This is a genomic window from Streptococcus sp. k-402, from assembly GCF_013277515.1.
GTDB lineage: Bacteria > Bacillota > Bacilli > Lactobacillales > Streptococcaceae > Streptococcus.
Map to the genome: position 1 here is coordinate 89015 of NZ_VMNB01000010.1, position 57129 is coordinate 146143.

Annotated in this window: 50 protein-coding genes; 11 read left to right on the forward strand and 39 right to left on the reverse strand. The window is 40.3% G+C overall.

Features of this window, described 5'->3' with window-relative positions:
• Nucleotides 1-132: 132 nt before the first annotated feature.
• Both HT724_RS07710 and HT724_RS07715 read right to left on the reverse strand, forming a co-directional pair.
• Nucleotides 133-570 (reverse strand): Rrf2 family transcriptional regulator, encoded by a 438-nt coding sequence (locus HT724_RS07710; RefSeq protein ID WP_001166796.1) that lies wholly within the window; start codon nucleotides 568-570, stop codon nucleotides 133-135.
• Nucleotides 571-645: 75 nt separating this feature from the next.
• A complete protein-coding gene (locus HT724_RS07715) occupies nucleotides 646-1488 on the reverse strand; it encodes a metallophosphoesterase family protein (protein ID WP_173276199.1) in 843 nt (280 codons plus the stop codon).
• 111 nt (nucleotides 1489-1599) lie between these two features.
• On the opposite strand from HT724_RS07715, the gene HT724_RS07720 reads away from it, so the two are divergent.
• The 4 genes from HT724_RS07720 to HT724_RS07735 all read left to right on the forward strand — a co-directional run bounded on the left by HT724_RS07720 (nucleotide 1600) and on the right by HT724_RS07735 (nucleotide 4044).
• A complete protein-coding gene (locus HT724_RS07720) occupies nucleotides 1600-2250 on the forward strand; it encodes a metal-dependent transcriptional regulator (RefSeq protein ID WP_000188510.1) in 651 nt (216 codons plus the stop codon).
• Between the two features lie 118 nt (nucleotides 2251-2368).
• Nucleotides 2369-3079 (forward strand): nicotinamide mononucleotide transporter, encoded by a 711-nt coding sequence (locus tag HT724_RS07725; RefSeq protein WP_000749112.1) that lies wholly within the window; start codon nucleotides 2369-2371, stop codon nucleotides 3077-3079.
• A gap of 119 nt (nucleotides 3080-3198) precedes the next feature.
• The gene (locus tag HT724_RS07730; protein WP_173276200.1) at nucleotides 3199-3612 is read left to right on the forward strand and encodes a hypothetical protein; all 414 of its coding nucleotides are present in this window, start codon (nucleotides 3199-3201) and stop codon (nucleotides 3610-3612) included.
• A gap of 18 nt (nucleotides 3613-3630) precedes the next feature.
• Nucleotides 3631-4044: a hypothetical protein gene (locus HT724_RS07735; RefSeq protein ID WP_173276201.1), complete on the forward strand. Its 414-nt coding sequence runs from the start codon at nucleotides 3631-3633 to the stop codon at nucleotides 4042-4044.
• A 38-nt stretch (nucleotides 4045-4082) separates the two neighbouring features.
• Here HT724_RS07735 and dtd read toward each other — a convergent pair whose 3' ends face one another.
• Entirely contained in the window at nucleotides 4083-4526 is a 444-nt protein-coding gene (gene dtd / locus HT724_RS07740) for a D-aminoacyl-tRNA deacylase (protein ID WP_173276202.1), read from the reverse strand.
• A 29-nt stretch (nucleotides 4527-4555) separates the two neighbouring features.
• Nucleotides 4556-6778: a bifunctional (p)ppGpp synthetase/guanosine-3',5'-bis(diphosphate) 3'-pyrophosphohydrolase gene (locus HT724_RS07745; RefSeq protein WP_173276203.1), complete on the reverse strand. Its 2223-nt coding sequence runs from the start codon at nucleotides 6776-6778 to the stop codon at nucleotides 4556-4558.
• Between the two features lie 344 nt (nucleotides 6779-7122).
• Between HT724_RS07745 and HT724_RS07750 the strand changes: the two genes are divergently transcribed.
• Nucleotides 7123-7383 carry a hypothetical protein gene (locus tag HT724_RS07750; RefSeq protein WP_049532344.1) on the forward strand — a complete coding sequence of 87 codons (261 nt, stop codon included), beginning with the start codon at nucleotides 7123-7125 and terminating at the stop codon, nucleotides 7381-7383.
• Nucleotides 7384-7509: 126 nt separating this feature from the next.
• On the forward strand, nucleotides 7510-8139 hold the full coding sequence (locus HT724_RS07755; protein ID WP_173276204.1) for an MBL fold metallo-hydrolase: 630 nt from the start codon (nucleotides 7510-7512) through the stop codon (nucleotides 8137-8139).
• Between the two features lie 127 nt (nucleotides 8140-8266).
• Here the strand turns inward: HT724_RS07755 and pepO are convergent, their stop codons facing one another.
• Nucleotides 8267-10159 (reverse strand): endopeptidase PepO, encoded by a 1893-nt coding sequence (pepO, locus tag HT724_RS07760; RefSeq protein WP_173276205.1) that lies wholly within the window; start codon nucleotides 10157-10159, stop codon nucleotides 8267-8269.
• A gap of 176 nt (nucleotides 10160-10335) precedes the next feature.
• On the opposite strand from pepO, the gene HT724_RS07765 reads away from it, so the two are divergent.
• The 4 genes from HT724_RS07765 to tpx all read left to right on the forward strand — a co-directional run bounded on the left by HT724_RS07765 (nucleotide 10336) and on the right by tpx (nucleotide 13477).
• Nucleotides 10336-11058: a metal ABC transporter ATP-binding protein gene (locus HT724_RS07765; RefSeq protein WP_000619162.1), complete on the forward strand. Its 723-nt coding sequence runs from the start codon at nucleotides 10336-10338 to the stop codon at nucleotides 11056-11058.
• Entirely contained in the window at nucleotides 11055-11903 is an 849-nt protein-coding gene (locus tag HT724_RS07770; RefSeq protein ID WP_000559791.1) for a metal ABC transporter permease, read from the forward strand. The genes HT724_RS07765 and HT724_RS07770 overlap by 4 nt, the downstream gene beginning before the upstream one ends.
• Nucleotides 11904-11934: 31 nt before the next feature.
• A complete protein-coding gene (gene psaA / locus HT724_RS07775; RefSeq protein WP_000733069.1) occupies nucleotides 11935-12864 on the forward strand; it encodes a metal ABC transporter substrate-binding lipoprotein/adhesin PsaA in 930 nt (309 codons plus the stop codon).
• Between the two features lie 121 nt (nucleotides 12865-12985).
• On the forward strand, nucleotides 12986-13477 hold the full coding sequence (gene tpx / locus HT724_RS07780; protein ID WP_000256026.1) for a thiol peroxidase: 492 nt from the start codon (nucleotides 12986-12988) through the stop codon (nucleotides 13475-13477).
• 96 nt (nucleotides 13478-13573) lie between these two features.
• Here the strand turns inward: tpx and HT724_RS07785 are convergent, their stop codons facing one another.
• From HT724_RS07785 to pbp2b, 18 genes are all read right to left on the reverse strand, one after another.
• A complete protein-coding gene (locus HT724_RS07785; RefSeq protein ID WP_173276206.1) occupies nucleotides 13574-16282 on the reverse strand; it encodes an ABC transporter permease in 2709 nt (902 codons plus the stop codon).
• A 1-nt stretch (nucleotide 16283) separates the two neighbouring features.
• Entirely contained in the window at nucleotides 16284-16985 is a 702-nt protein-coding gene (locus HT724_RS07790) for an ABC transporter ATP-binding protein (RefSeq protein WP_173276207.1), read from the reverse strand.
• 130 nt (nucleotides 16986-17115) lie between these two features.
• On the reverse strand, nucleotides 17116-19527 hold the full coding sequence (locus tag HT724_RS07795) for a glycoside hydrolase family 95 protein (RefSeq protein ID WP_173276208.1): 2412 nt from the start codon (nucleotides 19525-19527) through the stop codon (nucleotides 17116-17118).
• Nucleotides 19528-19579: 52 nt separating this feature from the next.
• Nucleotides 19580-20272 carry a phosphoglycerate mutase gene (locus HT724_RS07800; RefSeq protein ID WP_000240129.1) on the reverse strand — a complete coding sequence of 231 codons (693 nt, stop codon included), beginning with the start codon at nucleotides 20270-20272 and terminating at the stop codon, nucleotides 19580-19582.
• Nucleotides 20273-20416: 144 nt separating this feature from the next.
• Nucleotides 20417-26347, reverse strand: coding sequence for a ZmpA/ZmpB/ZmpC family metallo-endopeptidase (locus HT724_RS07805; protein ID WP_173293574.1), 5931 nt, complete (start codon nucleotides 26345-26347; stop codon nucleotides 20417-20419).
• A 183-nt stretch (nucleotides 26348-26530) separates the two neighbouring features.
• On the reverse strand, nucleotides 26531-29323 hold the full coding sequence (gene ileS / locus HT724_RS07810; protein WP_173276640.1) for an isoleucine--tRNA ligase: 2793 nt from the start codon (nucleotides 29321-29323) through the stop codon (nucleotides 26531-26533).
• 252 nt (nucleotides 29324-29575) lie between these two features.
• On the reverse strand, nucleotides 29576-30457 hold the full coding sequence (locus HT724_RS07815) for a DivIVA domain-containing protein (RefSeq protein WP_345890312.1): 882 nt from the start codon (nucleotides 30455-30457) through the stop codon (nucleotides 29576-29578).
• An 8-nt stretch (nucleotides 30458-30465) separates the two neighbouring features.
• Entirely contained in the window at nucleotides 30466-31251 is a 786-nt protein-coding gene (locus HT724_RS07820) for an RNA-binding protein (RefSeq protein WP_173276639.1), read from the reverse strand.
• Nucleotides 31248-31511 carry a YggT family protein gene (locus HT724_RS07825; RefSeq protein ID WP_000576512.1) on the reverse strand — a complete coding sequence of 88 codons (264 nt, stop codon included), beginning with the start codon at nucleotides 31509-31511 and terminating at the stop codon, nucleotides 31248-31250. The genes HT724_RS07820 and HT724_RS07825 overlap by 4 nt, the downstream gene beginning before the upstream one ends.
• A complete protein-coding gene (locus HT724_RS07830) occupies nucleotides 31511-32050 on the reverse strand; it encodes a cell division protein SepF (RefSeq protein ID WP_173276638.1) in 540 nt (179 codons plus the stop codon). Before HT724_RS07830 ends, HT724_RS07825 begins: the two co-directional genes overlap by 1 nt.
• 9 nt (nucleotides 32051-32059) lie before the next feature.
• Complete coding sequence (locus tag HT724_RS07835; protein WP_173276637.1) at nucleotides 32060-32731, reverse strand: YggS family pyridoxal phosphate-dependent enzyme; 672 nt, start codon at nucleotides 32729-32731, stop codon at nucleotides 32060-32062.
• A gap of 4 nt (nucleotides 32732-32735) precedes the next feature.
• A complete protein-coding gene (ftsZ, locus tag HT724_RS07840; protein ID WP_049521887.1) occupies nucleotides 32736-33995 on the reverse strand; it encodes a cell division protein FtsZ in 1260 nt (419 codons plus the stop codon).
• A 16-nt stretch (nucleotides 33996-34011) separates the two neighbouring features.
• On the reverse strand, nucleotides 34012-35385 hold the full coding sequence (gene ftsA, locus HT724_RS07845) for a cell division protein FtsA (protein WP_173276636.1): 1374 nt from the start codon (nucleotides 35383-35385) through the stop codon (nucleotides 34012-34014).
• A gap of 218 nt (nucleotides 35386-35603) precedes the next feature.
• Nucleotides 35604-36308, reverse strand: a complete 705-nt coding sequence (locus tag HT724_RS07850; RefSeq protein ID WP_173276635.1) for a TIGR02206 family membrane protein — start codon at nucleotides 36306-36308, stop codon at nucleotides 35604-35606.
• Between the two features lie 94 nt (nucleotides 36309-36402).
• Entirely contained in the window at nucleotides 36403-37776 is a 1374-nt protein-coding gene (murF, locus tag HT724_RS07855; RefSeq protein WP_173276634.1) for a UDP-N-acetylmuramoyl-tripeptide--D-alanyl-D-alanine ligase, read from the reverse strand.
• A gap of 83 nt (nucleotides 37777-37859) precedes the next feature.
• On the reverse strand, nucleotides 37860-38903 hold the full coding sequence (locus tag HT724_RS07860) for a D-alanine--D-alanine ligase (RefSeq protein WP_173276633.1): 1044 nt from the start codon (nucleotides 38901-38903) through the stop codon (nucleotides 37860-37862).
• Between the two features lie 175 nt (nucleotides 38904-39078).
• Nucleotides 39079-39675 carry a recombination mediator RecR gene (gene recR, locus HT724_RS07865; RefSeq protein WP_000966748.1) on the reverse strand — a complete coding sequence of 199 codons (597 nt, stop codon included), beginning with the start codon at nucleotides 39673-39675 and terminating at the stop codon, nucleotides 39079-39081.
• Nucleotides 39676-39685: 10 nt separating this feature from the next.
• Complete coding sequence (gene pbp2b / locus HT724_RS07870; protein ID WP_173276632.1) at nucleotides 39686-41743, reverse strand: penicillin-binding protein 2B; 2058 nt, start codon at nucleotides 41741-41743, stop codon at nucleotides 39686-39688.
• Between the two features lie 193 nt (nucleotides 41744-41936).
• Between pbp2b and HT724_RS07875 the strand changes: the two genes are divergently transcribed.
• Nucleotides 41937-42788 (forward strand): MurR/RpiR family transcriptional regulator, encoded by an 852-nt coding sequence (locus HT724_RS07875; RefSeq protein WP_173276631.1) that lies wholly within the window; start codon nucleotides 41937-41939, stop codon nucleotides 42786-42788.
• A 61-nt stretch (nucleotides 42789-42849) separates the two neighbouring features.
• On the opposite strand, the gene HT724_RS07880 is transcribed toward HT724_RS07875, so the two are convergent.
• The 16 genes from HT724_RS07880 to HT724_RS07950 form a co-directional block, all read right to left on the reverse strand.
• A complete protein-coding gene (locus HT724_RS07880; protein ID WP_173276630.1) occupies nucleotides 42850-43200 on the reverse strand; it encodes a type II toxin-antitoxin system RelE/ParE family toxin in 351 nt (116 codons plus the stop codon).
• On the reverse strand, nucleotides 43190-43477 hold the full coding sequence (locus HT724_RS07885) for a hypothetical protein (protein WP_173276629.1): 288 nt from the start codon (nucleotides 43475-43477) through the stop codon (nucleotides 43190-43192). Before HT724_RS07885 ends, HT724_RS07880 begins: the two co-directional genes overlap by 11 nt.
• Nucleotides 43478-43579: 102 nt before the next feature.
• Complete coding sequence (locus tag HT724_RS07890; RefSeq protein ID WP_173276628.1) at nucleotides 43580-44458, reverse strand: ROK family protein; 879 nt, start codon at nucleotides 44456-44458, stop codon at nucleotides 43580-43582.
• Nucleotides 44459-44475: 17 nt separating this feature from the next.
• Nucleotides 44476-45393, reverse strand: a complete 918-nt coding sequence (locus tag HT724_RS07895; protein ID WP_001281483.1) for a dihydrodipicolinate synthase family protein — start codon at nucleotides 45391-45393, stop codon at nucleotides 44476-44478.
• A gap of 173 nt (nucleotides 45394-45566) precedes the next feature.
• Nucleotides 45567-46211, reverse strand: coding sequence for a YesL family protein (locus HT724_RS07900; protein WP_173218880.1), 645 nt, complete (start codon nucleotides 46209-46211; stop codon nucleotides 45567-45569).
• Nucleotides 46212-46278: 67 nt separating this feature from the next.
• Nucleotides 46279-46458, reverse strand: a complete 180-nt coding sequence (locus HT724_RS10305) for a hypothetical protein (RefSeq protein WP_240156735.1) — start codon at nucleotides 46456-46458, stop codon at nucleotides 46279-46281.
• Between the two features lie 312 nt (nucleotides 46459-46770).
• A complete protein-coding gene (locus tag HT724_RS07905; RefSeq protein WP_000575448.1) occupies nucleotides 46771-47223 on the reverse strand; it encodes a YhcH/YjgK/YiaL family protein in 453 nt (150 codons plus the stop codon).
• 226 nt (nucleotides 47224-47449) lie between these two features.
• Nucleotides 47450-48289 (reverse strand): carbohydrate ABC transporter permease, encoded by an 840-nt coding sequence (locus HT724_RS07910; protein ID WP_001192006.1) that lies wholly within the window; start codon nucleotides 48287-48289, stop codon nucleotides 47450-47452.
• 15 nt (nucleotides 48290-48304) lie between these two features.
• On the reverse strand, nucleotides 48305-49171 hold the full coding sequence (locus tag HT724_RS07915; RefSeq protein WP_162278974.1) for a sugar ABC transporter permease: 867 nt from the start codon (nucleotides 49169-49171) through the stop codon (nucleotides 48305-48307).
• Nucleotides 49172-49423: 252 nt separating this feature from the next.
• Nucleotides 49424-50752 carry an ABC transporter substrate-binding protein gene (locus tag HT724_RS07920; RefSeq protein WP_173249590.1) on the reverse strand — a complete coding sequence of 443 codons (1329 nt, stop codon included), beginning with the start codon at nucleotides 50750-50752 and terminating at the stop codon, nucleotides 49424-49426.
• 113 nt (nucleotides 50753-50865) lie between these two features.
• The gene (locus tag HT724_RS07925; RefSeq protein WP_173276627.1) at nucleotides 50866-51564 is read right to left on the reverse strand and encodes an N-acetylmannosamine-6-phosphate 2-epimerase; all 699 of its coding nucleotides are present in this window, start codon (nucleotides 51562-51564) and stop codon (nucleotides 50866-50868) included.
• 179 nt (nucleotides 51565-51743) lie between these two features.
• Nucleotides 51744-52847, reverse strand: coding sequence for a Gfo/Idh/MocA family oxidoreductase (locus tag HT724_RS07930; RefSeq protein ID WP_000241735.1), 1104 nt, complete (start codon nucleotides 52845-52847; stop codon nucleotides 51744-51746).
• A 239-nt stretch (nucleotides 52848-53086) separates the two neighbouring features.
• Complete coding sequence (locus HT724_RS07935) at nucleotides 53087-53920, reverse strand: carbohydrate ABC transporter permease (RefSeq protein WP_000730470.1); 834 nt, start codon at nucleotides 53918-53920, stop codon at nucleotides 53087-53089.
• A complete protein-coding gene (locus HT724_RS07940) occupies nucleotides 53920-54804 on the reverse strand; it encodes a sugar ABC transporter permease (RefSeq protein WP_000237985.1) in 885 nt (294 codons plus the stop codon). The genes HT724_RS07935 and HT724_RS07940 overlap by 1 nt, the downstream gene beginning before the upstream one ends.
• A gap of 78 nt (nucleotides 54805-54882) precedes the next feature.
• Nucleotides 54883-56220, reverse strand: a complete 1338-nt coding sequence (locus HT724_RS07945) for a sugar ABC transporter substrate-binding protein (protein WP_057517239.1) — start codon at nucleotides 56218-56220, stop codon at nucleotides 54883-54885.
• Nucleotides 56221-56238: 18 nt separating this feature from the next.
• The gene (locus HT724_RS07950) at nucleotides 56239-56691 is read right to left on the reverse strand and encodes a YhcH/YjgK/YiaL family protein (RefSeq protein WP_000587459.1); all 453 of its coding nucleotides are present in this window, start codon (nucleotides 56689-56691) and stop codon (nucleotides 56239-56241) included.
• Nucleotides 56692-57129: the final 438 nt, after the last annotated feature.

Genomic DNA, 57129 nt, shown 5'->3' on the forward strand with positions numbered 1-57129 from the left:
CTGACTTTGTCAGTCTTATCTACAACCTCAAAGCGGTGCTTTGAGCAACCTGCGGCTAGCTTCCTAGTTTGCTTTTTGATTTTCATTGAGTATAAAAACCTTCTCATAAGCTTTTTTATTTTAAAGAAGAATTCACTCCTTCATCTGACTCTCTGCATCAGCCACAACTTGCTCTAAACTAGTCTGACCAAGCTCTGCCTCCATGGCCAGCTGGATTCTCTCCAATTTTTGATCCAAAACATCATGAATATGAGCTCCAACTGGACAATTTGGATTTGGATTGTCATGGAAACTGAAGAGTTGACCAGTCTTACCAAGACACTCAACCGCTTGATAAACATCTAAAAGACTAATATCCTTGAGATCCTTGACAATCTCTGTTCCCCCTGTTCCACGCGCCACTGAAATCAGCTCTGCCTTCTTCAACTGGGACAAGGTTTTTCTGATAATGACAGGATTGACCCCGACACTAGCAGCCAGAAAATCACTGGTCACCTTGCTTTCCTTCCCCTTGAGGGCAATGATTATCAGCATATGAGTCGCAATGGTAAATCTACTTGGAATTTGCATGCTCTTCTCCTTTTTACGAGGCTACCCTGCCTCTACTCTTCTTTTTCTTTTATTATACCCTTTTTAGTTGTAATGTCAATCGTTACCACCTTTTAACCAGTCGTCTAACTCCCGATCGTAGCCCTCTTTCTGGGCCAATTCTCTCAGAAATTCCTGATGATGAGTATGGTGGATCCCATTGACCAGACTTTCATAATAAACCTCAAAATAAGGGAGTTTCAGGTCTTTAGCCAACTGCAATTCAGCTGCCACATCGTAGTCTACCCGTCGGAAGTCCATATCTACCAAGCCCTTGTCATCAAACTCCAAAATCATATACTGGGCCCGCAAGTCCTTCCGTAGCTGAGCGTCTAAAAAGAAAGGTTGCCCAATCGAACCCGGATTGACAATCAATTGCCCACCAGTCCCGTAACGAAGCAACTGCTGGTGAATATGACCATAAACAGCAATATCACAAGGCGGATTGGTCACCAAGCGGTCAAAATCCTCTTGCGCTCCAGTATGAATCAACTCTCTCCCCCAGTTCTTATCAGGAAGATGGTGGCTAATTCCCACCGTCAAATTCCCAAACTGACGATGAAGCTGGAGAGGTTGATTGTGAAGCAATTCGATTTCTTCTAGGGAAATTTCCTCTAAAACATATTGGCACTGGCGCAAGAGATAGCGTTGACTGGGACGAGTACTATCCAATTCCTTGCGGACACCATGCCACAGACTGTCTTCCCAGTTTCCCAAAACTCTAGCCGTAATCGGTAGATCAGCCAACAAGTCCAAAATCCTTCTACGCCCTGTCCCTGGCATGAGAATATCTCCCAAAAGCCAGTATTCATCCACTCCTAGCTGCCGAGCATCTGCCAAAACAGCCTCCAAGGCGGTGGTATTTCCATGAATATCTGAAAGAAGAGCTATTTTCGTCATATCCATCTCCTCGTTTTTTCTCTTGCAATAAGTATAACATAAAAAGTCACAGCTAGAGAAATCTAGCTTTTTTTGATATACTAGATAAAGATATTAGACAAGAGGAAACGAATGACCCCGAATAAAGAAGATTATCTAAAATGTATTTATGAAATTGGCATAGACCTGCATAAAATCACCAACAAGGAAATTGCGGCTCGCATGCAAGTCTCTCCCCCTGCCGTAACTGAAATGATTAAACGGATGAAAAGTGAAAATCTCATCCTCAAGGACAAGGAATGTGGCTATCTACTGACTGATCTCGGACTCAAACTGGTCTCTGAGCTCTATCGTAAACACCGCTTGATTGAAGTTTTTCTAGTTCATCATTTAGACTATACGAGTGACCAGATTCATGAGGAAGCTGAGGTCTTGGAACACACTGTATCTGACCTGTTCGTGGAAAGACTGGATAAATTGCTAGGTTTCCCTAAAACCTGCCCCCACGGAGGAACCATTCCTGCCAAGGGAGAACTCCTAGTTGAAATCAATAACCTGCCACTAGCTGACATCAAGGAAGCTGGCTCCTATCGCCTGACTCGGGTGCACGATAGTTTTGACATTCTCAGTTATCTGGACAAGCACTCACTTCACATCGGTGATTCGCTCCAAGTCAAGCAGTTTGATGGCTTCAGCAACACCTTCACTATCCTTAGTAAAGACGAGGATTTACAAGTGAATATGGACATTGCCAAACAACTCTATGTCGAAAAAATCAACTAATTTCTCAAGTCCCCTACCAACCCTGAAAATTTGATTTTCAGGGTTTTATTTTTATCATTTGATTTTGCTTTCATTTAGTTGTAGAATATTTGTTAAAAAAAGAAAGATAGTTTAACCTATGAAAAAATCACTAAAAATTTTTGCGACATCTAAATGGTTTGACCTCTTTGGAGTTGCTTTGGTCGTTGGGATTGCGATTGCATCTGGTTACCTCAACTCCCGCCTCGATAAATTTGTAGACTGGGGACCATGGACAGCTCTTGTTCCCTTTGGATTGATTTCCGTAACCAATGTTGGGATTTCCATGTTGTCCACTCGTTTCACGGGAAAATTAAGCAAATGGGGAAATTACTTTGGCATTGTTAATACCATTTTGTCCGGTGCTATTGATTATATCCTTGGAAATAAGGCGGCTATTATCACTTATCCCGTCACCTTCCTCATTTATACCTTTGCTATTAAGAAATGGGAAGCTTCGCAAGAAGGCAGACCCAACCAAATGAGCCAAAAACAGCTAAAATTGGCGGCCATCATCATTTCAATCATCGCCTTCCTCTTTGCCTTTGTGACCAACTATATCGGATATGGGGGCAAGATGAATCTCCTTGCCTACGTAACAACTATTGCCTTTGCACTGTCCCTCATTGCCAATGCTTTGAATGCATTGAAACTAACAACTCAGTGGGGCTTTTGGTTGATTTACAATTTCGTTCAGCTGACAAAGGCTGGCATTCAAGGAAACTTTGCCAATATCGGTAAATACATCTTTTATATCCTCAATGCAATCGGAGCTTTATTTGTCTGGAATGATGAAGAAGTAAAACAATAAGAGGAAAATCAAATAAAGAAATCTAACAGAATCTCCTTACTAAAATTTTTTATCATTTTACTTGTAACTCCCATTCTTTTGGAGTAGAATGAAGCTAGATAAAAGAGGGAGGTCTTGTCATGAAAAAACTCTATAGAATCCATTTTACAGCAATTGCAGTTATCGATTTGCTACTATTCGCATTTTTTAGCACTAGACTCGAGACAGCTTTCGACTGGCTCTTGCTCACTGGTTTTATTTTCCTCCTTGTTCAGGGACTCCTGCTATTTCGCTTGGTCGTCCAACTAAAAAATCAATTCGCTGAGATTTATCCTCAAATCAATAAAATGATTCGCTTCTACTATTTAGGGGTGCTCATCAGCGACTTTCTATTATTTGTTCTCTTAGCCTTCACTAGTTCTCAGCGATTTTCCACTCTTATGCCAATCGTCACTGCTTGTCATTATACTTTATATTATCTGACGACTGACTACCTAAGAGAAAACTATCCAGACTTTTACGATAAACACATCACTTTATGGGAGTGTCTCTAAGGAAAAGGAGGTTTTAGCATGAAAAAAATCATCTTCATCAAAACCATTCAACTTCTTGTCATTGATGGAATCATGCTGGCATTTTTGACATTTAAAGAGGGGCTTACTTGGGATTGGATTTTGATTTACAGTGGTTGGCTCATTTTCTTTCATCCTGTGCTATTGACCTATCTGTCCAACCAGCTTTGTGACCACTTTAGTCAACTCTATTCCCAGATTAGACCGCGATTCTGGCGTTTTGCCTTACAAATCCTCCTATGGGATAGCCTGATGATTCTCTCCTTGATATGTTTGAGTGGTGTGCCACTTTTCCTTCAGGGAACTCTCCTCATCCTAGGACACATCATCCCTTCCTATCGCACTTGCCAAAGCCTGAAAAGAGATTTTCCTAAGGCCTATCAGAAACAGATTTCATTTTGGAGTATTTTATGATAGATAAGAAAAGCCAAGCCGGCTGGACTTGGTCTTTCTTATCTATTTTTAGTATCAAGGATAATGGTAACTGGCCCATCATTGACCAGCTCAACCTGCATATCAGCTCCAAAGAGGCCTGTCTGAACGGGCACTTCTTGCGCTAATTTTTGATTGAAAGCATCATAGAAGTCTGATGCCATATCAGGCTTGGCTGCCCCTGTAAAGGCTGGACGATTGCCTTTCTTGGTATCCGCAAAGAGGGTAAACTGAGAAATAGAGAGGATTTCTCCTTCAATATCTTTGACAGACAGGTTCATCTTGCCTTCTGCGTCTGAAAAAATACGCATGTTGACCAGTTTTCTCACAGCATAGTCCAAATCTTCCTCTTGGTCCTCTGGTCCAACACCAACCAGCAATAAGAGGCCTTGATTGATTTTCCCCTGAACCTGACCTTCGATAGTCACTTGGGCTTTTTTAACCCGTTGGATAATGATTTTCATAATAGCCTTTCTAGTAAGAGCTAGGACAATTAGCCATTGGTCCGTTTAACAGAGTAAACTTCTGGCACACTCTTAATCTTGTCCACGACCGTCGTCAGTGTCGAGAGGTTGGCAATACCAAAGGATACATGGATATTAGCAAATTTCATATCCTTGGTTGGTTGAGCGTTAACTGTTGAGATATTCTTGGTTGTGTTTGAAAGAACTTGCAGTATATCGTTCAACAGTCCTGTACGGTTGAGACCATAGATATCGATATGAGCCATATACTCCTTATTTGAGTTTGAATACTGGTCTTCCCACTCCACATCAAGGAGACGTTGCTCGTAGTTTTCTTGGGCACGCAGGTTCATACAATCCACACGGTGAATAGCTACACCACGACCCTTGGTAATGTAGCCGACAATATCGTCACCAGGAACAGGATTACAACACTTGGCAATCCGCACTAGGAGACCTGAGGCTCCTTCAATGACCACACCCCCCTCATGCTTGACCTTGAGGGTTTCTTTATTTTCAACCTTGACCTCGCCACCTTTGACAAGTTCTTCTGCCTCAGCCTTGGCCTTGGCACGTTCTTCTTCACGACGTTCCTTTTCAGTCAAACGGTTAAAGACAGTAATAGCACCGATTTCGCCAAAACCAATAGCCGCAAAGAGGGATTCTTCTGTCTTGTAGCTGGTCTTTTGCAGAACTTGATCCATGTGGCGCTTGTCCATAAATTTATTGGCTACATAGCCATTTTCTTGGAACTGGGCCATCAACATTTCACGACCCTTGTTGACAGACAATTCCTTATCTTGGTTTTTAAAGAACTGACGAATCTTGTTGCGCGCCTTGCTGGTCTTGACCATATTGAGCCAGTCACGGCTTGGCCCAAAGGAGTTGGGGTTGGTGACAATTTCAACCTGATCCCCTGTCTTGAGCTTGGTTGTCAGTGGAACCATGCGACCATTGACCTTGGCACCAGTTGCTTTTTCCCCGACTTTTGTATGGATTTCGTAGGCAAAGTCAATCGGTCCTGAATCTTTTGGAAGGGAACGGACAGCTCCATCTGGGGTAAAGACGTAAATCTCCTCAGCCAGATAGTTTTCCTTAACAGAGTCCACAAATTCCTTGGCATCATCAGCCTGGTCTTGGAGCTCCATCATCTCCTTGATCCAGTTCATCCCAATAGCAGACTCCTTGCTGTTAACCTGCCCCTTAACGCCTTTCTTATAAGCCCAGTGAGCCGCAACCCCGTACTCAGCCACCTCGTGCATGGCTTTAGTTCGAATCTGGAATTCGATCGGCCCTTTTGGCCCATAAACTGTCGTATGGATAGACTGATAACCATTGGCCTTGCGGTTAGCGATATAGTCTTTGAAACGACCAGGCATAGGTTTCCAAAGTTCATGCACATAACCAAGCATGGCATAAACATCACTTTGGGTATCCAAAATACAACGAATGGCAATCAGGTCATAGATTTCCTCAAACCGTTTTCTCTTATCCTGCATTTTACGGAAAATTGAGTAAATATGCTTGGGACGACCGTAAATCTTCCCTTTCAAGTGACGTTCTGTCGTATATTCCTCTAATTTTGTAACTACCTCATCCACCAAGGCTTCACGCTCTCTACGCTTTTCCTTCATCATATGGGTAATCTTGTAAAACTCCGTTGGATTGAGATAACGGAAAGACAGGTCTTCTAATTCCCATTTAACGCTAGAAATCCCCAAACGGTGGGCAAGTGGGGCATAGATTTCCATGGTTTCTTTGGAAATGCGCTCCTGCTTGTCTTTTCGAAGATGTTTTAGGGTCCGCATATTGTGCAAACGGTCAGACAGTTTGACCAAAATAACGCGGATGTCCTCAGACATGGCCATGAGCATCTTACGATGATTTTCCGCTAATTGCTCCTCGATAGATTTGTACTCGACCTTACCAAGCTTGGTAACCCCATCTACGATTACCCGCACATCAGGGCCAAACTCTCTCTCCAAATCATCCAAGGTCGCATCTGTATCTTCCACCACATCATGCAAGAAACCACAGGCAACCGTTACAGCATCTAGTTTGAGTTTGGCTAAAATACCTGCCACTTGGATAGGGTGAATAATGTAAGGCTCACCTGATTTGCGATATTGACCACTATGGCATTCCACCGCATAGATCAAGGCCTTATGGACAAAATGGACATCCTCTTCTGTTAAATATTCTTTGGTTAAGGCGACAACTTCTTCGCCTGTTAAATTCACTTCTTTTGGCATCTCTACTCTCCAATTCTTCCTACCATTTTATCACTTTTTTAAGAATATGAAAACTAGATTGGAACAGAATAGGAAAAAAATAATTCAGAATTGCTTGATAATTCTGAATTATTAGTCTATAATATATTACGAAGTTAGATTTTAAACTTAGGTGATAGAAGGAGAGATAGAAGAACGGAAACCATATTGTAACCGAAAGACTTTCTGACTTCCCCAATTTCCTTGAAGATACGAAAGCTAAACAGTGGAACTCGTGTCACATACACTGGTACCTTGACTGGATTTTGGAATTAAAAATCCTCAAGATACTTTCTTTTATCCTTTAGTTTATAAGGAGAACACCTATGAAAAAAACTGCTATTTCTATCTTTGCTCTCCTAGTGTTAGGAGTTAGCTGTCTGTTCCTATTCAGCCAGCAAGGCTATAAAAAAACAGTCGTTCAATACTATGCTAAGGACCAGAACCTGCCCAATAGGATAACTTATAGTGAATATAATGATAAACAAGAAGCCAACTACGGTGGCACTCTAAACATCACATCTATCAAACAAGCTAATGACGGAGTTTATGCAACCTATGAAGGGCAATTGACACCTCTCCAATAGTGATAAATTGATAACCAGCCTGTCTTCATCCAGTCATGCTGGTTTTTAAGTTCATTTTAAATCCTTACCTATTCTCCCTAACTGTGCTATACTTATCTTAGTACATTCTTTGAGATTGGAGCTAGTATGAAAATCCATAAAACTGTGAATCCTGTTGCTTATGAAAATACCTATTACTTGGAAGGCGAAAAGCACCTTATCGTAGTAGATCCTGGTAGTCATTGGGAAGCCATTCGTCAGACAATCGAGAAGATCAACAAACCGATCTGTGCCATTCTATTGACCCATGCCCATTATGACCATATCATGAGTCTGGACTTGGTTCGCGAGACTTTTGGCAATCCTCCTGTCTATATCGCAGAGAGTGAAGCTAGCTGGCTCTACACTCCTGTCGATAATCTCTCTGGGCTTCCCCGCCACGATGATATGGCAGATGTGGTCTCAAAACCAGCTGAACACACCTTTGTCTTTCATGAGGAATATCAACTGGAGGAATTTCGTTTCACTGTCTTGCCAACACCAGGTCACTCTATCGGCGGTGTTTCTATCGTCTTTCCTGATGCTCACCTAGTCTTGACAGGTGATGCTCTATTCCGAGAAACTATCGGACGAACGGACCTTCCGACTGGTGGCATGGAGCAACTTCTTCATAGTATCCAGACCCAACTTTTCACCCTACCAAACTACGATGTCTATCCAGGACATGGTCCAGCTACTACTATTGCTCACGAAAAAACTTTCAATCCTTTTTTCTAGCAAGATGATGATAATCAATAGCACAATTTAAGTAAACTATCCAGCAAATCTTTCTATTACAAAAGGCATCCCGTCAAGGTTTTCACACCTGATTGGATGCCTTTTTCTGATGACTTGATTCTTTGCCTTACCAAATAATCACGCGCTCTTCTGGTGAACGCCACATACCGTCTCCTTCTTTGACATCATAGGTTGTAAAGAAATCATCGAAGTTTGGTACTTGTACATTGACACGGAGTTTGGCTGGTGCGTGCACATCGACGCTAGCCAAAAGTTTCATAAATTCTGGACGACCTTTCATGCGCCAGATGCGACCGAAGTTGTAGAAGAATTCTTCTGCTGAGAAGTCTGGTTCTCTCTTAGCTGCTTCAAGCGCTGCAGCGATTCCTCCCAAGTCAGCCACATTTTCTGATACAGTCAATTTACCGTTGATGGTTGCTCCATAAGAATCCTGTCCATCAAATTGGTCAATAACTTTTTGTGTTTTCTCCTTGAAGGCAGCATAGTCACTCTCTGTCCACCAATCCTTGAGGCTACCATTTTCATCAAAGGAAGCTCCGTTGGTATCAAAGGCGTGGGAAATTTCATGGGCAATAACTGCCCCAATACCACCATAGTTAGCAGAAGATGACTGATGCAAGTCATAGAAAGGCGCCTGTAAAATAGCTGCTGGGAAGACAATCAGGTTCTTCTGTGGATTGTAGTAGGCGTTGACCATATGAGCAGGCATGCCCCACTCCTTGTAGTCTACAGGCTGGTTCCACTTACTCCAACTGTGCTTGATTTCCACACGCGCAAAGGCTAGAGCATTGTCAAAAAGGCTAGCCGTTTCATCCACTACCTTGTCTTTGTAGCGTGCTGGCAATTCTTCTGGATAACCGATATAAGGCTTGATGACATTGAGTTTGACGATGGCCTTGTCACGAGTTTCTGGAGTCAGCCAGTCATTTTTGGCCAAGCGTTCCTTATAGACATCAATCATGGTTGCCACTTTTTTCTCCACGTCCGCCTTAGCTTCTGGGGAGAATTTTTCATGGGCATACCAGAGACCCAAGGCTTGTTTGAATGGGCCTTGTGCTAGCTGGTAGGCTGCCTTGACCTTGTCTTTGGCTTCTGGAACTCCTGAAAGCGCACGGCTGTAAGCACCTGACAAGACACGGATTTCTTCTGTTAAATAGCTGGTTGAGAGATTAACAACACTTAAAATTAAGGTTGCTTTAAGGAGAGGCCAGGCCTCTTCACTGTAGAATTGATCTGCTGCTTGCCAGAAACGTTCCTCGTCTACAATAACCTTGTCTGGTACTTGTCCAAGAACGGCTTGGAAAAAGTCATCCAAAGGTAGGGCAGGCGCAAATTTCTTGAAATCTTCATAAACATATGGATGGTAGAGTTTAGCATATTCTGAACTTTCTTCATTAGAAAGAACTACTGCTGCAACTCGACGGTCCAATTCTAGTCTTTTCTCAAGCAAGTCTTCAATTTCTGTATCAGAGAAATCATAAGCCTTGAGAAGATTTGCGCTGCTTTCTTTCCAAAGAGTCAAGAGCTCTTCGCGCTGAGGATGGTCTTCTGCATAGTAGGTCGTATCTGGCAGGATCGTGCTTGGAGCGCTAGCCCATAGAACATTGATTCTAGCATCCATAAAGTCTGGCGATACACCAAAAGGAAGGAAGTTTGGTTTACCAGCAAGCTCAAACTCTGCTAGTTTGGCAGTGAAATCTGCAAAAGTCTCCAATTCTTGGAATTCTTTAAGAAGTGGTAAGACAGGTTTGATACCGTCAGCTTCTCTCTTGTCAAAATCACGAACTAGGCGGTGGTATTTGACAAAGTTTGCCAAGATAGCATCCTCAGGCACCTCTTCACCTGCCAACCACTTGTCTGTTGTCGCCAGCATCAGATCTTCAATTTCCTGGTCTAAATCAACAAAACCTCCCGTTTGAGACTTATCTGCTGGAATTTCAGCTGTCTGTTGCCATTCCCCATTGATAGCATCATAAAAATCATCTTGATAACGTGTCATCTTGTTCTCGCTTTCATTTGTACTTGCTTTTAGCTTAACAAAAATTACCTAGGAATGCAATTAAAAATGAACGGATATTTCTATTGTTTTTCAGTTATTATTTTAATTTTTTCAAAAATTAACTTGACTTAATTTTGTTTTTAAGGTATATTAAGATACAGGAGGAATACAAGTTTATGATACGTATCGAAAACCTAAGTGTCTCCTATAAAGAAACGTTGGCACTTAAGGATATTTCACTGGTGCTCCAAGGACCAACGATTACCGGAATCATTGGTCCGAACGGCGCTGGAAAATCAACATTACTAAAAGGTATGCTGGGAATTATCCCACATCAAGGTCAGGCATTTCTCGATGACAAGGAAGTTAAAAAATCCTTACACCGAATTGCCTATGTCGAACAAAAAATCAATATCGACTACAACTTTCCCATCAAGGTCAAGGAATGTGTCTCGTTAGGACTCTTTCCCTCAATTCCTCTCTTTCGCAGTTTAAATGCTAAACATTGGAAAAAAGTAGAGGAAGCCCTTGAAATCGTCGGCCTAGCTGACTACGCTGAACGTCAAATCAGTCAACTGTCTGGAGGTCAATTCCAGCGGGTCTTGATTGCCAGATGTTTGGTGCAGGAAGCCGATTATATCCTCTTGGATGAACCCTTTGTTGGGATTGACTCTGTCAGTGAGGAAATCATCATGAATACGCTGAGAGATTTGAAAAAAGCTGGTAAGACGGTTCTCATCGTTCACCACGACCTCAGCAAGGTTTCCCACTACTTCGATCAAGTCTTACTTGTCAATCGAGAAGTGATTGCCTTTGGTCCAACCAAAGAAACCTTTACCGAAGCCAATCTCAAAGAAGCTTACGGTAATCGACTCTTTTTCAATGGAGGTGACCTATGATTGCAGAATTTATCGATGGATTGCAAAAATTCCATTTCCTACAAAATGCCTTGATAACAGCTATTGTCGTCGGGGTCGTAGCTGGAGCTGTGGGATGTTTCATCATTCTACGTGGGATGTCACTCATGGGAGATGCTATTTCACATGCTGTCTTACCAGGTGTAGCCCTCTCCTTCATCTTAGGCGTTGACTTCTTTATCGGAGCCATTGTCTTTGGATTGCTAGCTGCTATCATCATTACCTACATCAAGGGGAACTCGATTATCAAAAGCGATACCGCCATCGGCATTACCTTTTCTTCTTTCTTAGCCCTCGGTATCATCTTGATTAGTGTCGCTAAAAGTTCAACTGACCTTTTCCATATCCTTTTTGGTAATATTCTAGCCGTCCAAGATACGGATATGTTTATCACTATGGGCGTAGGGGCGGTCATTCTCTTGTTAATCTGGATTTTCTTCAAGCAACTCTTGATAACTTCCTTTGATGAACTTCTGGCTAAAGCCATGGGAATGCCTGTCAATTTCTATCACTACCTCCTCATGATACTCCTGACTCTCGTGTCTGTGACAGCCATGCAAAGTGTTGGAACTATCCTGATTGTAGCCATGCTGATTACCCCAGCTGCAACTGCTTATCTGTATGCTAATAGCCTGAAAAGTATGATTTTCCTTTCCTCAACCTTTGGAGCTACAGCTTCAGTTTTGGGACTCTTTATTGGCTATAGTTTAAACTTAGCAGCTGGTTCTAGCATCGTACTTACAGCTGCTAGCTTCTTCTTAATCAGTTTCTTTATCTCTCCTAAACAACGATATTTGAAACTGAAAAATAAACATTTGTTAAAATAAGGGGCAAAACCCCAATAAATTGGAGGATCTAATGAAAAAATTAGGTACATTACTCGTTCTCTTTCTTTCCGTTATTGCTCTTGTAGCATGTGCTAGCGGAAAAAAAGATGCAGCTTCTGGTCAAAAACTAAAAGTTGTTGCTACAAACTCAATCATCGCTGATATTACTAAAAATATTGCTGGTGACAAGATTGATCTTCACAGTATCGTTCCGATTGGACAAGACCCACACGAATACGAACCACTCCCTGAAGATGTTAAGAAAACTTCTGAGGCTGACCTCATTTTCTATAACGGTATCAACCTTGAAACAGGTGGCAATGCTTGGTTTAGCAAATTGGTAGAAAATGCTAAGAAAACTGAAAACAAAGACTACTTTGCAGTCAGTGAAGGTGTTGATGTTATCTACCTTGAAGGAAAAAATGAAAAAGGTAAAGAAGACCCACACGCTTGGCTTAACCTTGAAAATGGAATTATCTTTGCTAAAAATATCGCCAAACAATTGAGCGCTAAAGATCCTAACAACAAGGAATTCTATGAAAAAAATCTCAAAGAATATACTGATAAGTTAGACAAACTTGATAAAGAAAGTAAGGATAAATTTAATAACATCCCTGCTGAAAAGAAACTCATTGTAACCAGCGAAGGAGCATTCAAATACTTCTCTAAAGCCTATGGTGTCCCAAGTGCCTACATCTGGGAAATCAATACTGAAGAAGAAGGAACACCTGAACAAATCAAGACCTTGGTTGAAAAACTTCGCCAAACAAAAGTTCCATCACTCTTTGTAGAATCAAGTGTAGATGACCGTCCAATGAAGACTGTCTCACAAGATACAAATATCCCAATCTACGCACAAATCTTTACTGACTCTATCGCAGAACAAGGTAAAGAAGGCGACAGCTACTACAACATGATGAAATACAACCTTGACAAGATTGCTGAAGGATTGGCAAAATAATCCTATGAAAACGTCATTCTCACATGAGCTGGCGTTTTTTCTATGCCCACATTTCCGGTCAAATCATTGGAAAATTCCGGCTGTTTCAGCTAAAATGGAAGAAAAAAGATTGGAGTATCCTATGGTAACTTTTCTCGGAAATCCTGTGAGCTTTACAGGTAAACAACTACAAGTCGGCGACAAGGCGCTTGATTTTTCTCTCACTACAACAGACCTTTCTAAAAAATCTCTGGCTGATTTTGATGGCAAGAAAAAAGTCCTGAGTGTCGTGCCTTCTATCGATACAGGCATCTGCTCAACTCAAACGCGTCGTTTTAATGAAGAACTGGCTGGACTGGACAACACGGTCGTATTGACTGTTTCTATGGACCTACCATTTGCCCAAAAACGTTGGTGTGGTGCTGAGGGAATTGAAAATGCCATCATGCTCTCAGACTATTTCGACCATTCCTTTGGACGTGATTACGCCCTCTTAATCAATGAGTGGCACCTATTGGCACGCGCAGTCTTTGTCCTCGATACTGACAATACGATTCGCTACGTTGAATACGTGGACAATATCAACTCTGAACCCAACTTCGAAGCCGCAATTGCAGCTGCTAAAGCCCTATAGAAAAAAATCCTCTGTCACAAAGAGTTCTCTACTCTTTGAAACGGAGGATTTTTGTTTACGAGTAAATATAAATTCAATCAGCTAAAAACAACTGCCTTACTCTACAGATTTCAAAGCTTCAAGCATATCAACCTTTCTCAGATGATAATTGACAAAGAAACCAAGTACGGTCAAAATGGTGCTTACTGCTACCACTGGGATTACATAGACTTCCCAGCCTACCTGCGGATAAAAGAGAATAGTCGCAGGCGAAATCATTTGAATCAAAAATTGGTGTAAATAGAAACCAGATACCAAACCAAGTACGATTCCCACAAGGGACAGCACAATCGTCTCACGGTAAATGTAGAGAGTGACTTCATTATTATGAAAACCGAGAACCTTGATAGTGGAGAGTTCACGGATTCTCTCAGCCACGTTGATATTGGTCAGATTGTAAAGGATAACAATAGCCAACAGAACCGATACGATGACCAAGATGGTCATGGTCTGATTGAGTGAACTTGCTACCGAGTCAAAGAGTCGAATAGCTGAAGCATTCTGGACGACGCTGGACACCGCAGATTGATTCATAAGTAAGCCTGCCTGCCTTTCGATACTAGACGCACTAGAATCCTTTAGCGAGACCAGATAAGTATTAGCTTGCGGCACCTGTCCGTAAATTTGCTCATAGCTAGCCTGACTCATATAAATAAAGTGACCAACGTAGTTCTCAGCAATAGCAGCGACCTTTAGCTCCTTACCTTCAATTTCTAGAGTCTGCCCAACCTTGATACCTGCCAGCTGGGCTAGTTTAGCTGTAATAACGACGCCATCTTTTAATACCAACTCTTGCTGATGATGTTGCAGATGAATAAAGGGAGTCAAATCTTCCTTCTCTGTCATCATAAGGGTAATTGTCTGGAGACCAGCCTTACCTTTGAAATCCTTGTCTAGCGTGTTAGAATAGATTTTCTGATAGGCTTGTATATCCTGCCCTTTCAACACTTCTTCTAACTCTGTCTTGTCCTGATTGGTCGCACTAGGATTTTCAGAGACAATCATCTGATACTGTTGGATTTGTTGAAACTGTCTAGACGGAACTCCTGCTACAGAGGATTGGATTCCCAAACCTGCAAAAAGCAGGGCTACAGAACCTGCCACACCAAAGATCGTCATCAACATCCGCTGCTTATAACGAAAGATATTGCGGGCTGTCACCTTATGAGTAAAACTGAGACGACGCCAAATAAAACCGATGCGCTCCAGTAAGATTTTAGCTCCTTTAACAGGAGGTTTAGGCAATAAAAGCTGGGCTGCTTCGTCATGAAGTTCTCTACTAGCTACCAAGTAGGCTGGTAACACACTTGCCAACCAACTCAAGACAAGAGCCAGTAAGCTATAGGTCCAATAGATCTGAATCTGGGTTTCTCCCACCACCATGCCTTTTGTAATGACACTTGAAATCACACTGGCTAGTAAATAATGGCCAAGGATACTGCCTAGAGCCGTTCCGACAGTCCCAGCTACTAGACCGTAAAGGAGAAACTTGGCAATAATATCCTTGCTACGATAGCCCAAGGCCTTAAAAATCCCTGCATGAGTTCGCTCTTCATCCACAAAACGAGTCATGGTGGTAAAGGTCACCATAGCTGCTACGGCATAAAGCACTACAGGAAAGATATTGCCCACTGCCCGAATACTGGCTGAAGCATTACTATACATGAGGTAGCCTTGACCTCCAGGCATGGTCTGACGATTATAGACTTGATACTTGGGCTCAGCCAAATCATCCAAGGCTTGCTGATGTTTTTCTAGTTTTTCCTTTTCTTGGGCTAGATTTTGTTCAGCCTGCTTTAGTCTATCCTCTTCTTTACCCAATTCCTGCTTAGCTTGGGTAAGTTGAGCACTAGCCAGCTCTCTCTGAGCTTGAGGAAGCAAGGCTAGTTGACTTTCCTGAGCCTGTAAACGAGCTTGAGCAGCTGCTAAACGACGCTGGCCTTCCTGCAGATTAGTCTCAGCCTTATCAAGGGTTTCTTTGCCTTTGTCTAGAGACTCTTGTCCTTCTTTTCTCAAGAGTTGTAGACGTGCCTTGCCATTATCAGATAGAACTTGTTCAAGTTCTTCCTGATGTTGCTTGGATTTCTGTTCATAAGCTGCTGAAAAAGCATTTAATCCTGCTAAATCTTGATATTTCAAACGAGCTATATTGTAGACTTTCTGATCAAACTGACTAGGTAAAATCACCCCATAGGCTGTCAGAGTCCCACTTCCACTTCCTGCGTAGCCCATATCTCGCTGGGAGAGGATTTCAGCTGAATCCACAAAACCAGTAATGGTATAAGTATGGTCTTTTAAAGGGGAATGACCCTCTTCTTTTTCTTTAAAACTAATCTCCTGTCCCACGCTGTATTGGCCTTGCAAATGAGTGGCCAAAGCGATTTCCTTGTCTGACTGAGGAAGTCGTCCCTCTCTTAGCTGAAAGGTTGAAATTCGCTCTGGTTTGGAGTACAGCCGAATGGCATCCTGCCCATTCTCCATAGTCACATCTGTCAAATAGCCAAACTCGACCTCTGCACCCTGAGTCTGTTCTAGTTCTTCTTGATCTGCTTGATCCAAACCATAATTAGACATAACTGCCAAATCCAAAGTTTGAGCAGTTGTTAAATAAGCATTAGCTGTCACCTCCATGTTGGGGCTAGTCACTTTGAGGCCTACTAAGGCTAGAGACCCTAACATCATCAGGGTCAAGATGGATAAAAAACGTCCCTTGGAGCCTGTGAAGGACTGAATTAAGTCCTTCCAATAGGTTTTTCGCTTGATCATGCTAGTACTCCAAATTGTCAATATCCTGAGGATGCTGGTTGATCACCACATCCTTGACACTGGCATCGTGCATATGAATCACGCGATCAGCAATGGGCGCCAAAGCTCCATTGTGAGTCACGATAATTACCGTCGCTCCCTTTTGACGAGACATATCTTGGAGGATTTTCAAAACCTGCTTGCCCGTCTGATAATCCAAGGCTCCAGTCGGTTCATCACAAAGGAGAATTTTAGGATTTTTGGCTATCGCGCGTGCAATGGAGACTCGCTGTTGCTCCCCTCCAGAAAGCTGGGCTGGAAAGTTATTGAGACGATGAGCCAGACCTACATCTGTCAAGACCTGTTCAGGATTCAAGGCATCCGTCACGATTTCAGAAGCCAGTTCCACATTTTCCTTAGCGGTTAGATTGGAAACTAGATTGTAAAACTGAAAAACAAAACCGACATCATTTCTACGGTAATTGGTGCGCTGGTAGGAACTATAGTCTGCAATATTGGCACCATCAATCCAGATTTCCCCCTCATCATTGGTATCCATTCCCCCAAGAAGGTTAAGAACCGTTGACTTGCCTGCACCTGATGCACCTAGGATAATCACCAACTCGCCTTTTTCAATTTCAAAATTCACATCACGATTGGCCACAATCTCCGTGTCCCCAACCTGATAACGCTTGTAACAGTGTTTCATCTCAATATAAGCCATCAGACTCACCCTCTCTTAAACAAATTACTTCATATTACCATTATAACGCTTTTTCAACTAGTTGGAAACTGCTTACATTCTCAAATCCTTATTAAAAGGCAGTCTCAAACCACTGCCTTCTAACATCTTCTTAAAAATAAAATTGAACCAGATCGCCTTCTGCTGTTGCTACCGAAATACAATCTTTCTCTATGCATTTCGCTTTTATTGTTTCTTTATCCAATTTAATCACACTCTTCTCAATACCTGGATAAGAGACTCTCAATTCTCCTCCACTTCTTGATAAAATGGTCATCTGTAAGAGTTTTTTATCCTCCCACCTCATGCTCACTTCAAAATGTCCACGTGCCATTAAGCCTGAAACAGAACCTGTTGACCAAGCATCAGGTAGGGCAGCTAGAGGCACCAGATAAGCTGTATGAGACTGGAGCAACATTTCCGCCATGCCACTAGTAGCACCAAAATTACCATCTATCTGAAAAGGAGGATGGGTGCACCAAAGATTGGGCAAGGTGGATGTCTTTAACTGCTCTGCTAATAATTTATGGGCTCGATTGCCATCTCCTAGACGCGCCCAAAGATTGATCTTATTAGCCTTGGACCAGCCTGTGCCCCCATCTCCACGATCATTGAGGCTAGCACGCGCCGCTTCAAGATACTCTTGCCCCTTGTAGCTAAAGAGAGTTCCAGGATAGAGTCCCACTAGATGGGAAGCGTGCCGATGCTGGGCCTCCACTTTCTCATTTTGAAAATGCTGCTCTTCCTCCTCATACCACTCCCTGATTCGACCAGATTGAGTGATTTGAAGAGGATTAAGCAAGTCAAACTTCTCCTTGACCTCAGTCAACAAAGTCTCATCCAGTCCCAATTCCTGAGCAGCCTGAATAAAATCATGAAATAACTGCCAAATCAGAGATTGGTCATAGGTATTGCCAATCGAAATCGGCCCATGTTCTGGCGAATAAGATGGAGAAGAGACCCAACGCTGCGCCTGCTGATCCTTATGTAAAAAGGCATTCCAAAAACGAACCGTTTCCCTCAACATGGGATAAATTTTCTCCCTGAGATAGTCTTGGTCCCTGTAAAATGAATAGGCTTCATAAACGGTTTGCATCATCCACGCATTGGCAGCTGGTGACCAACCCCAATAGTAATCCCAACCAGGTGCTGTCCAACCAAAGGGAGTCGCTTGAGTATGAACCAACCAACCATTTTCCTCCCCTTCCTGAGAGACGATTCCTGCATACCTTGCAGCCGCTATGCGACCATAGACACGCAAATCATCTACATAGTTGATGACCGGAAAGGCCGTCTCTAGGAGATTGGTAACATAGGCTGGCCAATAATTCATCTGCAGATTGACATTTAAGTGATAGTCCGAATTCCAAGGAGGATTATCGACCGCATTCCAGACCCCTTGTAGGTTAGCTGGTAGAGCATCTGGGCAGTCTCTGGAAGAACTAATCAATAAATACCGTCCATACTGGAAGAACAGCTCCTCCAAAGCCTGCCCCTCTTGTGGCTTATAATTTTTTAACAAATCATCTGTAGTGGATGCGTCAACATCAGACCCCAAATCCAATTGAACACGTTGGAATAAGGCTTGGTAGTCCTCAATATGCCTTGATTTCAATTGGGCATAGCCCTTTTCTTTAGCTGTGTCCACCAAGTCTATCACCTGTTGCTCTAAATCTAGTTTCTTGCGATAATTGCTAGCAGGATTTTGGGCAAAATCCGTCTTAGCTACCAAGAAAAGATTGGCATAACTGGCTCCTGATATCTGAACCTTATCTGACCTGACTCTAATGTCTCCATCCGTTTGCCAAGCTAGATAACTAGCAAACTGCAGGTCATTATCCTTAACTCGCCCCTTCATCAAGATATGAGAATCAGTGATATCCAGCTGACATTCCTTGTAATCAGATTTTTCCTGCTCATACTTTCCATCAGAAGCCAAATCACGACTTAGCGACAGTTCTATAGTAAAATCTAGAGTTTCCAACCCTTCCTTAGTAAAGCGCTGAACCAAGAGATCATCTGGAAAACTGTCAAAGGCTTCACGTTCAAATTTCGTTCCCTTATAGACATAAGAAGTCGTCGCAAGTGCCTTACTAATATTCAGCTGTCTCTGATAGTTCGTCACCTGAGACAAAGTCGTACCTTGCTGGCTGAACTCAATGAAAATATCCCCAAAGGACAGATAGGTCCCATATTGACTCGTTTTGGGCCCGACCAGGTGCTGTTCAGCCAGTTCCTTAGCCCGATTGTAATCTCTCTTTTCCAAAGCCTGCCGAATCTCAGCTAAAAAGTTATGCTGTTCTTGAAGATTTCCACCCTGATAATCTGAACTATCAGGAAGTGGACCTCCAGACCAGAGACTTTTTTCATTGAATTGAATCCGCTCAGCCCCTATAAGCCCAAATACTTTTGCCCCTAAAGAACCATTTCCTATCGGTAAGGCCTCTTCTTCCCAGCCCTTATATGTTGTTGACGCTGGTTGCTTGTAGGCCAGTACATAATCTTGTTTTTTATTCCTTATCATACTACCATACTAACATAAAAAGCCTAGAAATCAATTCTAGACTTACAATTTTTTATTTTCCAAGGTAGTATTCAGAAACTACGTTCAATTTTTCGTCAAATTCGAATACCAATGGTGGGAAGTTAGGGATTTCCACGTCCATGATTTCGTCATCTGACAAACCTTTGATATGTTTTACAAGGGCACGGATTGAGTTACCGTGAGCTCCTACGAATACGTTTTTACCATCTTTAAGAGCTGGAGCGATTTTATCTTCCCAGAATGGAAGGGCACGTTCCAAAGTCACTTTCAAGTTTTCAGCATCTGGGATAACTGAGTCGTCAAGTGAAGCGTAACGACGGTCAGTGTGAGCTGAGTGCTCATCATCACGGTCCATGTTTGGAGGCAATACATCGTATGAACGACGCCAGATGTGAACTTGCTCATCACCAAATTGTTCAGCAGCTTCAGCTTTGTTTTTACCAGTCAAACCACCGTAGTGACGTTCGTTCAAGCGCCATGATTTTTCAACTGGAACCCACAATTGGTCAGAAGCTTCAAGAGCCAAGTTAGTTGTTTTGATCGCACGTTTCAATACTGAAGTGTAAGCTTGGTCAAATTCGATACCAGCTTCTTTGATCAATTTACCAGCGTCAATCGCTTGTTGTGTACCTTTTTCAGACAAATCAACATCAGCCCAACCAGTGAAAAGGTTAGCTTTGTTCCATTCAGACTCACCGTGGCGAGCAAAAACCAATTTTACCATTAGATGGATTCTCCTTTAAATTTTCCGAGGTTTCCCCTCGTTTATCTATTCTATTTTACACAATTTTTCACAAAAAAGCTAGTCAAAACCAAAAAGGAAAGAGTTTCACACATGAAGAAACGAAACCTATCTTCATGTGCTACCCTAATTAGTAAATTTATTTTCCTCATCAAATATTGAAGTTCTAAAATCATTAGTTTGATCTAGATATGCTTTAAAGATTGCTCTCTTCAACTTATGAACTGCACTGTCAAATTCTGGTTTGTAATTACTCCAAGAATATCTATTCTCATCTGCATCCTTTCGAACAGCTTCATCCATTAATAGCTGCAACTCTGTAACACTACTTATAGTTTTCGTAGAAAAACTAGTCCAAGGTTTTGTTGTATCATTAAAAGTAACTTTATTCAGTCTATCAAATTGAGCTACACGTTTATTATACATATCTTGCTTGAATTGTGTCCAAGTTTTATATTGACCATTAAATACTTTTTCAAGTACTAATTCATCTGTAACTAAACCTACTTCTTTACCATAAGACTTAATCTTACTTCCCGCCGCTTTTGCATCTTTTTCATATTGATTTGAGATATAAGGTACCATGCCTTCTTTATATCCTTTTGCAGCTAATAATTCGAATGCCATACGGCGTCCCATTAAATCTCCTGGAGTCCCTATTTTACTACTTAAAGCAGAGTATATTGGTGAAAATAGATTAATTGTGTGGTATCCATTTCTTTCATACTCACCTTCATCTTTATATCCTCTTCGTGTAATAACATCATTTTCTATAAGACTATCAAATGAGTTTAATTTATAAATTTCATCCATCGTTAATCTACGAATAGCATTTGTTGCGTATACTTTATTACCATCTGGATCTTTCTTATATATATTCTCAATTTTTCTCAATAGATCATTTTTCTCATTATAACCTAATTTAGCTACAGCACGTCCTTCTAATATTTCAAGTGTATATATTAAATCAAACATATTATGCATATATTTTTGCAAGTCTTCTGCATTTTTAAATCGTTCTGTAGGATCTTTTACCTGTATCCTTGTTGCTTCGTCTGATTGATCATATTTTAATATAGAATTAATAGTGACTGTTGGATCATTAGGATGATCAGGTGCTTGTAACAATCCTTTCGCATAAAACTCTGGTCCTAATCCGCTTCTTCTTCCATATCCTCCAAGATAAATTTCTCTATCTGAGTTATGTGTCATTTCATGAGTATATGTTACTGCACCAGATTTATCTAGCATACGATAAGCCATATAGTAGAATGCATCACCTGTCGCATATGCTCCATGTTGATTATGAACAACATTGTTTCCAGCAGGACCAAAGAAGTTTTTAATAGCTGGATGATCAGTTTCAAAATCAGCTTGATAAGTATCTTTTTCGCCTTTATCATCTGTACCAAATCTAAATGCGTCATAGACTAGAATACTTCTAAATAATTTTTCTTTATTTTCATTATCTAGAATTTTATACCAATAATCATAATGATCTCTAAATCGTTTAGCCGCTTCTTTGGCGTTATCTTCTACAAATTTGTTTAACTTTTCTCCCTTAGGATATTCTGAACTTCTATATCTATCATAAGCACCAAATCCTATTGTTGAAATATTCGCTATCATAAACACTGTTTTTTCTTCAGGTAAAGTTAATAGTGGTAAGACCATACTTTGATATTTCCATGACGGGCTAGTTAATCTATCATAGACACCTATAGAATACTTAGTTCCTTGTTCTGATTGTTTTTTACTTACCTCTTCAATTGTAGATTTTTCTTCTACAATATATGCTTTAGTTTGAGTTTTAAACCACTCATTGTTAGAAGTTTTTGGTAAGAATACTTTTCTATATCTTTCTAATGCTTTAAATAAACTTTCAGTTCCATAATTTTTAGATAATAATACATTGTAAGTAATTACATTATTTTTCGCTAGTAAATTGTTAAAGCCAGATTTACCTAGTTCAATAACATTATCTAGAGCTGAACTATTTGATTTACCAAAGAAATCTAAATGATATAATACTAAATCTTTTGCACTTGCATTATCATATTTAAAATTATACCAGCGTTCAAGATATGTTAAACCTAGAAGTAACGCCTCTTTATTTTTCTTGATTTTCTCGATTACATAATTATCAATTATCGAATTACTATTCTCAGCGATTGCTGCATCTGCTGACAGAAGTTTCGCTAAACTATCACCTATAGCTTCTTTTGTTTTTTCAAATTGTTCATCTAGATATAATTCTGTTAATTTTATGTTACTAGAAATATCTAATACTTTTCTAACAGCACCTGAATCATATTGAACAGATTTCAGGTCATTTAAAACAGTTTTTACAATATTATCATAATTATGTAATAGCGTATTAGGTGTGTATATTAATTTTGTATTAGCTATTTCATATTCTGCTACTTTAGAGAAATCTTGTCGATATTTTACATCCAATGTTTGAGAAGTATTATCTGAATAATAAAGTAACAGTTTATTAATACTAGCTTTATGTTTATTAATATCTGTGATTACTTCTTTATCCTTCATTGGAACTACAGACACAACCTCTTTAGTAAATAAATCATTATTAGTGTCTACTAAATTACCATATTTAACAATTGTCTCTCTATTATAGAAAGGTAATAGTTTCTCAATATTTTTATATACTCTTAATCTATTAACATTAGCATCTTTTAAGTTTTTATAATCTGTTTCATATCTAGAAGAGAAATTAAAGTCTTCTATCTTAGTATTTTTCTTAGGAACAAGTTCAGCTTTTTTCTCGAGAACTTTATTATTTTCTAATACAGTTCCTCTTTGTATTTCTGAATCTCTACTTAGTATTTCATCATCTACTTGTACTACATTGACTACCTTATTATTTTGATTACTATAAGTGTTAGTTGCTCTTATTCCTTTAAAATCATAACCAGCAATAGCATTACCGTTCGTAACATTAACGTCACTTAATACATTTGTAAGTTGACCTGAGTTTCTTTCATCTGATGATTCTCTATCCCAAAGATACCCTGCAACTCCTCCAACATAACCAAAATGTTTTACATTATTAAGATTTCCTTCAACATAACTATTTCTGATAGTTGCATTTTTATCAACAACTCCCGCTATGCCACCAACAACCTGATCTCCTGTATTAGCATTTGTCGCCATATCAATAGATGAAATTGATCTATCAATCAAAGCACTAACTCCTGAAAGTTTTCCTACTAAACCACCTATTTGATAAGTAGCTTTTGTATCATAAGTATTCGTTATTCTACCAGTAAAACTACTTTCAGAAATTATAGAGTTAGTAACTTGTGAAACTAAACCACCAATGCTACGCTCACCAGCAATTACACCAGATGAATGAACGTTAGTAATGTTAGTACCATTTTTCGCTTCTTTAGCAATTGTAGCAGCATCATCTTTAGAAGAAATATTTGCTTCTTTTATTGAAATATCTTTTACTGTAGCACGGTTTAAAGTTCTAAATAATGGTTTTTTCAGATTATATATAGCGTAGTACTTATCATTATTTTTACCAATTAATGTACCTGTAAACTCATTACTAACATAGCTTTCTTGACCATCTTGAAGTTCTACTTCACGAGCATCCATAGTTGCTCCTAAACGAAACTCTCCAGAAGGATTACTATTCATAGCATCTACTAGATTTTTAAACGATGTATAAACTCCATTTTCACTTCTCACCATCTTAGGTAGGTAGTAAGTGTAATTGTCTAAAGTACTATTGTTTTCATGTTGAATTAAATCATTAGCTTGTCCTACAATTTTATAAACATCTTGATTATCTTTTGTAGCACTTTCAATACTCTTAACGGGTAACATAACATCTTTAAAATTCTCCGATTTTACTTTCATAAAGTAATTTGTTGGATTAGTTGGAACACTCGCAAGTGAAGTTACATGTCGATATTTATTATTTTCTACTGTAAACAATTCCACATTTGAAATATTTCTAAGTTCTAGTTTCTTGTCGACTTGTTTTTCTTCTGCTTTTGGTGATGATTCTTCTTTTCCTGTAGATGTTCCTTCTATTGACGCTGTTGGGTCTGATCCTACTTGTACAGCTGGTTCATCACCCTGTGGTTTTTCTGAATCTGAATTAGATGATTCTGAGTTTTCGTTCACAGTCGAAGCTTCAGTATTTTGTGAATTTGTTTCTTCTTTATTGCCTTCTGTTACTGAAGGTGATGACTCTGAATTACCTGAATCATTTGTAGCATCTACAGATGGAATAGTTGAAGTTTCTGACGTTGGTTCGGATTTATTTTCTTCTCCAGCTGGTTGCGTAGCTGTTGACTCCCCTTCAGAAGCAGTTGATGAAGATTCAGTTGAAGAAACTGAATCCTCCGCTTTACCTTCTTCTCCTGATTCTTTTGGTGCTGGGGTTGCTTCTGCTATTATTCCTGGTTCTTCAGCTTCTTCCGTTGCTTCGGCTTTACCTTCTTCTCCTGCTGGTGTTGATTCCACAGTTGCAGATGTTCCTGGTTCTGCTGACTCTTCTGCTTTTGCTTCTTTTTCTGTTGCTTCTGGTGTTGTTACCGCTTCTTCTTTAGACTCAGCTGACGGTGTATTTGTTGCGCTATCTTGTTTTCCTGTCTCCTCAACAGAGGTTTCTTCTGCATTGCCTACTTCACTTGAAGTTGTAGCCTCTGTAGCTGCTTCTGTTGAAGCTGGGGTTTCTGGTTTTGATGGTGCTGGAGTTTCTTCTGCTGGTTGGCTTTGTTCTCCTGAAGTTGTAGCCTCTACCACTGGTGCTTCTGAAACTTCTGCTTTTGGTGTTGTTCCTGAAGCTTCTTCTGTTGAACCTAGAGTCGCTTCTGAACTTCCTTCCGCTGCTGGTGCACCTGTTGTAGCTACTTCTGAACCTGTTCCTGCTTCTTCAGTTTCTTTTACTTCATTTCCTGCTGTTGTTCCTGCTTCTTTTGGAGCTGGTTTCGCTGCCTCGGACTCTGTTACTTTTGGTTCCGGTGCTTCTGTTGCACCTGGTTGTTCTTCTTTATTTTCTGGAGTTGTAGGTGCTTCTGTTTTTGGTTCAGCCAATTCTGCTGACTCTGTTCCTGTTTCTCCTTCTGAAACTGTTCCTTCAGGTGTATCTTCTTTTGGAGTTGTAGGTGCTTCTGTTCCTGATTCTTCAGTTTCTTTTCCTGTTACTCCTGGAGTTACTTCTGAAGCCCCTTCTGTTCTTCCTGAAGCTCCATTTGCCACTAATTCTGTTGAATCTGGTGCTGATTCTGCTGTTCCTGTAAATGTTCCTTCAGGTGTTGATTCTGCTTCTTTAGGCTCAGCTGGTTTTTCTACCTCTGGCGCTGATTCTGTTGGTGCTGGAGACACTGGTTTTTCTGCTTTTGGCGTTGTTACAGTTGGCTCTTCTGCTTTTGGTGCTACTGGAGCTGCTGTTTCTTCTTTAACTTCTGGGCTTGTCTCTGCTGATGCTTCTGAGGCAGGCTCTTCACCTGATTCTTCCGATCTTTCCACTACTGGTGCTGATACAGGCTGATAAACTGGGCTATAGTTCACAGTCATTTTTTCAACTTTCTCAGTGACATCTGTTAATTCAAAGGTAACAGCTTTTGTTTCCTGATCTTTCTTGAGCAAGACTTCGTAAGTGCGAACTTCGCCACTTGCACCACTTTCTTTGATGACAATCTTGTGTTTTGTGACTGTATCTGAAACCGTTTCAGCTTCAGTAAAGTACAATTCATTGTGTGGTAAGAATAAATTCTTGCCTGAAGCTTGATTCATTTCTTGGAGTACATCTACAGGGATATTGCTTGCTTCGCTGATAACACTTAATGTATCTCCCCACTTAATGACATACTTAAATAAATCACCTTCTTTTTGAAGATCAGCTTTCACTTCCTCAACTGTTCTGGCTACCCAGACACCATCTTGTTCACTGGCTGATACAGTTGGAGCTAAAAAGCCCAGACCTAGCAAAATGACACCTGTCGCAACAATTGCACCAGTTCTCAATTTTCTAAAGCCACGGAGGGACAAGCTTCCTCTAACATTTGTTTGTCTCATAATGTTTATTTTTCCTCACTAGTTTAAGAAATCGCAAGAAAAATAATCTTGCGATTTTAGCATACTTACTTTCTCCTAGTATTAGCAAAACCAATTCTCATTAAACTTTAGCATCTCACAAGAGAGATTATAAACTTGGAATAACTGATTTTTATATACTAGACGCATAGAGACTTCTCAACCTTATTTCTCTTCAAATCCTTCTGAGACTGCGTCCGCGAAGTTTTCTTCTACGATACTTGCACAGTGGTCACAAATGACGGCATGGTAGCTGCGTTCTGCTGTTGTTGGGTCGATACGACGGCAACGGTCACATACTTGGCCTGCAGCGCGTTCAACTGTGAAGGCTACATCTTCGAAGCTAACGGCAACTTCTGGAGCTGGTCCTTCTGCGATGGTCAATTCAGACACGATCAAAAGTTGTGCTACATTGCTGTTTACTGCTTCGAGTAGAGTTTTCACAACTTCATTTGGGTAAACTGTCAAGTGTGCTTCGAGTGATTTACCGATAACTTTTGCATTACGCGCTTCTTCCAAGGCTTTTTGAGCTTGTCCACGGAAGTCCATGAAGGCTGCCCATGTATCCAAGATTTCTTCTTGATTAGCAAATGTTTCTGCTTCTGGCAATTCTGACAATTGAACGAAGTCTTCTGCTTCAAACTCAAGGTATGACCAGATTTCTTCCGCAGTGTGAGGAAGGATTGGTGTCAAGAGTTTCGTGATTTTCACAAGAATGTCATAGAAGACAGTCTGCATTTGACGGCGTTCCAGTGATTTGGCACCTTCAATGTAAACAACATCTTTGGCAAAATCAAGGTAGAAGGCTGACAAATCAACGTTGATAAAGTTCACCAAGGCCTTGTAGATTGTCAAGAATTCAAAGTCTGCATAGGCATCACGAATGGTCTTGACAAGCTGGTTAAAGCGAATCGTCATGTACTTATCAACTGAACGAAGTTCATCGTAAGCTACTGCGTCTTGAGCTGGGTTAAAGTCAGATGTGTTAGCAATCAAGAATCGAAGGGTGTTACGGATTTTACGGTAAGTTTCAGAGACTTGGCTCAAGATATCCATAGAGATACGCACGTCGTTGCTTGAGTCAACACTTGTTACCCAGAGACGCAAGATTTCTGCACCAAATTGTTTTTCAACATCACTTGGAGCAATGGTATTTCCAAGAGATTTAGACATCTTCTCACCTTTACCATCAAGGGCAAAACCTTGTGACAAGATTTGTTTGTATGGTGCTACGCCATGGTTAGCAACAGATGTGATGAGTGAAGAGTTGAACCAACCACGGTACTGGTCAGAACCTTCTAGGTAAAGGTCTGCTGGGTAAGTCAACTCAGGACGGTTTACTACAACCCCATTCCATGATGAACCTGAGTCAAACCATACATCCATAATATCTGTTTCTTTTTTGAACTCACCATTTGGTGAACCTGGATGAGTAAATCCTTCTGGCAAGAGGTCCTTAGCATCACGTTCCCACCAAATGCTTGAACCATGTTCTTCAAAAAGTTGAGCTACGTGTTCAATCGTTTCAGCTGTCATGATAGCTGTACCATCTTCAGCATAGAAGATAGGAAGTGGAACACCCCAAGCACGTTGACGAGAGATAACCCAGTCGCCACGGTCACGAATCATATTGTAAAGACGGACTTTACCCCATTCTGAGTGGAATTTCACTTTTTCAATTTCGTCCAAGATTTCTTGGCGGAATTTAGAAACTGAGGCAAACCATTGTGGAACTGCACGCCAGATGATTGGTTTCTTGGTACGCCAGTCAAATGGGTATGAGTGAGATATTTCTTCTTGGGCTAGAAGGAGACTGCCGAGTTTTTCAATAACAGTTGGAACCACCTTGTCATAGAATTGACCTTCAAACTCAGGACCAGCATTCTTCATCATGATACCACGTTCGTCAACAGTGACTGCAACTTCAAGACCATTAGCAATACCGACATTGTAGTCATCCTCACCAAAACCAGGGGCTGTATGGACAATACCAGTACCAGAATCAGTTGTAACGTGGTCACCAAGAATAACGAGTTCATCTACAGCTGTATCCCATGGGTGTTCTGTTACGATATGATTCAATTCTTGACCACGGTAAGTTGCCAACACTTGAACATCAGCCCAACCAAATTTCTCAGACAAGCTAGTCAACAATTCTGCAGCAACCACAAACTTACGAGCTTCACCAGCAGGTTGAACCAAGACGTAATCAATATCCGCTCCAACAGTCAAACCACGAGAAGCTGTGATGGTAAATGGAGTAGTTGTCCAGACAACGATATAAGTATCTGTATCTAGAACACCTTTGCCATCTTTTACCTTATTGGCATAGTAAAGAGATGTAGAAAGCAAGTCATGATATTCAATTTCTGCTTCAGCAAGGGCTGACTCAGATGACCAAGACCAGTAAACTGGTTTGGCACCACGGTAGATATAACCCTTATTAGCCATCTCACCAAAGACACGGATTTGGGCTGCTTCATAGTCAGGAGTCAAAGTCACATATGGATTTTCCCAGTCACCAGAAACACCCAAACGTTTAAAGTCTTCACGTTGTTTATCTACTTGAGAAAGAGCGTATTCACGGCAAAGTTTCAAGTACTCAACCAAGTCCATTTCTTTACGTTTGACACCTTGTTTTGCCAAAACTTGCTCGATTGGCAGACCATGAGTATCCCAACCTGGGATAAATGGTGCGTAAAAACCTGACATGGATTTTGAGCGAACAATGATATCTTTTGAAATCTTGTTCATAGCATGTCCAACGTGGATATTTCCGTTCGCGTATGGAGGGCCATCATGCAAGGTGAAATGAGGTTTTCCTTGGTTCAATTCTTGACGACGTTGGTAAAGTTTTGCATCTTCCCATTCCTTTTGCCAAACTGGCTCTTTGGTAGGAAGGCCTGCACGCATTGGGAAAGCTGTTTTCCCAAGATTAAGGGTATCTTTGAGTTTCATGGTATCTCCTTTATAAATAATAACAAATTAAAAACCACGACTGCCAAAAAGGACGAAAATCGTGGTACCACCTTTATTCGGAAAAAGATCTAGTCTTTCTCCCTCTTATCCCGTAACGTGGGGAACGTCAAATCTTACTCCATTCAGACTTGATTGTTTGAGAGGATAATCTTATCGTTAGGGAATGCAGGACTCACACCATCTCCTGCTCGCTGGAAATATAAGGATAAGATATTGTTCTCAGAATATTTCTTATAAAATTGTAACGGATTCTTGCGGTGCTTCAAATCCTGGTGCTGAATCAAACGTTTCTGTAGCTGGTGTTGGACCTGTCGGATGCACTGGAGCTACTTCTGGTTCTTCGTACATTGGACCAACTGGATGAGCAGGCTCTTCTTCCATTTGAGGACTCACTACAGGAGTTGGATTTTCCACTCCCTGTTTAGCCTGAGCTTCAAATTCAGCCAATTCTTTATTGGCTGCCTCAATACGAGCTTGTAACTCTGCCATTTCTGCTTGAGAGAACTGACGTGTCATATCAATTGGTTCTTCCTCAATTGGAGCTGGAATCGGTTCTCCAAGTACTTCGCTAACCACTTCTTTAAAAGCTTCATCACTGGTTTGAAGATAAGTAGCTGTTGGACGGAGAATATCTTCCCAATCTGAAGACTCAACAATAGCCAACTGACTCTCAATTGTAGATTTGAGACGTTGGTGGAAGACACGGCTCTTGTTCTTCAATTCTTCTGTTTCAACAGCAACTTTCTTAGCATTATCAGTTGCTTGACGAAGAATCTCGTTTGCCTTATATTTAGCTTCTTCCAACAAGCGTTGCGCATCTTGTTCTGCTTGGTGAACGATATTGTTTGAACGTTCATGTGCCGCTTGTTTCACTCGCTCAGCTGTGTCTTGGGCAATCAATACAGACTGGCTCAATGAATCTTTCATTTCGTCAAAGTAAGACAAACGTTCTTCTAAACTCTTAATACGCAAATCTTTATCATGATTCGCACGAACAAGATCTTCGTAATCACGAACCACAATATCTAAAAATTCATCGACTTCTTCTGGATCAAAACCTCTGAATCGAGTTCCAAAGGTTTTGTCCTTTATTTCTAATGATGTAATTGGCATTCTATTCCTCACTTACTTAATAATAACTGGACGGTTATTTTTTTCTTCTCTTTTTTCGTTTGTCCCTTATCTTGAAGCAATCTCAAGCGCCCAAATTTTCTCACACTAATCAAGTCTCCAACTTGAACAGTGTAATCTGATTTGTCTACCACATGATAATTTACTTGGACAAGTTTCTTTTCAATCAACTGGTTTGCTTGATTCCTAGATAGTTTCAAAACATTTGATAAAAGAACATCTAATCGAAAACTAGACACACATAAATCCAGCTCTCGATACTGTTCTATCTTATCTATTTTCTCGGTGAAAGGACGTTCCTCCAGCGAAACAGGTATACGGCCAATTTTCTTCAATCCATCTTGAAAGAGAAGAAAAAATTGCTGATTGACCATAATCTGCGCTCGTTCTTCATCTACTAGGATATCTCCAAAAAGTTTCCGTTCAATCCCTAATTGATTGATGACTGTCCCTAAAATCTTAGCATGCGTTAAGTGTTCAAATTTATTGGAATACACTATTTCCTGGAGAGATATTTCAAAATCTGAAAACTCTGGTTGGAAATAATCTGGGTATAATAAAACTCGAACATACTCACTCGAGACGAATTCCCCACTACTGCTACAAGCAAGACCATAGGTTTTGGCCAAAATCTTTAATAGCTTCTCCTGATGAGGATTGATAAAAGGAGTTAAAAAAGGAGCATAGCTATCTTCTACCTTCTTTATCCATTCCATTCCCTTGTCAAGAAATGGACGATCTTCTATGGAGAAATGCTGGTAAATCCCTTTATTCATCCTATCATCGCCAGAAAACGGACTAGGTTTTCTCCTAAAAATCGAATCAAAACAATCGCAACCCAAACAGATAAATCAAGACCTGCTATCTGTAAAGGCAGGCGTTGCAAAGGAGCAAGTACTGGTTTTACCAACGCTACAATCCAACGACCTAAACTGGATTCGTAGGCACCTGGAAACCAAGACATGACAGCAAAGGCCACCAAAATCAGGGAGTAAATATCTACTGCATTATAAATCATACGAATTAAAAAAATCATTATCGTACTCTATTTCGCTTCATATCAAAGCCAAACTCACCCTGTTGATCTTCATCTGGTAAACGAATATCTTCTACATTCACAATAACATTCACTGGTGTTAACAGATACATAGTAGATGCTACCTTTTTCAAATTTCCAGCTAAAACATGACAAGCTCCATCCAAATAGTCCAAACAACGACGGGCCTGTACCTCTGTCATATACTGAAAATCAATTAAAATACTTTCGTTTCCTGCCAATAAATCAACAATTTCTGTTGCATCCTCATATTTTCTAGGATAACGAACATCTATAATGACCTTATCCGTTGCACGCTGACTCTGATTTGCCAATTCCTGTTGTCGTGTATGCAGTCTGGTGATATTGCTATCTTTTGCACCAGCAGACTGTGAAGGTTGATTCATTGGTAGAGCCGGTTCCTGTGAAGAATTTACTGGAGTTAACACAGGCTCATCTCTTTTTTCATAAGGGAGACTTGAATCCTCATCCTCCGTAAAATAATCTATAAATCTATCGAATCTATCTTTTAAAGACATGGTTCTCTCCTACTTAAAAAATGATGTACCTATACGAACAAAGGTGGAACCGAATTGAATCGCTTTTTTATAATCACGACTCATTCCCATACTTAACTCGGTCATAGGCATATTTGGAATTTGTTTTTCTTGGATTTCTTTTTGTAAATCTTGGGTAGCCTTGAAAATTTCTTTCAACTGCTCACTACTAGCCTCAAAAGGTGCCATCGTCATTAAACCAACATATTCAATCTTATCTAGTCTGGCTAACTCTGGCAAGATTTCCAGCAGTTCCTCTCTCGAAAAACCGTGCTTGCTTTCTTCTTTAGAAATATTTACCTGAAGGAAACACTTGATGACTCGGTCACTTCTTTTTTGAATTTCCTCTGCTAGCTTGACTGAATCCAAAGCATGGAAATAATCAACGTATTGAATAACATCTTTCACCTTACGTCTTTGCAAGGTACCAATCAAATGCCAAGTCACATCTCGATCTTTTAAAGCTTCATATTTCTCCAGAAACTTATCGACACGATTTTCACCGATATGATGAACACCTAGCGGAAGCAAGGCTTCCGCTGTCGGTACATCTACATACTTGGTAACTGCAATGACAGAGACTGAACCACTCTCTCGATGAGCACTCAGACTCGCCTCTGCGACTTCTCGAAAAACAAGTTCTGTATTTTCTTTTACATTCATTTACTTAACGATTTTTGAAAAATGGAGGTGTATCCAATTCATCTTCATCTTGTGATGTTGGGGCTTCAAAGCGTTCGACTGGAGAAACGACTGAATCTGTTGTACGAACAATCGATTCACGGCGAAGATCCCAATCACCAAAAGCAGATGCTTGAGTTGGTTCCAAGCGACGTGGATTTTGTTTTGGCAATTCAGCTGTTTCTGCCATATCAAAATGACGATCAAAGCCATGTGAATGAGCTGGTTTCACTGTCTCACGGTAGTTAGTAGCAGGTCTAGCTTGTGGAGCCACAACCTTTTCTACGCGGTCTTGACGAACACCTGTTGCAACAACTGTTACACGAATTTCATCACGCATACTTTCATCAATTGAAGTACCGAGCCAGATGTTCACTCCTTGACCTGCCGCCTGGTTCACAATTTGTGAAGCCTCTTCTGCTTCAATCAAGGTTAAGTCAAGACCACCAGTTACGTTGACGATAACATCTTCTGCACCGTCAATAGTTGTTTCAAGAAGTGGTGAATAGATTGCCTTACGTGCTGCTTCTACCACACGTTCTTCTCCACTACCGATACCAATACCCATAAGAGCATTCCCTTTATTTGCCATAACTGTTTTCACATCGGCAAAGTCAAGGTTAATCAATCCTGGATTGGTAATCAAATCAGTAATCCCTTGAACACCTTGACGAAGAACGTTATCTGCTTCGCTAAGAGCCTCCAAAAGCGGCGTCTTCTTATCAACAATTTCAAGCAAGTTGTTGTTTGAAATAATCAATAGAGTATCTACATGCTCACGCAGTTGGTTGATTCCTTCTACAGCAAATTGTCCACGTTTGCTTCCTTCAAAACCGAAAGGACGTGTCACAACACCAACTGTAAGCGCACCTAAATCTTTAGCGATACGAGCAATAACAGGAGCAGCTCCAGTTCCAGAGCCTCCTCCCATACCAGCAGTGATGAAGACCATATCTGCGCCACTGATAGCTTCCGTCAGTGTTTCTTCGCTTTCTTCAGCAGCTTTACGACCAACCTCAGGTTGACCTCCTGCACCCAAACCACGAGTCAATTTAGGTCCCAACTGAATAACAGTCTCAGCTTTTGTACTACTCAATGCTTGTACATCTGTGTTTGCTGCGATAAATTCTACGCCTGTAACACCTTCGTCGACCATACGGTTGATGGCATTGCCACCACCTCCACCGACACCAATTACTTTAATCACTGCCCCTTGAGCAGCAGCTGTATCAAATGAAAATGTCATAATTTATTTTTCCTCTTTATTCGTCAAACATGCTTCCGATCAAGCCACGGAAACGATCTGCTAATTTCGGTTTATTTTGTGAAGCTTGTTGGAAATCCGCCATTGGTTCTGTAGGCGCCACCGGCTCTACTTCTGGAGCAGGAGCTGGTTGAACAGGCGTTGATTGTACAAACTGAGCTGTCTTTTGCAGCATCCCACCAAAACTAATTGGCTGATGACTTAAATCATTCTCACCTTTTATCGCTCTCTGAGCCAAAAGATTAACTTCTGTTAATTGACCCGCAAATTCTGATAAACTAATCACATGCGCAAAGGCTGGATTACGGATACCAACTTGATTTGGAACATAAAGCTTGACACGAACGCCAAAGACTTCTTGAGCCAATTCTACCATACCCGGTAAAATAGCATTTCCACCGATCAAGACAATGCCACCAGGGAGCTCCAATAGACGTCTTCTATCTAATTCTTGCTTAATTTGTTCAAGGATGTGCTTGATTCGTGCAGAAATAATTTCTGACAAGTAGGCTTCCGTCACTTCGACTGCTTCTACTTCTCCAATAACTTCTACTTGGAAGGTTTCTTTGCTTGCAAGAGGAGGGTAAGCCTCTCCATAGTTTAATTTCAAACCTTCAGCCAACTTCTGAGAAGTTTTCAAGACTTTAGAGATATCCTTAGTTACATAATCTCCGCCTTCTTGGAGAATATTGGTAAACTGGAGTTCTTGGTTACGGATTGTAGCGACAGTCGTTTGACCTGCCCCCATATCAATCACTGTAGCACCAAATTCACGTTCCCCTTCGTTCAAAACTGATTGAACCATTGCTAGTGGTGAAATGATAATATTTTCAACCTGAACACCTGCACGCTCAACCGTCTTACGCAAATTGTGCAAGATAGTACGAGGTCCTGTATAAAGCAAACCACGCATTTCAAGGCGAACCCCCATCATGCCACGTGGGTCACGAATCCCTTGGAAACCATCCACAATAAATTCTTCAGGAATAAAGGTAATGACTTCACGGTCAGGTGTCATACTCTTTGTCAAAGCTGATTTGACAACATTTTCAACATCTTGATCCGTAATTTCCTTGGTATCAGATGTTACTGGAATCATCCCTTGAGTTGGTTCTACCTGCAAAAGATTACCAGGCAAGCCGACATTCACTGATTTAATAGAAATGCCTGCCTTTTCTTCCGCTTGGGAAATAGCTGATTTGATAGCAGTTGCTGCCGCATCAATATCAACAATAATTCCATCCTTTACACCTTTACTTTTGGCATTACTCACGCCAATTACATTTAATTCACCATTTCTCTGCTCGGCTACAAGCACCTTAACAGAGCTTGTTCCAATATCTAGACCTGTAAAAAAGCCTTCTCTAGCCATTACATCGCATCCTCTCTATCTTCCAAGTTTCGCACTTCGTATTATTCCATAGCTAAACCTAGGCATAGCTATTCACAGAATATTATAACACAAAAAATTTAATCGTGCTTGCTTTTTTCCTAAATTTCCCAGCCAATTTTTGAGTTTGTCTATTCAGAAATTCTTATTTTATGAGCTGCTTGTAAAAACTCTCTAAGATCAAAAAAGAAAGCTCATTTCTAAGCTTTCTTTGCAATCATTTTTTCTGCTTCTTGTTCTAAAAATAGTTCCAAAATTTTCTTTGTCAACGTAATCGCCGCTGACAAGGCCAGGGAAACGATTAAATAATTAGCTACTAAGCCGTGGTCTCCAACCAATGGCGGTTTTGTCAAAAATCCATAATCGCCACCTGTTACCAAATTGACCACAAAAATCAAGGCATTTAATGCAAAGGTCATGAGAAAAATCCCCTTCACATCCAGCAAACGCGCACTATACTGTCTCAAGAGATAAATTAGGGAGTTCCCCAAGAGAGCTAAGTGGCCAAAGATAAAGGATAAAATCGCAATATGGGGGAAAGGATAGGCATCTGGCACTGGATAAACAAAGGCTGCTAATGTCCCAAATGTTCCTAGCAATGCAAAATACTGCCTATATTTAGACTGACCAGGAAGCAAGAGCACCACAAACATGGCCATACGACAATGGTAAAAGGGTAAGCTTTCTGATAGTGGCATATGATTGACCCAGTACCAACCATAAAGTAGGATTAACTGAACGGCCTGTAAAATCTGGAAAAATCGTTGGTAAACCCTCTTTTCACGATAACGATAGGCTGTATAAAAGGTCAAAGCCAAGAGTGTAAATATACTGACATACCAAAAAAGGTCAAATTTGGGCGGTTCTGTTGCTTGGGTCGTAAAGAAAATATCCCATAAATTCATCTAGTCTTCCTCATGATTCAAAATTTTCCTGCATATTATTATACCATGCTATTTGTAAAAAATGGATTTAGAAATACGTAAATGTTTGACAAAATTACTTGTCTTCAGTTTCTAAACTTTCTACCAATTTGGCTAGGTTCATAGAGTTAGAGCCTTTGAGCAGGATTTGGTCATTGGTTCCAAGGCTTTCCTTGACCTGCTTGACTAGGTCTTCAAATTGGTCTTGGTCTTCTGTTTTCTTGAAGTAAAAAACGTGGCCAATTGGGAACATTTGACTAGCCAATTGGGCTAATTCAGCAATATCTTCCCCATAGAAAATCACGGTATCCAGCACATCTGGCGAGAGGCTCAAAATCATCTGATTATGGAGTTGAACTGACTGGTTACCCAGTTCCTTCATGTCCGCTAAAACCGCAATTTTCTTGCCACCTTCATTGGCTGGAATGGCAGAAAAAGTCTCCAAAATCAACTTCATAGCAGTTGGATTGGCATTGTATACGTCAGACAGAATATCTGCTCCATTGGCTGCTTTCTTCCACTCGGTACGGTTACGCGTCAATTCAAGATGTTGGAAGGCCAAACGAATTTGCTCCTCTGAAACTCCTTCTTGTATGGCAACATAGGACGCAATCATAGCATTGGTAGCATTGTACTTACCAGTCACTGGCAAATCAAGGTCTTGTTCCAAGAAATTAGCCTTAAAGGTCAGACTGTCCTTACGCTCAACCAAGTCTGTGATTTCCAACTCAGCTCCTTGCCCAAAACGGACCACCTTTTTATCAGCTGGCAAGTAGGCCTCTACAATGGAGTCGGCTGGGGCCAAAAGCAAAGAACCTTCAGCCATCCCGTCTGCAATTTGCATCTTTCCTTTAGCAATCTCAGAACGGTCTTTGAAAAAGGCCAAATGGGCTTCTCCAACCAAGGTTACGATGGCTGTTTTTGGACGAGCCAATTCAGACAAGAGATGAATATCTCCCAAGTGATCCTGCCCCATCTCCAAGACCAACTTTTCTGTTTCTTCAGGCATATGGAGAACTGTGTAAGGAAGGCCAATCTCATTATTGTAGTTGCCTTGTGTTTTGTAAGTTTTGTAGGTTGTTGATAGCAAGTGCGCTAACATATCCTTGGTCGTTGTCTTGCCATTTGAACCCGTAACCGCAAAGACATCAACCGCTGTTTTTTCAAGATAGTAGGCAGCTAGGGTTTGAAAGGCAGTCAAAACATCATCTACTAGAATGTAGGGATGATTTGCGATTTCTTTCTCAGACAAGGTTACAGCAGCGCCATTTTCAAAGGCTGTTTCGATAAAGTCGTGACCGTCACGCGCACCTTTGAGTGGCACAAATAAATCTCCAGTCCCAATCAATCGACTGTCAAACTCAGCCTTTTCTAACTGGGCGTCCGCAAAAAGACTAACATCATTTTTAGCTCCAACAGCTTGGACAACCTCATGGATTGTTAATTTCATTTCTACTCCTTTAAAAAGGGTTGAAGTCCGAGAACTCTGATCACCTTGCAGTGATGATTCTGGCTTCTACCCTCTCTTTCATTTTATAGCAAATGCGCTTCGCGCTTGTCAAAACTTTCCTTGGCAAGGTCAACCAAACGCTCGATTAAATCTGGGTAGGTGATCCCCATATTGTCCCAAAGTAGTGGATACATTGACCACTGGGTGAAGCCTGGCATGGTATTGAGCTCGTTTAGGAAAATCTCTCCCTTATTTGTATAGAAGAAATCGCAACGAGATAGACCTAAACCACCAATGGCACGGAAGGCAGTTTCTGCATTTTGACGCATGACAGCTATCACATCATTACTGATTTTGGCCGGAATATCCATGGTAATCTTGTTATCAATATACTTGGCATCGTAGTCATAAAAGGCAACATCCTTGACTACTTCTCCTGGAAGGGTGCTTTTGACATCGTAGTTGCCCAGTAGACCAACCTCGATTTCACGGGCATTTACCCCTTGCTCTACCAAGACACGGCTGTCATATCGGAAGGCAAGTTTTAAGGCTTGACGGAGTTCTTCTTGGTTTTCAGACTTAGAAATACCGACACTAGACCCCATGTTTGACGGCTTAGTGAAGACTGGATAAGCCAATTTTTCTTCCACTTCAGCGATTTTAGCAGTCACATCATCACCTTCAACGATGGCCACATAAGGAACTTGGGCAATACCAGCAGATTCCAAAACACGCTTGGTCGTGATTTTGTCCATGGCAAGGCTAGATGACAAGATGTTGCAACCGACATAAGGCATTTTCAAAACTTCCAAGAATCCTTGGACAGAGCCATCTTCTCCCATCGGACCGTGAAGAACTGGGAAGACCACTGCCCCTTCTTCATAGATAGCACTTGGTGCAACTTTCTTATCCCAATCAATAGTTTCATTGGTCATGAGACGGTCTTCTTGCCCCGGAGTCTGGCTAAATTCCTGCGTTTTGATAAAATCACCTGACTGGCTGATAAAGAAAGTCTTAACTGTGAAACGGTTGTAATTGACCGCACGCATGACACTTTCCGCTGAAAGGACAGAGACTTCGCGTTCCGCACTCCGTCCACCATATAAAAGAATAATCGTTTGTTTCATATTATTTGTCCTAATTCTACTAGAATACTCGCTCTTTAGTATATCATATTTGCTTGTTTTTTTAAAACTTGAACCTGATCCTACTCATCACACTATACAAAAAGAGGCCGATAGGAACGATTTTCAGCCTCCTTGATTTTTTATAAATGATTGGAGTTCGTAAATTTGTCTACACTTACAACTCTGTTCGATTTTCAATAGCCCGTAAGAGGGTCACTTCGTCCGCATACTCGATATCTGCTCCCACAGCGAGGCCTCGTGCCAGGCGCGTAACCTTGATCCCAGCTGGCTTGAGCAAACGTGAAAGATACATGGAAGTCGCTTCCCCATCTGCTGTGGCATTGGTTGCTACGATTACTTCTGAAACCTCACTATCCATCAGACGAGTCATGAGACTCTTGAGATTGATATCGTCTGGACTGATACCATTCATAGGGGAAATGAGGCCATGCAGGACATGATAGAGTCCATGGTATTCTTGGATATTTTCCATGGCTGCCACATCCCGACTATCCTCTAGCACCAAAATCGTTGTCTGGTCACGACTTGGATCGGTACAGATAGAACAAGGATCGTCGTCTGTCAAACGACCACAAATAGAACAGTAGGTCAATTCTCTCTTAGCAGAAAGGAGATTTTTTGCAAATTCATTGACATCGTCATCAGACATCCCAATCGTGTAAAAGGCCAGACGCGTAGCCGTCTTAATCCCGATACCTGGTAACTTGGAATAACTGTCAATCAGCTTAGCAATAGGTGTTGGATAAAGCATAATTTCCTTTCTAGTTCATCGGATGGTATTTTTGATACAGATTGATAATATCACGCGCAATGGAAGGTCCTACACCATTTGTTAGATTGGTATTATGAGGAAAGACCACTGCAACAGCGATTTGGGGATTATCAGATGGGGCATAGGCCACCGCATTGGTATTGGTTGCTTGCTGACCATCTGCCACATAGCTTTCGGCTGTACCCGTTTTTCCGCTAATGGATACCAAGGCACCATTTGAAAAGGCACGGCCAGTAGTCAAGCCACTAGTCCCATGAGCAACCTGATAAAAACCTTGGTGCAAGATGCTCATATCGGAGTCGGATATATTGACCTTATTCATCTCTGTCGGTTGCAGTTGCTGAATCAAGTCGCCCAGGCCTCCCTTATCATTATTTCCATAAATACCTTCCACAATACGAGGAGCCACACGAACACCATCATTTGCAATAGTTGCTACATACTGAGCCAACTGCATGGGCGTATAGTTATCAAACTGCCCAAAGGCATTGGTGATGTAATTAGCAAAGCTATACTCTTTGGGAACAAATCCAGTAGATTCATCTGGTAGGTCAATTCCGGTCGCAGCCCCCAAGCCATATTCGCCAAAGGTCGCACGAAGTTTTCCCATAGCTGTTTCCAAATTGCTGGTTCCAACAAACATATTTGGTTGATAGGTCTGGCCCATGATTCCAAGAGCGGTTTGAACCATGTAAGCATTAGATGAATACTCCAAGGCTTCCACAGCTGTAATAGGAAAAGATCCATATGCCAATTTATACCAAGAATAAATTGGAGCTGAACCTTGGAAAACAATAGGCTGATCTGTTAAGGTTTGGTTTCCTGATAAAACACCATTTTCCCAACCTGAGCTGATGGTAGCGGCCTTAACTACTGACCCTGGGACAAAGACATTGGTTACCGTTCCCAAGGAATCAGGCGTCAAGTCTCCCGTTTTCAGGTCATGTTTGAGTCCTGACATAGACAAAACAGCACCTGTTTTGGGGTTAAGGGCGACTGCATACACGCCTTCAGAATACTTAGCTCCACCATTTCCTAGCTCGGAATTGAAATAACTTTTCAGCAAAGCATCCACGCTATCTTGGAAGGCCAAATCAATGGTCAGTTTGATATTGTTTCCCTTACTACCTTCCTCAATTGTATCCACGCTTTCCATATTGCCATATTTATCCAGATGGATTTCTTTTACCGAGCGTTTTCCTTGTAAGGTTTCCTCGTATTGTTTTTCCAGGTAAGAAGTCCCAACACGGTCATTTAAAGAATACCCCTTTTTGATATAAGCATCTGCTTCTTCAGCTGGAAGACCAGCTTTTTCACTGGATACACTTCCTACTATAGACGAAAGTGAAGTCTCTAAAACCTTTCGATCCCACGAAGTTGAAATACTGATGCCAGGCATCTCCTTTGAAATAGAGGCAATAACAGCCACCTGAGAATCATTTAGAGGATCTGTCGCAATGGTTCCTGTCGCAAAGTTTCCAACAGCATTTAACTGACTAAAAAGATAGATTTCTTTCTTTTCATCCTCTGTATAGTTTAGTTGACTTGTTGGGACACTATCGACCGCATTGTTATACAGTTCTGATTCGGATAGGCGATTGCCATCTGAATCCAAGCGTTTCTCACTTGGGAGAGCCTCCACTGTTTTTTTATAGATTTCAGGATCAGCCAAATAGTAATCAGCCAGCTGGCGTTCTGTCAAATTTGGCGAACTGATACTCACATACCCCAGTAACTGACTAGCGATTTCTTTTAGATCTTTAGCAGTCATTTTATTACTACGCGTAAAGGAAACAACCTGCTTTAAAGTATTTTCTACCAAAGGTTTTCCACTAGCATCATAAATTTCCCCACGGGCAGAACTGGTTGTGACCTTGGTCTGACTAGCTGAGGCTAGCTTTTTTTCGTAAAAATCCTTGTTCAAAACCTGCATATAAAGCAGGCGACCAATAATGGTCATAAAGAGTAAAATGACGATTGAAAACAATAAATTAAGCCGAATCGGAATCGAATGGCTGTTAAATTTTCTCATACAAATCAGTCTCATTTCTAACTTAAAATCTTACTCTTAATTGTACCACAATTTGAGTAGAAAATTATGGAAAAGTAAGAAGCTTTTTTTCGTTTTTACAGTAAGATACGTTTTTATTTATCCATCCCTATATTATATGTTATAATGAATGTAAAAGTTCAATAATCTAGTCTTTTTCCAACACGACTCATTTAAAGGAGCCTTCCCTATGGACAAACCAGATATCGCAACTGTCATTGATTCACATTTTGAAGAAATGACAGACCTAGAGCAAGAAATCGCTCGCTATTTTTTGCAAGCTGAAACCATTCAAGATGACCTTTCCTCCCAACAGGTCACTCAAAAATTACATATCTCTCAGGCTGCACTAACTCGCTTTGCTAAAAAGTGTGGCTTTACTGGCTACCGAGAATTTATTTTCCAATACCAACATCAGGCAGAAAATCAAACCAAACAAGTCTCCAAGCACAGTCCACTGACCAAACGAGTCCTCAGAAGCTATAGCAATATGAGGGAACAAACACAAGACTTGATTGACGAAGTCCAACTAGAACGAATTGCCCAATTAATCGAAGATGCTGAGCGTGTCTACTTCTTCGGAACAGGGAGTTCTGGCCTAGTAGCTCGTGAAATGAAATTACGTTTCATGCGTCTGGGTGTGGTCTGCGAGGCCTTGACCGATCAAGACGGCTTTGCCTGGACAACCAGTATTATGGACGAAAATTGTCTCGTACTTGGTTTCTCACTTTCTGGCACAACTCCCTCTATTTTAGACAGTTTATTAGACGCTAAGGAGATGGGGGCAAAGACTGTACTCTTTTCAAGTGTTCCCAATAAAGATAGTCAGGCCTACACAGAGACTGTTCTTGTAGCCACCCACAGTCAGCCTTCCTATATCCAACGAATATCCGCTCAACTTCCTATGCTCTTCTTTATCGATTTGATTTATGCCTACTTTTTGGAAATCAATCGCGAAAGCAAGGAAAAAATCTTTAATAGCTACTGGGAAAATAAGAAACTCAACGGCTATCGTAGACAAAAACGTGTCAGAAAATCCTAGTTTGGTTAAACCAGACTAGGATTTTTATTCATCACCAAACATACCTCTTCAAGATTATGAATTAGTCATATCTTGACTTAGCCTTGAATAATTTCATGTAATCACTTTTTGAAGGGAGTAAATAAGCAAGTCTGACGGTATCCTCAACAATTGTATATAATACGATGTAATCCTTACTCAAGGTCAATCCTCGCGTTTGGTAGCGAGGATCTAATTTCTTACCAAATTTTTCATCGGCATCAAATCCAGCTTGGGGGAAAATTTCTAGCCGATTAATATCTTTTCTAATACTCGCCACTTTTCGTCTCGCAGCCTCTACAGAACCGATTTCCTCTGCTATATACTGATATATTTTATCCAGACTATCAATCACTTTAGGAGAATACAAAATCCGATATTTTTTATAATCCATAGCGTGTCACGACATCCTCATCTGTCAAGTAATTTCCAGCCTCAATCTTGGCATAACTTTCTTGAACTTCTGCTTGTAATTGTCTAAACAAATACTCCTTCTCTAATTCCTCTTCACTCAGTAAATCTACTTCATTTGTTACGGCAACATTCTTTAAAAATAATCTAAGTGCCGATGAAAGAGAGAGATTTTTTTCTTTTAACACTTCCATGGCATCATTTACTAATTCTCTATTAGCTTGGAAGGTCACAATTTTATTTGGATTTGCTATAGACATTTTATATAACTCCTTTATATATTTTATTTATTATCTCACGATTATAAAGAAAGTCAAGGGAATTTGATTAGAAAATCCTAGTTTGGCTGAGCCAAACTAGGATTATTTTGTTTTAAAATGATAGTAGGCACCCAACATCCCTGCTGTATTCTGGTGATGAGCAAATTCTAATCGTGTTTTCTCAGCCAAACTTGGTACCAAAGCCTCTTTCAAGGCTGTACGGATCTTGGGTTTGAGAATAGCTTCTTGCCCCATGATACCCCCACCCAGAATGACCACTTCTGGATTGGCAACATAGCAAATATTTGCCAGACCTTTTCCTAGATAGTCTACCATGCGGTCAATACCAGCCATGCAGAGTTTATTGCCTTCTGTAGCTTCCTTAAAGATACGACGACCATTCCACTGGTCAACTGGATCTCCATGACCTGCTGCTACATACTCCACCAAGGCTGTCGTAGAAGCCAAATCTTGGAACGCTCCATCCTGCATATGCATATAACCAACTTCGCAGGCTGAATTGCTAAATCCATGGAAGACTTTTCCATCCATAATCAAGCAACCTCCGATACCTGTTCCAATGGTCAAGCAAAGGGTGACACTCGCTCCTTTGCCTGAACCAGATACTGCCTCAGCCAGACCTGCACAGTTGACGTCATTCTCAATTTCACAAGGAATCGCAAAGCTAGTCTCGATTTCCTTTTTGAACTGGGTTCCTGCGTAGTTAGGGATTTGAGGCCCAGCATAGAAAATCTCACCCTTATCAGGATCCACCATTCCTGCAGAAGAAATGGCAACACCTGCTACTGGGCCTTTTTCTAAATAGCTGGCTACAATATCTTTGGTCTTTTGTAAGATATGAGGTCCACCCTTATGCGCCTCTGTTGGCATTTCATGCGATTCAACAAGTTGGCCTTCTTGGTCGATCAAACCATATTTGATGTTGGTTCCACCGATATCAATTGCAACATAGTGTGTCATAAATACCTCCTTATGGATTAGAGGAAGCGCTCCTTGGTTTCACGAATCAAGGCTGCAGCTGCTTCTACAACTGGACGATCGTCTTCAGTCACTGGTGTCAATGGTGAACGAACAGAACCAATATTCAAGCCTTCATTGATCTTCAAGACTTCCTTAATCACACCGTACATATTTCCATGTGCAGCAGTGAGTTTACCAATGATAGCGTTGATAGCATACTGTAATTCACGCGCTGTTTCCAAATCTTTATCCGCAATCAACTGATTGAGTTTCAAGAAAAGTTCTGGCATAGCACCATAAGTACCACCAATACCAGCTTTGGCACCCATGAGGCGACCACCTAAGAACTGTTCATCTGGACCGTTAAAGACGATATGGTCTTCCCCACCAAGGCTCACAAAAGTTTGGATATCTTGAACTGGCATAGAAGAGTTCTTCACACCGATAACACGAGGATTCTTCAACATTTCAGTATAAAGACTTGGAGTCAGAGCAACACCTGCCAATTGAGGAATGTTGTAGATGACATAGTCTGTGTTTGGAGCTGCAGCACTAATGTCATTCCAGTATTTAGCGACTGAGTATTCTGGCAAGCGGAAATAAATTGGTGGAATCGTTGCAATGGCATCTACACCCAAGCTTTCTGCATGGCGAGCTAGTTCCATACTATCTTTAGTATTATTGCAAGCAACATGGGCAATAATAGTTAATTTCCCTTTGGCAACTGCCATCACTTCTTCCAAGATTAACTTGCGGTCTTCAACACTTTGGTAAATACATTCACCAGAAGAACCATTGACATAAAGACCTTGAACACCTTTATCAATGAAGTATTGAACCAAGGCACGCGTACGCTCTGGACTTACTTCTCCTTGATCATCATAACATGCGTAGAAGGCTGGAATGACACCTTCGTATTTTTTCAAATCTGACATAGATTTTCTCCTATTATTTTTATTTTCTGCTAAAGCAGATTCTTTCTTTACTTCTTTAGTATACACTTTACCGAAAAGGCTTTCAATATCTTATAGACACTTAGATTTTAGTTTCTTGCTTATAGAATAGCGCCTGGAGCGTTTGAAAGTAGTTTCAGAAATAATTGCACCCCTTACTCATACTTAGCAAATAGCTTTTCCATCACTCCCACTTGTAAAAAAGCAAGAAGTCCAAAACCAAAGAGAATAAAAGCTGATCCTCCCAATAGAAGGGTAAAGGCTGATAGATATAGAATCATCAAAATCAAAAAGATAATTGCAATCATCAAGATAAACCAAGGAGCATTAAAACTAGCCAACATCAATCCTTTTTGGAGAATTTCTTTCCAAGATAGGTCATAACGTGCCGCGATAGGATAGCTAGCCAACATCACAATAGTAAGGAAAATCAGAATACCTAGACAAATAGCTTTAACCAATTGGAAGGGCAGAGCTGTTTGACTCCAGAAAAGATAAAGATCTAGAAGGCTTAATGAAACAATGCCCAACTCAAGCAGACCTAACTGAAGACCGAGCTTCAGATTTTGCTTGAAAGCTCTTAAATAGATTCTAAAGACAGGCACACGTCTGCTCTTCTTAACTTCGAACATGGTCTCGTAGAGGCTGATTTTAGCCACTCCAATCGTTACGATTGGCAAACAAGTTACTACAAAGAGAAGATTGACTGTTACAATATCTAAAACCTTCTCACTAATTCGCATTAGAAAATTATCTGTATCAAATGCAGCCTTGATGAGACTTCTTCCTTTTTGTGACATCTTTGCTCCCCCATCATTTTTCTTTGTAAACTATTTTCTTTTTTATCAGTAAAGCTTTCATAAGTCCCTACCATGAACAAAGATATTTTTTCTTTTTTCTTTTGGACTTTTTTCTATTTTTATCTATGGACATATAATCTATATATATCCCGGACAGCGAAGCAACTAAAATACTACTCCAAGTATGCTCATTAAATCCATCTAGCCCTCCACGGACTATCATTGCAAGCACTGTCCAAGCTAACATATTCAATAAAAAAATACAAAGTGCTTTTAATAAAAAAATACAAAGTGCTTTCATTCTCTCGTTTTAAAAGTTTATACAACCATATACATCAACTAGATTCACAGCTATTTGTAAAATCCTTCCATAAATCTTGATCAGTGATCCTACTCTTGCTCCCGCAGCCATAAAGACTTTGCTGAACTTCAATCCTGCCATACCAATAGTATTTCTGAATAAAGATACTGACAATAAGAGCTCATTTCTCTACCTCAAAAGAGCAATTTTATGGTAGATTATTGTCAAAGATTTACAAAAAGACAATTCATCCTATTTTTAATCAATCAAAATTTTAAACAAATACTTGCGAACCTTCTCTTCCATACCTGCATAGCCATTTGGCTGATGTGGTTCTCCTGGGAAGAAAATCGCAAAATTGTGATAACCCAACAAGAGTGGGTAGTGTTCATGACAATGAACAAAGCCAATGTCACTCGCTTCGTCAAATGCTACTGCTTCATCTTTGATACGTGAACCGTAGCTCGAATATTCATGCCCTTCTACCAGCAAATGCAAATCTGCATAGTTCTTGTGATGTTCAAACTGGTCATTTTCAGCTTGATTGAGGACATTTTCCTGAACAACTAGAAAGACCTTGTCTCCATCAATCTCATACTTTCCTAACTCGAAAGAATCTTTACGATGTTGGTAGAGATAGTCGATAGCCTTATCTAAATTGGGATGAATCCCTTTGTAAAAGGTAATATTTTTCAAATCGTCAAAAATCATACTCTTTCCTTCGTTTCTGATAGTTAACTAAAACCATTCTTAAGTTGATAAGTGTCTGACAAAATCTTTATGGTAAGCAAATACCCAACATTTTGTAGACACTTATAACTCTATATTCTCTTATACTCAATGAAAATTGAAGAACAAACTAGGAAGCTAACCGCAGGCAATACTTAAGTATGGCAAGGTGACGCTGACGTAGTTTGCATTCGATTTTCGCAGAGTATTATCCTTTGACCGCTCCCATAGTAATCCCTTGTGTGAAGGATTTCTGGAAGACTAGGAAGACTGTTACGATTGGCACGGCAGCAAGGGCAGCTCCTGCCATAATCAAACCATAGTTGGTTGCCATTTCAGCCTGCATGGTCGCAACCCCAAGTGAAATGGTCAAATTGTTACGTGAAGTCAACATTACCAATTGCATGAAATAGTCATTCCAAGTATTGATGAAGGTGAAGATTGCAAGGGCTGCAAACCCTGGTTTCACAATCGGGAAGGCTACGCTCCAGAAAGTACGAATCTCACCACAACCGTCAATTTTAGCTGATTCGAGCAACTCTGTTGGGATGTTTTCGCTAAATTGTTTCATGAGGAAGACCCCGAATGGCCATCCAATCAAAGGCAAAATAACTGCCCAAAGAGTGTCATGAATTCCCATGAAGTTGACGATACGTACCAATGGTACAAGGACAACTTGTTTTGGAAGCGCCATGGCAGCGATAAAGATAGCAAATAGAATGCGTTGACCATAGAAACGTTTTTTAGCCAATACATAACCTGCTAGAGATGAGGTTGCACAGACTAAGAACATGGTTACCAGCGAGATAAACACAGAGTTCCACATCCACTGCAAGGCAGGGTTCTGCACCATGAGTTGTTGGAAGTTTTCCATGGTTGGCATTTTAGGGAACCATTGTGGCGGAATCATAATGGTATCAGGTTGTGATTTGAATGCCCCTGTCAAAATCCAGTAGAATGGAAAGATGAACAGCACAGTCAACAAGAGCAAAATGATTGTTGAAATAACAGTAAAGGCTGTTAATGGTTTTTTTTCTGTAGATTGCATAGCTGTCTCCTTTCTTTAGTATTCTACGTCGTTTCCGAGCGCCTTAAATTGAACAAAACTTACGATCGCAATCATGACTGCCAAGAAGACACCAATGGTGTTTGCATAACCGTATTCTGTCAATTGGAAGGCTTTTTCGTACAGGTAGTACATCAAGGTACTTGTAGAGTAGTTTGGCCCACCAGATGTCAACAATTGAATCAAGGCGAAAACTTGGAAGGAGTTGATTGTCGTGATGATTGCGATATAAAGAGTTGTTGGAAGAAGGCTTGGCCATTTAATCTTCCAGAAAACTTGAAACTCAGTTGCACCGTCAACACGAGCTGCTTCAACCAGTGAATTGTCAATATTCCCCATAGCTGCGATGTAGAGGATAATCGGTTGACCAACAGACGTTGTCAAGAGGATAATCATAATCGCCAGCAATGCCCAGTGCTTGTCGCCCAGCCATGAAATATTTTGAGTAATGATATGACTAGATTTCAAAACAAAGTTTAAGATACCTGATAGCGGATCATAAATCCATTTCCATACAACCGTTACGGCAACACTACCTGTTACAACTGGAAGGAAGAAGACGAAACGGTAAAAGGATCTAGCAATAGCATTTTGATGATAGGTCTGTGACGCTACAAAGAGCGAGAAGAGAACAACAATCGGTACAGAGCCAACAACCAAAATAACTGTGTTAATCAGAGATTTTGTAAAGACAGGATCTTTAAACATACGGACATAGTTATCTAAGCCCACAAATTCAAAACTAGTCATAGAGTAGTTAAAGAAACTTGTGATGAAGCCCATAATCATTGGTACTAAAACAAAGATAATAAAGAAGAACAACACTGGTGCTAGGAAAGCATAGGAAATCACTGTTTCCCTCATACGGATTTTATTGACTTTCACAGTCGGCACCTCTCTTTCAAATAGAATAATTTTTTGACTTTCTTGAACTGTTTTAAAATCAAAATGAAATTTTTTATGATTCGCTTATGTAAGAACTTCATTTTAATTTCGTGACAGTTCCTTACATTTTAAACAAAAGCCCCCCTTTTCTTACACTATCTGTGTAGAGGGAAAAGGGGGTATACACTCTTAGATTCTTTAAAAAACTACTTTTTATAGAATGACTAAGGACTATTGTTTCATAGCTTTTTTGATTGTTTCGTTCGCTTTTTCAGTGAAGGCTTTCAAAGCGTCCGCTGGTTTTTCGTCACCATTTGATACAGATTGCAACATTGGGAACCAAAGTGTTCTCATTTCAGCAAATCCATCAATAGTGTTGTAGTATGGTGAGTAGTATTGAGTCCAGCTGCTGATTGTTTCCATGCGTTTGTCTTCATAAAGTTTTCCAAATGAAGTACGGACTGGGAAAGCACCTGTACGAACTACGTCTTTTGGACCCCACTCTTTGTCATCTGCGATAAATTGAACAAATTTCTTAGATGCAGCGACTTTCTTGTCGTCTTTGTTGTTGAATACTGCAAATCCGTTTACAAGGTATTCAAGAGCTGGCTTACCTTCGTCTGATGGGAATGGTACTTCTACCACTTCTACCTTACTTGCTTCTAAAAGTTTAGCTTGGATACCATTTTGAGCTGGTGCCCAAAGGATTGTGTAAGATGTTTGACCGTTGGCAAAGTTTTGGATATCTGCCCCACCGTCAAATTGTGAACCATTATTGAGCAAATTGTCTTTAATCCAGCTAGTTGCTTTTTCAAGACCTTTGACGAATTTAGGATCATCAGTTGTATATTTGCTAACTTTTTCATCTGTTACAGAACCGCTATAAAGGTTAGAGATAAAGGCACGTGTTCCTTGGTCTCCCCCTTGACCAGAACTGAACAATGAACCTGGTGTGTAACCCTTGTCTTTGAGCGCTTTCAATACTTTTTCAAAATCATCAGTTGTCCAACCTTCTTTTACAAGGTTTGCAACTCCAGCATCTTCTAACATTTTCTTGTTCATTGCCATGTAGAATGGGGCAGAACTAATTGGATACATGTAAGCCTTGTCTCCAGCTTTACTTGCTTGTACGATGTTTTCATTGTTGACATCTTTAACAAATTCATCTGTGAAAAGGTCGTTCAACTCAGCCAATTTACCGTTTTTACCGTATTGGATGATACGTCCTGGTGCATCAAAGAGTACATCTGGAGCTGTTCCAGCTTCGATAGCTGTTGTGATTTTTTCAGGGCCTGACTTGAAGTCGATGGTTTCCAATTTCACTTTTACATCTGGATTTGCTTTTTCAAACGCTTCGATGATTGATTTTTCATAAGTTCCAACACCGTCACCAGTTTTTTCTTGGGTAAATACTGGGAATGCCCACCAAGTGATTTCTGTTTTGGCACCGTCACCACCTGATTTGCCAGCATCTTTACTTCCGCCAGAATTGCCACAAGCAGCAAGACCAAGAACCGCAGCACTCGCAAGTACTGTACAAGCTAATTTTCTAAATTTCATTTGTATTCTCCTATTTTATAAGCGTATCCAACTTGGATAATGAGTTCTTTATTTCTTGTATGCGATTTCATTTCATCCTACTCATACACCACTCTCCTCTTTTTAAGATTGTGTTATTTGAGACCAGCAACGAAGCGTTCTGTAATCTCTTTTGGTCTAGTAATAGCGCCACCAACAACGATGCCTCGCACTCCATATTCAAGGATTTGTTTGGCTTGTTCTGGTGTATGAATTTTTCCTTCTGCAATGACATCTACACCGGCATCGCAGAGTTTTTTGATGAGTTCAAAATCTGGACCATCCACTTTTGGACTGTAGGAGGTGTAGCCTGATAAGGTTGTTCCGACAAAGTCAATTCCTGCTTCTACAGCTGCTAGCCCTTCTTCGAAGATACTAGTATCAGCCATCAAAAGCTGATTAGGATATTTCTCCTTAACCTGACGAATGAACTCTTGAATCTCCAAACCATCGTAGCGTTCACGCTTGGTACAATCCAGAGCAATCACCTCGATGTCCAGTTCTGCCAATTCATCAACTTCTTTCATGGTAGCCGTGATGAAGGGTTCTTGTGGCGGATAATCTCGTTTGATTATTCCAATAATCGGAAGTTTTGTAACCTCCTTGATTTCCTTGATATCACGAACACTATTTGCTCGGATACCGACTGCTCCACCTTGCTCAGCCGCTTTGACCAGCAAGGGAATGACTCCTCCCGCTTCTGTATAAAGCGGTTCGTGAGGAAGGGCCTGACAAGAAACGATGATTCCATCTTTGATTTGTGCAATCAAGGCTTCTTTAGTAATCTGTGGCATCCTCTTTCCTCCTTTTCCTTTTTCTTTGTTTCTATGAGATTATTATACCTTAAAAATAAAACGCTTTCAAGAGTTTGTAGTAGAATAGATTTCAGTTTCAAAAACTAGCCAAGTCAAACAGCTCCTCTAAAAGTACTTTCAGAGGAGCAAGTCGACCTATAATAGGAGAATACCAAAATTTATTTTACAATTTCTGACAATTTTACTTTGCGATCTTCAAACATAGACTGGGTACAAGCATCTGCAGTAGCAATTGCTTCTAGGGCAGCTTCACCTGTCAATAGTTTTGCAAATTCTTCTGATACTGGAGCTCCCTGCATAATCTCATGCAGATAGCGCATTTCTTTATCAATGACAGATGATAGCCATAATGGAGTACGTTTACCTGGTTTACCATAAGCAATTGCTCCATCCATCTCTGTACTATGATAGATACGAGTACGATCATCATCTTCTTCTTGAGATTCGTGAATCAAGAAATAACTTTCTTGTCCATCTAGCTTAAGAGTTCCTTTACAGTTGAATAAGTCTAAGCGGATGGCACCTTTGGTTCCTTGGATTAAGACATAATGTTCACCCCAACGATAAGCTGAACCCCATTCTAACAAAGCAAAACGCTTATTAGAAAATTCCATATTGACAAAAATCATATCATCTTCATCACCGAAATGTTCACCTTCATGGGCTACATTTCCACCTGTCATGGTTACAGTTTCAGGCATACCACCCATAAGGAATTGAACACAATCCAACTCATGGATGTGGTGATACAAGTGACCACCTGATTTTTCACGAATTTTTTTCCATGATACTGACGGTTGTTGTTCTTCCCAACCATTACGAGCTGTATGACAATATAGAACGTCTCCGATAACTCCTTGATTAATGAGTTCTTTTGCATGATGGACACCATTAAAGAAATTCATAATATGTCCTGCCATAAAGGTTACATTGTTTTCTTTACATGCATCTACCATCTCGCGGCAATCTTGATAAGAAAGCGCAATTGGTTTTTCACAGAAAACATTTTTACCATGTTGTGCAGCCTTAATAACTGGTTCTTTATGAAGATTATTTGGAGTTGCGACGATAACACAATCTACTTCATCGCTAGAAACCAACTCATCTAAGGAACTTGCTACTTTTGCTCCCAATTCTTCTGCAATTGCCTCTGCATTATCTGGATCATAGAGAAGAGTAATTTCTGCTCCATCATTCTTTTGCATATAACGAGCCAACTCAGCTCCAAAATACCCTGTTCCAACAACACCGTATTTAACCATGTTTTTTCTCCTTTATTATTGAATAAACTTTCTAATTTTAACTTATACTCTTCGAAAATCTCTTCAAACCGCGTCAACGTCGCCTCACTGTGCGTATGGTTACTGACTTCGTCAGCTTCATCTACAGCCTCAAAAACATGTTTTGAGCTGACTTCGTCAGTTTTATCTGCAACCTCAAAGCTGTACTTTGAGCAGCCTGTGGCTAGTTTCCTAGTTTGCTCTTTGATTTTCATTGAGTATTACTTCACAGATCCTTCTGATAATCCACTTGCAATTTTATTTTGGATGATAGAGAAGAAAATGATTGATGGAAGAACTACAATAACAGATGCTGCCATCATATCTCCCCAGTCTAGTATTTCTGAACCATTAAGTGAACGAAGAGCTACTGCTACTGTCATCTTTCCTGTATTGTTAATCAAAATCAAGGCATACAAGAATTCATTCCAAGCATTGATAAATGTATAAATAGCTGTTGCTACAATACCTGGTGCTACAATCGGTAGCACAACTTTATAAAACGTAACAAATTTATTCGCACCATCAATTCGAGCTGCTTCTTCAATTCCAATTGGCACTGTTTGGAAAAATCCAACTAAGAGCCAAACTGCATATGGAACACTAAAAGATAGATAAACCATCATCAAGCCAAATAAACTATTTGTTAACCCAACTTTAGCAATGGCAATTGAATAGGGAATTGCTAACAAAATTGGTGGGAAAATATAGGTAATGACGAGTAGTCTCGACATGATTGCTCCCAATTTAGGAAAGAATCGAACAATACCATAGGCTGCCATAGCAGAAATAATAATCGCAATAAGGGTTGTAGCCAAGGCAATGATTAAACTGTTTCGAATGTTATCAATGAAGTGCAAATCGTTGATAACATGAGTGAAATAATCTAATGTAAACTGTTCAGGCCAAAATCGTGTTGGATACTGAGTTAATTCCCCTTTCCCTTTGACAGAAGATATGATAATCCATACCAATGGGAAAATTGCAACGATGGTCGCACCAACTAAAAGTACATGTGAGAGAATATCTAAATAAATACTGGATTTCTTCTTCATTATTTTCTACCCTCCTTTTCCCACTTACTGATGATAGCAAAGTAGATAAAGCAAATCGCCACCAAGAAGATAAAGAGCAATACTGTAACTGCTGAAGCACGACCCAACAATTTAGTTCCCCAACCCAGGTTGTAGGCAAAAATTGGAAGCGTCGTTGTAGCATTGGCTGGTCCACCACCTGTAATAAGGTAGATGATATCAAAGTTATTAAAGATCCATACAGTTCTCAAAACAACTAGAAGCCCTACAACCACTTTAATATGTGGAAAGACGATAAATTTGAACACCTGCCAACTTGAAGCACCATCTATCTTAGCAGCCTCAAATTGTTCTTCTGGTACTGTTTGCAAAGCTGAAAGCACATTAACCATAATCATCGGCGCTCCAAACCAAATGTTGATAAACACCAAACATAGGAATGCCCATGTACTATCTGTCAAAAATGCAGGTGTATGTTCCATTAAACCTAATTTTACGATTAGATTAGGTAAGTAGCCATAAACCCCGTTTAGAATCCATTGCCAAGAGAAGGCAATAACGATTGTAGGAAATGCCCAAGGAACAATCAATAAGGTCCTATATAATTTCTTGAAGTGGCGGACTCTGTGAAGAGCTAAAGCCAATACAAACCCTACTAAAACTTGACCAACTAATGAGAAAATGGTCCACTTAATTGAATTAAAGAACGCATTAAAGAAGTTGGGATCTGATAGCACAGCTTTATAGTTAGCTAAACCAACAAATTTATAATTGGGCATAATCAAATGCTTATTGGTAAAGCTATAAAAAATACTCGAGAAAAACGGATAAACAAAGAGTAATCCTACGATAATCATAGCTGGCAAAACAAATATCCAGCGAGTTAAATTACGTTCTTTAACCATTCTCCTTCTCCCTTCTTTTACAAGATTGGGCTAGGGCTTTTCAGCTCACTAGCCCACCTATTTTCTAGTCTTTTACACCTACTGAACAGCCTCAAATAAATCGTTTAATTGTTTTTCTGCTTCTTTTGCAGCTTTCATAGGGTCTGTTCCATTTGTAATGATATCTTGGAACATTTGTTCAATAATGTGTTGGTTAGTCAACATACCAGCTTGTACACTTGGTCCATTTTCATAACCAATAGCAGTACCTTTTTTAACAGCTTCAGTAATCACTTCTTCAGCATGTTTAAATTTCTTACGAGTTTCATTTTCTTTATAGGCTGCAGAATCGCTAATCCCCTTAATAGTTGGCAACATACCTACTGGAGTTGAATCAAGGAATTTAATGTAGTCTTCTTCATTATAAAGTGATTCTAAGAATGCTTTAGCAACTTCTGGGTGTTTTGAATTTTTCCAAACAACCATTGGAATGTTTGAGGTTTCAATTCCTTGGTCTTTATCAGATTCTTTGATTTTTGGAATAGGATAAGCATCAATCGAATCAATCAATTGAGGACTGTTGGCATTGATGCCTCCAATATGGAAGCCAGAGTTAAAGTCAAATGCTGTTTTTCCTTGATAGAACAAGGTAGCTTGTTGAAGGACATTAAAGTTCAAAGAATCTTGAGGTGAAATTTCTTTATACATTTTAACCCAGTATTTAATACCATCTTGAGCAAGTTGGCTTGTCAAATCTGCTTTAAGATCTTTTGTTAAGAGGCTTCCTCCACCACTACGTACGTAGAAGTTCAAGAAACGTGTTGCCATTAAGTCATTTGTTCCAAACGGAACAGACAAGCCATAAACTCCAGCTTCTTTCAATTTTTTAGAAGCTTCATAGAGTTGATCCCAAGTTTTAGGAACCTCAATATTATGTTCTTTTAACAAATCTGTTCTAACCCACATGACTTGTGCATGTGAATAAAGAGGAACAGAGTAGTAATCATCTCCGATTTTTGCCTCATTTAAGGCAGTTTCGTTAAATTTATCCTGTCCAATACGCTTGATAGAATCGTTTAGCGGAACCAAAGCATCTGAGTTTACCATTTCCATTACTTGGTTAGGGAGAGCTGTACTGATATCTGGCACATTCCCATTTGCTAAACCTGTAGTCCATTTAGTATAGAAGTCATTCCAAGAGAATGTTTCAATCTTGATTTTCGTTTTTGGATGCTTTTGCATGAAAGCATCTGCTGATTTTTGAATACTTTCTAAACGGGGTCCTTGAGTAAAGGAGTGCCACATTGTAATCTCGCCAGATAATTCTGTCGGTGGTTCAGTACTAGTTGTAGCTTCTTTCTTTCCTGAACAAGCTACCAAGGCAACGGCTGCTAGCGCAACTCCAGCTAAACATAAAAACTTTCTCATTTTTTTCATCGTTCTTCCCTTTCTACATTAAGAAATCGCAACTTTAAAGACAACTTTTTTCACAGGTTCATCATTTATACGAACCTTGGGTTGATGTAAATCTTCTGGAAAAGTGATGAGGCATTCGCCAGCTCTCAAATGAACCAACTGTTCCACTTTCCCTGTGTATAATTCAATATCCTTCTCTTCATCATACTCTTGGGTAACGCTTACATTTTCCGGCGACGTAACAGCCATGGCTTCTTCGTTTTCCAAAACTAAATGAATATCCAAATATTTTTGGTGTGTTTCAAAGAAAGCCCCTGCTTGACCATCTGCTAGATAAGTAAAGCAATTCCCAAACAATCGATTACCATCGATAGCAATCGGACCTTCTGTTAAATTTTCTAGTCCTGTTTTTTCTAGAAAATCTATCAATGTTGCAAAATGTGGATTTACTCCCACATAAGTTCCTAAACGGCTAATTTTTGTAATAATCATCTCTTCTAACCTCCTTTCTCAATCTATTTTTCCTATCCAAGTTCCCCATTCTTCTGTCTAGCATTTTCTACTAGAAAGACATAAAAACACAACACTCTCTAGCCTATACTCTTTGAAAATCTCCTCAAACCACAGTCGCTTCACCTTGGATTATATAGGTCAGTCTTATCTACAACCTCAAAGCGGTGTTTTGGGCAATCTGCTACTAGCTTGCTAGTTTCTTCTTTGATTTTCATTCAGTATCTCCTCAATTTTCACAAGAAGATCTGATTTTTCTAGCGACAAACAGAATAAATAAGTTAGTTCAATGAGCTACCTTCCTTATAGATGAAATTGATATTCATGAAGGAAGTCGCCCTTTATTTTTTGCAAAAGATACTAGTATGAATCTATTTGGGACTTGAATTTATAAGCTGCTCACTTATACTCTTCGAAAAT

What these genes read in the sequence shown, in the direction of transcription:
- HT724_RS07710 (WP_001166796.1), bottom strand. Translation starts at nt 570, where the DNA reads ATGCAAATTCCAAGTAGATTTACCATTGCGACTCATATGCTGATAATC.
- HT724_RS07715 (WP_173276199.1), bottom strand. Translation starts at nt 1,488, where the DNA reads ATGACGAAAATAGCTCTTCTTTCAGATATTCATGGAAATACCACCGCC.
- HT724_RS07720 (WP_000188510.1), top strand. Translation starts at nt 1,600, where the DNA reads ATGACCCCGAATAAAGAAGATTATCTAAAATGTATTTATGAAATTGGC.
- HT724_RS07725 (WP_000749112.1), top strand. Translation starts at nt 2,369, where the DNA reads ATGAAAAAATCACTAAAAATTTTTGCGACATCTAAATGGTTTGACCTC.
- HT724_RS07730 (WP_173276200.1), top strand. Translation starts at nt 3,199, where the DNA reads ATGAAAAAACTCTATAGAATCCATTTTACAGCAATTGCAGTTATCGAT.
- HT724_RS07735 (WP_173276201.1), top strand. Translation starts at nt 3,631, where the DNA reads ATGAAAAAAATCATCTTCATCAAAACCATTCAACTTCTTGTCATTGAT.
- dtd (WP_173276202.1), bottom strand. Translation starts at nt 4,526, where the DNA reads ATGAAAATCATTATCCAACGGGTTAAAAAAGCCCAAGTGACTATCGAA.
- HT724_RS07745 (WP_173276203.1), bottom strand. Translation starts at nt 6,778, where the DNA reads ATGCCAAAAGAAGTGAATTTAACAGGCGAAGAAGTTGTCGCCTTAACC.
- HT724_RS07750 (WP_049532344.1), top strand. Translation starts at nt 7,123, where the DNA reads ATGAAAAAAACTGCTATTTCTATCTTTGCTCTCCTAGTGTTAGGAGTT.
- HT724_RS07755 (WP_173276204.1), top strand. Translation starts at nt 7,510, where the DNA reads ATGAAAATCCATAAAACTGTGAATCCTGTTGCTTATGAAAATACCTAT.
- pepO (WP_173276205.1), bottom strand. Translation starts at nt 10,159, where the DNA reads ATGACACGTTATCAAGATGATTTTTATGATGCTATCAATGGGGAATGG.
- HT724_RS07765 (WP_000619162.1), top strand. Translation starts at nt 10,336, where the DNA reads ATGATACGTATCGAAAACCTAAGTGTCTCCTATAAAGAAACGTTGGCA.
- HT724_RS07770 (WP_000559791.1), top strand. Translation starts at nt 11,055, where the DNA reads ATGATTGCAGAATTTATCGATGGATTGCAAAAATTCCATTTCCTACAA.
- psaA (WP_000733069.1), top strand. Translation starts at nt 11,935, where the DNA reads ATGAAAAAATTAGGTACATTACTCGTTCTCTTTCTTTCCGTTATTGCT.
- tpx (WP_000256026.1), top strand. Translation starts at nt 12,986, where the DNA reads ATGGTAACTTTTCTCGGAAATCCTGTGAGCTTTACAGGTAAACAACTA.
- HT724_RS07785 (WP_173276206.1), bottom strand. Translation starts at nt 16,282, where the DNA reads ATGATCAAGCGAAAAACCTATTGGAAGGACTTAATTCAGTCCTTCACA.
- HT724_RS07790 (WP_173276207.1), bottom strand. Translation starts at nt 16,985, where the DNA reads ATGGCTTATATTGAGATGAAACACTGTTACAAGCGTTATCAGGTTGGG.
- HT724_RS07795 (WP_173276208.1), bottom strand. Translation starts at nt 19,527, where the DNA reads ATGATAAGGAATAAAAAACAAGATTATGTACTGGCCTACAAGCAACCA.
- HT724_RS07800 (WP_000240129.1), bottom strand. Translation starts at nt 20,272, where the DNA reads ATGGTAAAATTGGTTTTTGCTCGCCACGGTGAGTCTGAATGGAACAAA.
- HT724_RS07805 (WP_173293574.1), bottom strand. Translation starts at nt 26,347, where the DNA reads ATGAGACAAACAAATGTTAGAGGAAGCTTGTCCCTCCGTGGCTTTAGA.
- ileS (WP_173276640.1), bottom strand. Translation starts at nt 29,323, where the DNA reads ATGAAACTCAAAGATACCCTTAATCTTGGGAAAACAGCTTTCCCAATG.
- HT724_RS07815 (WP_345890312.1), bottom strand. Translation starts at nt 30,457, where the DNA reads ATGCCAATTACATCATTAGAAATAAAGGACAAAACCTTTGGAACTCGA.
- HT724_RS07820 (WP_173276639.1), bottom strand. Translation starts at nt 31,251, where the DNA reads ATGAATAAAGGGATTTACCAGCATTTCTCCATAGAAGATCGTCCATTT.
- HT724_RS07825 (WP_000576512.1), bottom strand. Translation starts at nt 31,511, where the DNA reads ATGATTTTTTTAATTCGTATGATTTATAATGCAGTAGATATTTACTCC.
- HT724_RS07830 (WP_173276638.1), bottom strand. Translation starts at nt 32,050, where the DNA reads ATGTCTTTAAAAGATAGATTCGATAGATTTATAGATTATTTTACGGAG.
- HT724_RS07835 (WP_173276637.1), bottom strand. Translation starts at nt 32,731, where the DNA reads ATGAATGTAAAAGAAAATACAGAACTTGTTTTTCGAGAAGTCGCAGAG.
- ftsZ (WP_049521887.1), bottom strand. Translation starts at nt 33,995, where the DNA reads ATGACATTTTCATTTGATACAGCTGCTGCTCAAGGGGCAGTGATTAAA.
- ftsA (WP_173276636.1), bottom strand. Translation starts at nt 35,385, where the DNA reads ATGGCTAGAGAAGGCTTTTTTACAGGTCTAGATATTGGAACAAGCTCT.
- HT724_RS07850 (WP_173276635.1), bottom strand. Translation starts at nt 36,308, where the DNA reads ATGAATTTATGGGATATTTTCTTTACGACCCAAGCAACAGAACCGCCC.
- murF (WP_173276634.1), bottom strand. Translation starts at nt 37,776, where the DNA reads ATGAAATTAACAATCCATGAGGTTGTCCAAGCTGTTGGAGCTAAAAAT.
- HT724_RS07860 (WP_173276633.1), bottom strand. Translation starts at nt 38,903, where the DNA reads ATGAAACAAACGATTATTCTTTTATATGGTGGACGGAGTGCGGAACGC.
- recR (WP_000966748.1), bottom strand. Translation starts at nt 39,675, where the DNA reads ATGCTTTATCCAACACCTATTGCTAAGCTGATTGACAGTTATTCCAAG.
- pbp2b (WP_173276632.1), bottom strand. Translation starts at nt 41,743, where the DNA reads ATGAGACTGATTTGTATGAGAAAATTTAACAGCCATTCGATTCCGATT.
- HT724_RS07875 (WP_173276631.1), top strand. Translation starts at nt 41,937, where the DNA reads ATGGACAAACCAGATATCGCAACTGTCATTGATTCACATTTTGAAGAA.
- HT724_RS07880 (WP_173276630.1), bottom strand. Translation starts at nt 43,200, where the DNA reads ATGGATTATAAAAAATATCGGATTTTGTATTCTCCTAAAGTGATTGAT.
- HT724_RS07885 (WP_173276629.1), bottom strand. Translation starts at nt 43,477, where the DNA reads ATGTCTATAGCAAATCCAAATAAAATTGTGACCTTCCAAGCTAATAGA.
- HT724_RS07890 (WP_173276628.1), bottom strand. Translation starts at nt 44,458, where the DNA reads ATGACACACTATGTTGCAATTGATATCGGTGGAACCAACATCAAATAT.
- HT724_RS07895 (WP_001281483.1), bottom strand. Translation starts at nt 45,393, where the DNA reads ATGTCAGATTTGAAAAAATACGAAGGTGTCATTCCAGCCTTCTACGCA.
- HT724_RS07900 (WP_173218880.1), bottom strand. Translation starts at nt 46,211, where the DNA reads ATGTCACAAAAAGGAAGAAGTCTCATCAAGGCTGCATTTGATACAGAT.
- HT724_RS10305 (WP_240156735.1), bottom strand. Translation starts at nt 46,458, where the DNA reads ATGTTAGCTTGGACAGTGCTTGCAATGATAGTCCGTGGAGGGCTAGAT.
- HT724_RS07905 (WP_000575448.1), bottom strand. Translation starts at nt 47,223, where the DNA reads ATGATTTTTGACGATTTGAAAAATATTACCTTTTACAAAGGGATTCAT.
- HT724_RS07910 (WP_001192006.1), bottom strand. Translation starts at nt 48,289, where the DNA reads ATGCAATCTACAGAAAAAAAACCATTAACAGCCTTTACTGTTATTTCA.
- HT724_RS07915 (WP_162278974.1), bottom strand. Translation starts at nt 49,171, where the DNA reads ATGAGGGAAACAGTGATTTCCTATGCTTTCCTAGCACCAGTGTTGTTC.
- HT724_RS07920 (WP_173249590.1), bottom strand. Translation starts at nt 50,752, where the DNA reads ATGAAATTTAGAAAATTAGCTTGTACAGTACTTGCGAGTGCTGCGGTT.
- HT724_RS07925 (WP_173276627.1), bottom strand. Translation starts at nt 51,564, where the DNA reads ATGCCACAGATTACTAAAGAAGCCTTGATTGCACAAATCAAAGATGGA.
- HT724_RS07930 (WP_000241735.1), bottom strand. Translation starts at nt 52,847, where the DNA reads ATGGTTAAATACGGTGTTGTTGGAACAGGGTATTTTGGAGCTGAGTTG.
- HT724_RS07935 (WP_000730470.1), bottom strand. Translation starts at nt 53,920, where the DNA reads ATGAAGAAGAAATCCAGTATTTATTTAGATATTCTCTCACATGTACTT.
- HT724_RS07940 (WP_000237985.1), bottom strand. Translation starts at nt 54,804, where the DNA reads ATGGTTAAAGAACGTAATTTAACTCGCTGGATATTTGTTTTGCCAGCT.
- HT724_RS07945 (WP_057517239.1), bottom strand. Translation starts at nt 56,220, where the DNA reads ATGAAAAAAATGAGAAAGTTTTTATGTTTAGCTGGAGTTGCGCTAGCA.
- HT724_RS07950 (WP_000587459.1), bottom strand. Translation starts at nt 56,691, where the DNA reads ATGATTATTACAAAAATTAGCCGTTTAGGAACTTATGTGGGAGTAAAT.